The sequence below is a fragment of the Streptomyces sp. NPDC046261 genome (assembly GCF_040646235.1).
In the GTDB taxonomy this organism is placed as follows: Bacteria; Actinomycetota; Actinomycetes; order Streptomycetales; family Streptomycetaceae; genus Streptomyces.
The window spans coordinates 1-56,656 of sequence record NZ_JBEYZU010000004.1; the positions used below are offsets into that span (position 1 = coordinate 1).

50 protein-coding genes and 1 pseudogene (1 of these 51 cut by a window edge) are annotated in these 56,656 nt (G+C 70.9%); 16 read left to right on the forward strand and 35 right to left on the reverse strand.

Features of this window, described 5'->3' with window-relative positions; genetic code table 11:
- Positions 1-92: 92 nt before the first annotated feature.
- From pgi to ABZ956_RS09495, 13 genes and pseudogenes are all read right to left on the reverse strand, one after another.
- Positions 93-1,754, reverse strand: a complete 1,662-nt coding sequence (pgi, locus tag ABZ956_RS09435) for a glucose-6-phosphate isomerase (RefSeq protein ID WP_361889444.1) — start codon at positions 1,752-1,754, stop codon at positions 93-95.
- A 126-nt stretch (positions 1,755-1,880) separates the two neighbouring features.
- Positions 1,881-2,216, reverse strand: a complete 336-nt coding sequence (locus ABZ956_RS09440; protein ID WP_003957010.1) for an RNA polymerase-binding protein RbpA — start codon at positions 2,214-2,216, stop codon at positions 1,881-1,883.
- Positions 2,217-2,377: 161 nt separating this feature from the next.
- The gene (secG, locus tag ABZ956_RS09445; RefSeq protein WP_079274375.1) at positions 2,378-2,614 is read right to left on the reverse strand and encodes a preprotein translocase subunit SecG; all 237 of its coding nucleotides are present in this window, start codon (positions 2,612-2,614) and stop codon (positions 2,378-2,380) included.
- Positions 2,615-2,742: 128 nt separating this feature from the next.
- Positions 2,743-3,519, reverse strand: coding sequence for a triose-phosphate isomerase (gene tpiA / locus ABZ956_RS09450; protein ID WP_361889447.1), 777 nt, complete (start codon positions 3,517-3,519; stop codon positions 2,743-2,745).
- A gap of 6 nt (positions 3,520-3,525) precedes the next feature.
- Entirely contained in the window at positions 3,526-4,737 is a 1,212-nt protein-coding gene (locus ABZ956_RS09455) for a phosphoglycerate kinase (RefSeq protein WP_361889450.1), read from the reverse strand.
- A 151-nt stretch (positions 4,738-4,888) separates the two neighbouring features.
- The gene (gap, locus tag ABZ956_RS09460; RefSeq protein WP_361889453.1) at positions 4,889-5,893 is read right to left on the reverse strand and encodes a type I glyceraldehyde-3-phosphate dehydrogenase; all 1,005 of its coding nucleotides are present in this window, start codon (positions 5,891-5,893) and stop codon (positions 4,889-4,891) included.
- 324 nt (positions 5,894-6,217) lie between these two features.
- Positions 6,218-8,428 (reverse strand): annotated as a pseudogene (locus ABZ956_RS09465) (M14 family metallopeptidase); the annotation flags it as partial.
- 166 nt (positions 8,429-8,594) lie between these two features.
- Positions 8,595-9,602: a DNA-binding protein WhiA gene (gene whiA / locus ABZ956_RS09470; RefSeq protein WP_071964484.1), complete on the reverse strand. Its 1,008-nt coding sequence runs from the start codon at positions 9,600-9,602 to the stop codon at positions 8,595-8,597.
- Entirely contained in the window at positions 9,593-10,645 is a 1,053-nt protein-coding gene (gene yvcK, locus ABZ956_RS09475; protein ID WP_361889456.1) for a uridine diphosphate-N-acetylglucosamine-binding protein YvcK, read from the reverse strand. Before yvcK ends, whiA begins: the two co-directional genes overlap by 10 nt.
- Positions 10,642-11,574 (reverse strand): RNase adapter RapZ, encoded by a 933-nt coding sequence (rapZ, locus tag ABZ956_RS09480; protein ID WP_361889459.1) that lies wholly within the window; start codon positions 11,572-11,574, stop codon positions 10,642-10,644. The genes yvcK and rapZ overlap by 4 nt, the downstream gene beginning before the upstream one ends.
- A gap of 142 nt (positions 11,575-11,716) precedes the next feature.
- Positions 11,717-13,699, reverse strand: a complete 1,983-nt coding sequence (gene uvrC / locus ABZ956_RS09485; protein WP_361889461.1) for an excinuclease ABC subunit UvrC — start codon at positions 13,697-13,699, stop codon at positions 11,717-11,719.
- Between the two features lie 175 nt (positions 13,700-13,874).
- Complete coding sequence (locus ABZ956_RS09490; protein WP_361890461.1) at positions 13,875-14,741, reverse strand: hypothetical protein; 867 nt, start codon at positions 14,739-14,741, stop codon at positions 13,875-13,877.
- A gap of 5 nt (positions 14,742-14,746) precedes the next feature.
- On the reverse strand, positions 14,747-15,370 hold the full coding sequence (locus tag ABZ956_RS09495) for a papain-like cysteine protease family protein (protein ID WP_361889463.1): 624 nt from the start codon (positions 15,368-15,370) through the stop codon (positions 14,747-14,749).
- Between the two features lie 312 nt (positions 15,371-15,682).
- On the opposite strand from ABZ956_RS09495, the gene ABZ956_RS09500 reads away from it, so the two are divergent.
- Positions 15,683-16,624 carry a hypothetical protein gene (locus ABZ956_RS09500; RefSeq protein WP_361889466.1) on the forward strand — a complete coding sequence of 314 codons (942 nt, stop codon included), beginning with the start codon at positions 15,683-15,685 and terminating at the stop codon, positions 16,622-16,624.
- Positions 16,625-16,641: 17 nt separating this feature from the next.
- Here ABZ956_RS09500 and ABZ956_RS09505 read toward each other — a convergent pair whose 3' ends face one another.
- Positions 16,642-17,079, reverse strand: coding sequence for a Rieske (2Fe-2S) protein (locus ABZ956_RS09505; protein WP_361889468.1), 438 nt, complete (start codon positions 17,077-17,079; stop codon positions 16,642-16,644).
- An 84-nt stretch (positions 17,080-17,163) separates the two neighbouring features.
- On the opposite strand from ABZ956_RS09505, the gene ABZ956_RS09510 reads away from it, so the two are divergent.
- A complete protein-coding gene (locus ABZ956_RS09510) occupies positions 17,164-18,081 on the forward strand; it encodes a carbohydrate kinase (protein ID WP_361889472.1) in 918 nt (305 codons plus the stop codon).
- A gap of 554 nt (positions 18,082-18,635) precedes the next feature.
- Here the strand turns inward: ABZ956_RS09510 and uvrA are convergent.
- Positions 18,636-21,722 (reverse strand): excinuclease ABC subunit UvrA, encoded by a 3,087-nt coding sequence (gene uvrA / locus ABZ956_RS09515; RefSeq protein ID WP_361889475.1) that lies wholly within the window; start codon positions 21,720-21,722, stop codon positions 18,636-18,638.
- A 235-nt stretch (positions 21,723-21,957) separates the two neighbouring features.
- Here uvrA and ABZ956_RS09520 point away from each other — a divergent pair, with 235 nt between their 5' ends.
- Entirely contained in the window at positions 21,958-22,644 is a 687-nt protein-coding gene (locus tag ABZ956_RS09520; RefSeq protein ID WP_361889477.1) for a maleylpyruvate isomerase family mycothiol-dependent enzyme, read from the forward strand.
- Between the two features lie 9 nt (positions 22,645-22,653).
- Positions 22,654-23,310, forward strand: coding sequence for an MBL fold metallo-hydrolase (locus tag ABZ956_RS09525; RefSeq protein WP_361889480.1), 657 nt, complete (start codon positions 22,654-22,656; stop codon positions 23,308-23,310).
- A gap of 44 nt (positions 23,311-23,354) precedes the next feature.
- On the opposite strand, the gene ABZ956_RS09530 is transcribed toward ABZ956_RS09525, so the two are convergent.
- Positions 23,355-24,401: a terpene synthase family protein gene (locus ABZ956_RS09530; RefSeq protein ID WP_361889483.1), complete on the reverse strand. Its 1,047-nt coding sequence runs from the start codon at positions 24,399-24,401 to the stop codon at positions 23,355-23,357.
- A gap of 298 nt (positions 24,402-24,699) precedes the next feature.
- Here ABZ956_RS09530 and ABZ956_RS09535 point away from each other — a divergent pair, with 298 nt between their 5' ends.
- The 3 genes from ABZ956_RS09535 to ABZ956_RS09545 all read left to right on the forward strand — a co-directional run bounded on the left by ABZ956_RS09535 (position 24,700) and on the right by ABZ956_RS09545 (position 27,550).
- Positions 24,700-25,761 (forward strand): polyprenyl synthetase family protein, encoded by a 1,062-nt coding sequence (locus ABZ956_RS09535; protein WP_361889486.1) that lies wholly within the window; start codon positions 24,700-24,702, stop codon positions 25,759-25,761.
- A gap of 224 nt (positions 25,762-25,985) precedes the next feature.
- Positions 25,986-26,774 carry an ABC transporter ATP-binding protein gene (locus tag ABZ956_RS09540; protein ID WP_361890464.1) on the forward strand — a complete coding sequence of 263 codons (789 nt, stop codon included), beginning with the start codon at positions 25,986-25,988 and terminating at the stop codon, positions 26,772-26,774.
- Between the two features lie 83 nt (positions 26,775-26,857).
- Entirely contained in the window at positions 26,858-27,550 is a 693-nt protein-coding gene (locus ABZ956_RS09545) for an ABC transporter permease (RefSeq protein ID WP_361890466.1), read from the forward strand.
- A gap of 84 nt (positions 27,551-27,634) precedes the next feature.
- Here ABZ956_RS09545 and ABZ956_RS09550 read toward each other — a convergent pair whose 3' ends face one another.
- Entirely contained in the window at positions 27,635-27,904 is a 270-nt protein-coding gene (locus ABZ956_RS09550; protein WP_361889488.1) for a hypothetical protein, read from the reverse strand.
- A gap of 160 nt (positions 27,905-28,064) precedes the next feature.
- Between ABZ956_RS09550 and ABZ956_RS09555 the strand changes: the two genes are divergently transcribed.
- The gene (locus ABZ956_RS09555) at positions 28,065-28,631 is read left to right on the forward strand and encodes a CAP domain-containing protein (RefSeq protein ID WP_361889491.1); all 567 of its coding nucleotides are present in this window, start codon (positions 28,065-28,067) and stop codon (positions 28,629-28,631) included.
- Positions 28,632-28,656: 25 nt separating this feature from the next.
- On the opposite strand, the gene ABZ956_RS09560 is transcribed toward ABZ956_RS09555, so the two are convergent.
- The gene (locus ABZ956_RS09560) at positions 28,657-29,733 is read right to left on the reverse strand and encodes a hypothetical protein (protein ID WP_361889494.1); all 1,077 of its coding nucleotides are present in this window, start codon (positions 29,731-29,733) and stop codon (positions 28,657-28,659) included.
- Positions 29,734-30,012: 279 nt separating this feature from the next.
- Between ABZ956_RS09560 and ABZ956_RS09565 the strand changes: the two genes are divergently transcribed.
- Complete coding sequence (locus ABZ956_RS09565; RefSeq protein WP_361889497.1) at positions 30,013-31,296, forward strand: MFS transporter; 1,284 nt, start codon at positions 30,013-30,015, stop codon at positions 31,294-31,296.
- 20 nt (positions 31,297-31,316) lie between these two features.
- On the opposite strand, the gene ABZ956_RS09570 is transcribed toward ABZ956_RS09565, so the two are convergent.
- From ABZ956_RS09570 to uvrB, 4 genes are all read right to left on the reverse strand, one after another.
- Positions 31,317-32,336 carry a TerC family protein gene (locus ABZ956_RS09570; protein WP_361889500.1) on the reverse strand — a complete coding sequence of 340 codons (1,020 nt, stop codon included), beginning with the start codon at positions 32,334-32,336 and terminating at the stop codon, positions 31,317-31,319.
- A 112-nt stretch (positions 32,337-32,448) separates the two neighbouring features.
- On the reverse strand, positions 32,449-34,389 hold the full coding sequence (locus tag ABZ956_RS09575; protein WP_361889503.1) for a TerD family protein: 1,941 nt from the start codon (positions 34,387-34,389) through the stop codon (positions 32,449-32,451).
- 180 nt (positions 34,390-34,569) lie between these two features.
- The gene (locus tag ABZ956_RS09580; RefSeq protein WP_361889506.1) at positions 34,570-35,148 is read right to left on the reverse strand and encodes a TerD family protein; all 579 of its coding nucleotides are present in this window, start codon (positions 35,146-35,148) and stop codon (positions 34,570-34,572) included.
- A 215-nt stretch (positions 35,149-35,363) separates the two neighbouring features.
- Positions 35,364-37,496 (reverse strand): excinuclease ABC subunit UvrB, encoded by a 2,133-nt coding sequence (gene uvrB / locus ABZ956_RS09585; protein ID WP_361889509.1) that lies wholly within the window; start codon positions 37,494-37,496, stop codon positions 35,364-35,366.
- Between the two features lie 231 nt (positions 37,497-37,727).
- On the opposite strand from uvrB, the gene ABZ956_RS09590 reads away from it, so the two are divergent.
- The 4 genes from ABZ956_RS09590 to ABZ956_RS09605 all read left to right on the forward strand — a co-directional run bounded on the left by ABZ956_RS09590 (position 37,728) and on the right by ABZ956_RS09605 (position 41,195).
- Complete coding sequence (locus tag ABZ956_RS09590) at positions 37,728-38,720, forward strand: glycerophosphodiester phosphodiesterase family protein (RefSeq protein WP_361889512.1); 993 nt, start codon at positions 37,728-37,730, stop codon at positions 38,718-38,720.
- 44 nt (positions 38,721-38,764) lie between these two features.
- A complete protein-coding gene (locus ABZ956_RS09595; RefSeq protein WP_361889515.1) occupies positions 38,765-39,337 on the forward strand; it encodes a methylated-DNA--[protein]-cysteine S-methyltransferase in 573 nt (190 codons plus the stop codon).
- Positions 39,338-39,438: 101 nt separating this feature from the next.
- On the forward strand, positions 39,439-40,866 hold the full coding sequence (locus ABZ956_RS09600; RefSeq protein WP_361889518.1) for a WGR domain-containing protein: 1,428 nt from the start codon (positions 39,439-39,441) through the stop codon (positions 40,864-40,866).
- Between the two features lie 56 nt (positions 40,867-40,922).
- Positions 40,923-41,195, forward strand: a complete 273-nt coding sequence (locus ABZ956_RS09605) for a DUF6343 family protein (protein WP_361889520.1) — start codon at positions 40,923-40,925, stop codon at positions 41,193-41,195.
- Between the two features lie 45 nt (positions 41,196-41,240).
- Here the strand turns inward: ABZ956_RS09605 and ABZ956_RS09610 are convergent, their stop codons facing one another.
- From ABZ956_RS09610 to rpsA, 9 genes are all read right to left on the reverse strand, one after another.
- A complete protein-coding gene (locus tag ABZ956_RS09610; RefSeq protein WP_361889523.1) occupies positions 41,241-41,549 on the reverse strand; it encodes a hypothetical protein in 309 nt (102 codons plus the stop codon).
- Between the two features lie 13 nt (positions 41,550-41,562).
- Positions 41,563-42,297 carry a hypothetical protein gene (locus tag ABZ956_RS09615; RefSeq protein WP_361889526.1) on the reverse strand — a complete coding sequence of 245 codons (735 nt, stop codon included), beginning with the start codon at positions 42,295-42,297 and terminating at the stop codon, positions 41,563-41,565.
- 6 nt (positions 42,298-42,303) lie between these two features.
- The gene (locus tag ABZ956_RS09620; RefSeq protein ID WP_361889529.1) at positions 42,304-42,636 is read right to left on the reverse strand and encodes a type VII secretion target; all 333 of its coding nucleotides are present in this window, start codon (positions 42,634-42,636) and stop codon (positions 42,304-42,306) included.
- A 37-nt stretch (positions 42,637-42,673) separates the two neighbouring features.
- Complete coding sequence (locus ABZ956_RS09625; RefSeq protein WP_361889532.1) at positions 42,674-43,264, reverse strand: hypothetical protein; 591 nt, start codon at positions 43,262-43,264, stop codon at positions 42,674-42,676.
- A gap of 255 nt (positions 43,265-43,519) precedes the next feature.
- Positions 43,520-43,894: a hypothetical protein gene (locus ABZ956_RS09630; RefSeq protein WP_361889535.1), complete on the reverse strand. Its 375-nt coding sequence runs from the start codon at positions 43,892-43,894 to the stop codon at positions 43,520-43,522.
- A 147-nt stretch (positions 43,895-44,041) separates the two neighbouring features.
- Positions 44,042-44,413, reverse strand: a complete 372-nt coding sequence (locus ABZ956_RS09635) for a tetratricopeptide repeat protein (protein WP_361889537.1) — start codon at positions 44,411-44,413, stop codon at positions 44,042-44,044.
- 96 nt (positions 44,414-44,509) lie between these two features.
- A complete protein-coding gene (coaE, locus tag ABZ956_RS09640) occupies positions 44,510-45,103 on the reverse strand; it encodes a dephospho-CoA kinase (protein ID WP_361889540.1) in 594 nt (197 codons plus the stop codon).
- Positions 45,104-45,128: 25 nt separating this feature from the next.
- The gene (locus tag ABZ956_RS09645) at positions 45,129-46,073 is read right to left on the reverse strand and encodes a PAC2 family protein (RefSeq protein WP_361889543.1); all 945 of its coding nucleotides are present in this window, start codon (positions 46,071-46,073) and stop codon (positions 45,129-45,131) included.
- 175 nt (positions 46,074-46,248) lie between these two features.
- Positions 46,249-47,754 (reverse strand): 30S ribosomal protein S1, encoded by a 1,506-nt coding sequence (gene rpsA, locus ABZ956_RS09650; protein ID WP_225660109.1) that lies wholly within the window; start codon positions 47,752-47,754, stop codon positions 46,249-46,251.
- Between the two features lie 522 nt (positions 47,755-48,276).
- Here rpsA and ABZ956_RS09655 point away from each other — a divergent pair.
- The gene (locus ABZ956_RS09655) at positions 48,277-49,080 is read left to right on the forward strand and encodes a class I SAM-dependent methyltransferase (protein WP_361889546.1); all 804 of its coding nucleotides are present in this window, start codon (positions 48,277-48,279) and stop codon (positions 49,078-49,080) included.
- A 45-nt stretch (positions 49,081-49,125) separates the two neighbouring features.
- Positions 49,126-51,714 (forward strand): ATP-dependent helicase HrpB, encoded by a 2,589-nt coding sequence (gene hrpB, locus ABZ956_RS09660; RefSeq protein WP_361889548.1) that lies wholly within the window; start codon positions 49,126-49,128, stop codon positions 51,712-51,714.
- 55 nt (positions 51,715-51,769) lie between these two features.
- Here hrpB and ABZ956_RS09665 read toward each other — a convergent pair whose 3' ends face one another.
- The 4 genes from ABZ956_RS09665 to polA form a co-directional block, all read right to left on the reverse strand.
- Positions 51,770-51,961 carry a hypothetical protein gene (locus ABZ956_RS09665; RefSeq protein WP_361889551.1) on the reverse strand — a complete coding sequence of 64 codons (192 nt, stop codon included), beginning with the start codon at positions 51,959-51,961 and terminating at the stop codon, positions 51,770-51,772.
- On the reverse strand, positions 51,958-52,980 hold the full coding sequence (locus ABZ956_RS09670; RefSeq protein ID WP_361889554.1) for a DUF3068 domain-containing protein: 1,023 nt from the start codon (positions 52,978-52,980) through the stop codon (positions 51,958-51,960). The genes ABZ956_RS09665 and ABZ956_RS09670 overlap by 4 nt, the downstream gene beginning before the upstream one ends.
- Before the next feature lie 14 nt (positions 52,981-52,994).
- On the reverse strand, positions 52,995-53,129 hold the full coding sequence (locus ABZ956_RS09675) for an SPW_0924 family protein (protein ID WP_361889557.1): 135 nt from the start codon (positions 53,127-53,129) through the stop codon (positions 52,995-52,997).
- A 224-nt stretch (positions 53,130-53,353) separates the two neighbouring features.
- Complete coding sequence (gene polA, locus ABZ956_RS09680) at positions 53,354-56,011, reverse strand: DNA polymerase I (protein WP_361890469.1); 2,658 nt, start codon at positions 56,009-56,011, stop codon at positions 53,354-53,356.
- A gap of 237 nt (positions 56,012-56,248) precedes the next feature.
- Here polA and ABZ956_RS09685 point away from each other — a divergent pair, with 237 nt between their 5' ends.
- A protein-coding gene (locus tag ABZ956_RS09685; RefSeq protein WP_361889560.1) for an FdhF/YdeP family oxidoreductase crosses the window boundary here: on the forward strand, positions 56,249-56,656 show its 5' end (the start). 1,881 nt of this gene lie beyond the right edge of the window; the window shows 408 of its 2,289 coding nt (coding positions 1-408); the start codon lies at positions 56,249-56,251; its stop codon lies off the right edge, out of view.

Sequence of the window (56,656 nt, forward strand, 5' to 3'; positions counted from 1 at the left end):
GGGCTGGATTTCTTGCCGGAACCGGCGGAAATCCAGCCCGTCCGGCGTTTGAGGACAAGGGGCCTGGGGGCTTGCCCCCAGGCCCGGCGCGGCTAGCGCCCCCGCAGCTCGCGGTAGCGCGCCACAAGGGCCGCCGTCGACGCGTCGAGGCCCGCCACGTCCGCGCCCTCCGTCAGCGCCGGCTCCACCCGCTTCGCGAGCACCTTGCCCAGCTCGACCCCCCACTGGTCGAAGGAGTCGATGTTCCAGATCGCGCCCTGGACGAAGACCTTGTGCTCGTACAGCGCGATGAGCTGACCGAGCACCGACGGGCTCAGCTCGCTCGCCAGGATCGTCGTCGTCGGGTGGTTGCCCCGGAACGTCTTGTGCGGGATCAGCTCGGCCGGCACGCCCTCGTCCGCGACCTCCTGCGGGGTCTTGCCGAAGGCGAGCGCCTGGCCCTGGGCGAACAGGTTCGCCATCAGCAGGTCGTGCTGGGCCACCAGACCCGGCAGCAGGTCGTCCACCGGCTTGGCGAAGCCGAGCAGGTCCGCGGGGATGAGCTTGGTGCCCTGGTGGATCAACTGGTAGTACGCGTGCTGCCCGTTCGTGCCCGGGGTGCCCCATACGACCGGGCCGGTCTCCCAGGCGACGGGCCGCCCGTCGCGGTCGACCGACTTGCCGTTGGACTCCATGTCCAGCTGCTGCAGATACGCCGCGAACTTCGACAGGTAGTGGCTGTAGGGCAGCACCGCGTGCGACTGCGCGCCGTGGAAGTTGCCGTACCAGATGCCCAGCAGGCCGAGCAGCAGCGGCGCGTTCTCCTCCGGCGGGGCGGTGCGGAAGTGCTCGTCGACGAGGTGGAAGCCGGCCAGCATCTCGCGGAAGCCGTCCGGGCCGATGGCGAGCATGAGGGAGAGCCCGATGGCCGAGTCGAAGGAGTAGCGGCCGCCGACCCAGTCCCAGAACTCGAACATGTTCGCGGTGTCGATGCCGAAGTCGGCGACCTTCTCCTCGTTCGTGGACAGCGCCACGAAGTGCTTGGCCACCGCCTCCTCGCCCGCGCGGAGCTCGGTGAGGAGCCAGTTGCGCGCGGAGGTGGCGTTGGTGATCGTCTCGATCGTGGTGAAGGTCTTCGAGGCGACGATGAACAGCGTCTCCTCGGCGTCCAGGTCACGCAGGGCCTCGTGCAGGTCCGCGCCGTCCACATTGGAGACGAAACGGAACGTCAGGTCGCGCGCGGTGTAGGCGCGCAGCGCCTCGTACGCCATCGCCGGACCGAGGTCGGAGCCGCCGATACCGATGTTGACGACGTTCTTGATGCGCTTGCCCGTGTGGCCCTTCCAGTCACCCGAACGGACCCGGTCGCAAAAGACCTGCATCTTCATCAGAACGGCGTGCACGGCCGGGACGACGTTCTGGCCGTCCACCTCGACCACCGCCGACTCCGGGGCCCGCAGGGCGGTGTGCAGCACCGCGCGCCCCTCGGTGTTGTTGATCTTCTCGCCCCGGAACATCGCGTCCCGCAGCTCGGCGACGCCCGCCGAGGCGGCCAGCTCGCGCAGCAGGCGCAGGGTCTCGTCGGTGACGAGGTGCTTGGAGTAGTCCAGGTGCAGGTCGCCCACGGTCAGGGCGTACTTCCCGGCCCGTCGCGGGTCGTTCGCGAACAGCTCCCGCAGGTGCACCTCCCCCAGTTCGTCGCGGTGCTTGGCCAGCGCGTTCCACTCGGGAGTCTGGTCGAGCCGGGTGCGGCTTCCTGCGTTCTTCTCGGACATCAGCCCACTTCTCCTCGGTAGCTGCCTCGCACAACCAAACCTAAATGATCGAAGCGGCCCGGCCGCACACCTGGTGGGGTGTACGGCCGGGCCGCTTCGGTCTTCCTTCGGTCCGGATGTCGCTGCTCAGATCTCCCCGCGGAGCTTGGCGAGCGCCTCGGCGAGGATCGCCTCGCCATCGGCGTCGCTGCGCCGCTCACGGACGTACGCGAGGTGCGTCTTGTACGGCTCGGTGCGGGGCGGGTCCGGCGGGTTGTCCCGGTCCTGACCGGCCGGGAAGCCGCAGCGCGGGCAGTCCCAGGTGTCCGGCACCTGTGCGTCGCTGGCGAAGCTCGGCTGCGTCTCGTGCCCGTTCGAGCACCAGAAGGAGATGCGGAGGCGCGGTGCTGACTCGCCCCGCTCGGCCTCCCCCATCGGCCCCGCTCCGACCCGGCTTCCTCGGATCGCGTTGCCACTTGCCACGGTCGTAACTCCCTGCGTGATGGTGCTGCACTGTGCCGGAATGAGCGGCTGCGCCGCGGGCGCCCCAGTCTACGTAAGGCCCAACGCGCGTCCAGTGGCAGGAGTTACAGCCCGCCCGGAAGAACGCGCGCCCCATCATAGGCCGCTGATACGACAGTACGTCAGCTGTCGAGCTTCATCAGCAGGCCGAGCGCGACGATGCAGGCGAACCAGAGCAGACCGACCACGATGGTGATCCGGTCGAGGTTGCGCTCGGCGACAGAGGAGCCGCCGACGGAGGACTGCATGCCGCCACCGAACATGTCGGACAGGCCGCCGCCCTTCCCCTTGTGCATGAGCACCAGCATCATCATCAGCAGGCTGAAGACGATGAGGGCGATCGAGAACCCGATGACCACGGCTGGACCAACTCTCTCGGACTGACTCGGATGGAGAACACTGCGGGGCCGGGGGCGCCAAGCGCGCCGGTCCCGGCCCCGACAGGGTACGACGGGGAGCGCCCGTCGTCATAGCTGCTGCTGATCGTCTACTGGTCGCGGAAGCGAACGATCTTGACGAATTCCTCGGCGTCCAGTGCCGCGCCGCCCACCAGGGCGCCGTCGACGTCGGGCTGGGCCATGATCGCCGCGATGTTGCCGGCCTTCACGGAGCCGCCGTACTGGATGCGGACCTTCCCGGCCAGCTCCTGGTCGTAGAGCTCGGCCAGACGGGCGCGGATGGCCCCGCAGACCTCCTGGGCGTCCTCGGGGGTGGCGACCTCGCCGGTGCCGATCGCCCAGACGGGCTCGTAGGCGATGACGATGCTCTCGGCCTGCTCGGCCGGGATGTCCTTCAGGGCGCCGTCGACCTGCGCGAGGGTGTGCGCGACCTGGTTGCCGGCCTTGCGGACGTCCAGGCCCTCGCCGACGCAGAGGATCGGGGTGAGGCCGTGGCGGAAGGCGGCCTTCACCTTGGCGTTGCAGAGCTCGTCGCTCTCGCCGTGGTACTGGCGGCGCTCGGAGTGGCCGACGGCCACGTAGGTGCACTTGAGCTTGGCGAGCATCGCGCCGGAGATCTCCCCGGTGTACGCGCCGGTGTCGTACGCCGAGAGGTCCTGGGCGCCGTACTTGATCTTCAGCTTGTCGCCGTCGACCAGGGTCTGCACCGAGCGCAGGTCGGTGAAGGGGGTCAGGACGGCGACCTCGGTGCCCTCGTAGTCCTTGTCGGCGAGCGCGAAGGCGAGCTTCTGGACGTGGGCGATGGCCTCGAGGTGGTTGAGGTTCATCTTCCAGTTGCCCGCCATCAGCGGGGTGCGTGCACTCACAGTGGTTCAGTCCTCCAGTGCGGCGAGGCCGGGGAGCGTCTTGCCCTCGAGGTACTCGAGGCTGGCGCCGCCACCGGTCGAAATGTGGCCGAAGGCGTTCTCGTCGAAGCCCAGGATGCGCACGGCGGCGGCCGAGTCGCCACCGCCCACGACGGTGAAGCCGTCGCAGTCCAGCAGGGCCTGGGCAACGGCCTTGGTGCCGTTGGCGTAGTCGGGGTGCTCGAAGACGCCCATCGGACCGTTCCAGAAGACGGTGCCGGCGTCGGCGAGCTTCGAGGCGTAGAGCTCGCGGGTCTTCGGGCCGATGTCCAGGCCCTCCTTGTCCGCCGGAATGGCGTCCGAGGCGACGAGCTCGGGGTTGGCCGGGGCCTTGGTCTTCAGGTCCGGGAAGTCGGCGGAGACCATGACGTCGACGGGGAGGACGAACTCCACGCCGCGCTTCTCGGCACGCGCCAGGTACTCCAGGCAGACCGGGATCTGGTCCTCCTGCAGCAGCGAGATGCCGACCTCGTGGCCCTTGGCCTTGAGGAAGGTGTACGACATGCCGCCGCCGATGAGGATGCGGTCGGCCTTCTCCAGCAGGTTGTCGATGACACCCAGCTTGTCGGAGACCTTGGCGCCGCCCAGGACGACGACGTAGGGCCGCTGGACCTCGTCGGTGAGCTTCCTCAGGACGCCGACCTCGGTGGCGATCAGGTCGCCCGCGGCGTGCGGCAGGCGCGCCGGGAGGTCGTAGACCGAGGCGTGCTTGCGGTGCACCGCGCCGAAGCCGTCGCCCACGTAGACGTCGGCCAGCGACGCGAGGGCGTCGGCGAAGGCGCCGCGCTCGGCGTCGTCCTTGCTGGTCTCGCCCGCGTTGAAACGGAGGTTCTCCAGCAGCGTGACCTCGCCGTCGCCGAGAGCGGCGACGGTGGCCTTCGCGCTGTCACCGACCGTGTCGGTGGCGAACGAGACGTTCTGGCCCAGGATCTCGCCGAGGCGCTCGGCGGCCGGGGCGAGGGAGAACGTGGGGTCCGGGGCGCCCTTGGGACGGCCGAGGTGGGAGGCGACGATCACCTTGGCGCCCGCCTCGGCGAGCTTGGCGATCGTGGGGGCGACGGCGCGGATGCGGCCGTCGTCGGTGATGGTGGTGCCGTCGAGGGGCACGTTCAGGTCGGCGCGGACGAAGACCCGCTTGCCCGCGAGACCGTCCTGGATGAGGTCGTCGATCGTCTTCATGCAGTGACTCCGGTTGGGGGCCCTCCCGGCGGTGGCCGGGGGAGTCCGTGAGTGTCATGGGACGGGGCTCGTACGACGCTTCATCGCGTCGCACGAGCCCCGTCCCCTACATCCGTTGCCTGCGAACTATGCCAGTCGCGTCAGGCAGCGATCAGAGCTGGCCGCCGACGAAGACGGTCAGGTCCACCAGGCGGTTGGAGTAGCCCCACTCGTTGTCGTACCAGCCGACGACCTTGACCTGCTTGCCCTGAACCATGGTCAGGGAGGAGTCGAAGGTGCAGGAGGCCGGCCAGTTGACGATGTCCGAGGAGACGATCGCGTCCTCGGTGTACTCGAGGATGCCCTTGAGCTGACCCTCGGCGGCCTTCTGGAAGGCGGCGTTGATCTCTTCCTTGCTGGTCTCGCGGTCGAGCTCGAGGACCAGGTCGGTGACCGAGCCGGTGGGGACCGGGACGCGCATGGCGATGCCGTCCAGCTTGCCCTTCAGCTGCGGCAGGACCAGGGCGGTGGCCTTCGCGGCACCCGTGGAGGTCGGGATGATGTTCTCCGCGGCGGCGCGGGCGCGACGCAGGTCGGAGTGCGGGAAGTCCAGGATGCGCTGGTCGTTGGTGTACGCGTGGACCGTGGTCATCATGCCCTTGACGATGCCGAAGCTCTCGTCGAGAACCTTGGCCATCGGCGCCACGCAGTTGGTGGTGCAGGAGGCGTTGGAGATGACGTGGTGGTTGGCCGCGTCGTACTTGTCCTGGTTGACGCCCATCACGATGGTGATGTCCTCGTTCTTGGCCGGGGCCGAGATGAGGACCTTCTTCGCGCCGGCGGCCAGGTGCTTGGCCGCGTCCTCGCGCTTGGTGAAGATACCGGTGGACTCGATGACGATGTCGGCGCCGAGCTCGCCCCACGGGAGGGCGGCCGGGTCGCGCTCGGCCATCGTCTTGAAGGTCTGGTTGCCGACGGTGATCGAATTGTCGGTGTGGCTGACCTCCTGCTTCAGACGACCCAGGATGGTGTCGTACTTCAGCAGGTGCACCAGGGTGGCATTGTCGGTCAGGTCGTTGACACCGACGATCTCGATGTCCGCACCCTGCTCCAGGAGCGCGCGGAAGTAGTTACGACCGATACGGCCAAAGCCGTTGATGCCTACGCGGATCGTCACGAACCGATCTCCTCGTTGGTGTGCCGGACTGTCCGCCGGCGGGCTGTATGGGATGTCCCCGACCACCACCGACCCTACCTCTAACAAGGGAGGTACGTGACATTGGCGGCGGGGTTCTCGCACCGCGCTCAGCCGTGCTCAGAGGCGCTCAGCTGCTGGTCAGGCGCCGATGGCGCGCAGCGCGGCGCCGACCAGCACGGCCCGCTCACGCGGGTCGGCCACATGCTCGAGGCCGAAGCCCAGCAGGACGGTGTCCCGGGTGGTGACGGCCGCGGCGACACCGGCAGACCCCGCCGAGTCGTCACTCTGCGTCACCAATGATCGGTACTCGCCGGCCGCCGCGCTGCGGAACTGCGGAAAGGCGTCGGGCGGCAGCTGCTCGGAGATCGGACGGTAGGCCCCGGCGGCCTCCAGCGGGCCCGCGCCGGTGCCCAGGGCGGCCGTGGCGCCCGTGAGCTCGCCGGCGCCGGTGAAGCGCGTGGCCTGGGCGACCTGGGTGCGGGCGCCCGCGCCCAGGACGTACTGGGCGAAGTCGTCGGTGTCGGCCGGGCCGACCCGCGAGCTGCCGCCCGCCCGCACCCCGGCGGTGATCAGCTTGCCGCCCTCGTTGACGAAGTCGCGGACGGCCAGCAGGGTGGCGCCGTCGGGGCGGGAGGCGCCGGTGTACCACAGCACGGTGTCGTAGTGGGCGAGGACGCCCAGCGCGGGGGGTGCGCCCTTCCGTGCGACGTCCCAGACGGCGGCCTTGCGGCCGTTACCGGCCAGGGCCTTGGTGTACACGCCGGCGTCGCGCGCCGCCTCCTTGCCGCCTTCGTCGGCGATTACCAGGGTGTCGGCGCGGGGTGTGCGGGCCACGGTGTAGGTGAAGGGCTCGCTGGCGGTGGCTCTGCCTTCGCGGGTGCGACCGGTGAACCAGACGCTGACGGTGGAGCCGGGGCCGGCGCCCTCGACGGTGGCGCGGTACTGGTCGAAGCGGATGTTGTCCTCGCCGCCGTAGCGGTCGCCGCCGTCCCAGGCCTCGAGCTCCTCGGTGTGCGTACGGCCGCCGTCGACGCGGTAGTTCAGGTGCTTGTCCCGCACGCTCTTGCGGGCGGTGACGGCGACGGTCTGGTCGCCGCCGCGGGCGTAGGAGGTGGTGAAGGCGTGCGGGGTGAAGTCGGGGGCGTCCAGGCCGACGGCGGAGGCGGGGCGGTCGCCGCGGGTGGCGGTCTCGGCGATGGACAGGGCGAAGGGGATGTTCTTCGCGAACTCCTGCTGGATCAGCTTCTCGTCGTCGGGGAAGGTGAAGGAGGACCGGCAGTCGGCGGGGTCCCAGCGGTCGTCCGGGTCCACCTTGGAGGCAGTCTGGCAGGTCGACATCTCAGGGGTGAACATCATCGTGCCGTTGGCGTTGGCCGCGTGGCCGTCGGCCTCACCGTTGGTGGTGTAGAGCTCGGAGGAGAGCTGGGGGTGGTAGCCGGGTATCGCGGGCTTCTCCGGGGTGCCGGCGAGGGCCTTGTAGAGGACGTCGTCGGGGGTGGGCGTGGCGACCTGCCAGCCGACGCCGTAGAGGATCAGCTCGGCCGCCGAGTGGTAGTTGACGGCGTAGCGGAAGCGGTGGCGTTTTTCGAAGGCGTCGACGGCCTTGGTCTCCGGTTCGGAGGAGGCGCTGGGGCCGCGGTAGGTCTCGGAGGCCGGGCGCGGGGAGGAACCCTCGTTGTCGTAGCCCCACTTGTACGCGTAGTTGCGGTTGAGGTCGACGCCGTCGCCGGGGGTGATCTTCCCGTCGCCGTTGTTGTCCCGCAGGTTCTTGCGCCACAGCCGGGTGGCGGGGCTTTCGAAGGTGTAGTCGTAGCCGTCCGGGTTGGCGGAGAGCACGAACCACAGCTCGGTGCGGTCCACGATCCGGGTGATCCGCTCGTCCTTGCCGTAGCGGTCGAGGTAGTGGTGCATCAGCCGGCGGGTCATCTCGGGGGTGATCCACTCCCGGGCGTGCTGGTTGGACATGTAGAGGACGGCGGGTTTGGCGCCGTCGGGGCTCTTCGCCGCGTTCCTGGAGAGCTTGAGGGCGAGGATGTCCTGGCCGCGCACGGTCTTGCCGATGCTGACGACCTTGGTGAGCCCGGGGTGGGCGCGGGCGGTGTCGGTGATCTCCTGCCGCAGGCCGTTCCTGCCGCTGTACGGGCGGAAGACGCCGTCGCCCCGGTCCTTGAGGTTCTCGCGCACGCGCGGCGAGAGGCGCTTCTCGGTGAGGTCGACGCCCTTCCGGCGCAGCTCGTCCGCCTGTGGTGCGGTGAGGTGGAGCTCGACGGGTGCCTTCTTGCCGTCGGGTATGCGTCTGCCCAGTTCGTGGCCGTCGACGCCGGCCTCGAGCAGGAGCGGGACCTGTGCGGCGGTGACGTCCGCGGTCCATACGGACAGGGTGTCCGGGCCGGCCGCTGCCGCGGCCGTGCCCGTCGCCGGTTGTGCCTGGGCGAAGGGTGCCGCGGCGAGCCCGCCGAGTAACAGCGAAGCCACCACGACGCCTGTGCGTGTCTTTCTTGCCTTGTGTCTCATGAGCCCCCCTTGCCGTTGCCTGCCACGGGAGTGGATGGACGCCAGGCTCGTGACACAGCATGATCATGTCAACGGTGCGTTTTGCGCCCGCCCTCGCGGCATGACGCCCCCGCCGCCTTTGACGGGCGACAGGGGCGAGCGGGAACGGAGCGGGCGCGGCGGCGGGTCAGCCGACCATGCCCTCGGCCATCTCCTCGGACAGGTCCGAGAGGTCGGAGAGGTTGGACTCGGTGCCGGGGATGCCCAGGTCCTGGGCACGCTTGTCGGCCATGGCCAGCAGGCGGCGGATCCGGCCGGCGACGGCGTCCTTGGTCAGCGGCGGGTCGGCCAGGGCGCCCAGCTCCTCCAGGGACGCCTGCTTGTGCTCCATGCGCAGGCGTCCGGCCGCGGCCAGGTGCTCGGGGACCTCCTCGCCGAGGATCTCCAGCGCCCGCTGGACGCGTGCGCCCGCGGCGACGGCGGCCCGCGCCGAGCGGCGCAGGTTGGCGTCGTCGAAGTTGGCCAGGCGGTTGGCGGTCGCCCGCACCTCGCGGCGCATGCGCCGCTCCTCCCATGCCAGCACCGACTCGTGGGCGCCGAGCCGCGTCAACAGCGCGCCGATCGCATCACCGTCCCGGACGACCACGCGGTCCACTCCGCGCACCTCCCGGGCCTTGGCGGCGATCTGGAGTCTGCGGGCCGCGCCGACCAGCGCCAGCGCCGCCTCGGGGCCGGGGCAGGTCACCTCCAGGGAGGAGGAGCGGCCGGGCTCGGTGAGCGAGCCGTGGGCCAGGAAGGCACCCCGCCAGGCGGCCTCCGCGTCACAGGTGGCACCGGAGACGACCTGCGGGGGCAGCCCGCGGATCGGACGGCCGCGGCCGTCGACCAGTCCGGTCTGGCGCGCCAGCTGGTCACCGCCCGCCACCACCCGCACCACGTACCGGCTGCCGCGGCGCAGCCCGCCGGGGGCCATCACCACCAGGTCGGAGGCGTGTCCGAAGATCTCGAGGATGTCCTTGCGCAGCCGCCGGGCCGCGATCCCGGTGTCCAGCTCCGCCTCGATCACGATGCGCCCGCTGACCAGGTGCAGCCCGCCCGCGAACCGCAGGATCGCCGAGACCTCCGCTTTCCGGCAGCAGGTCCGGGTGACGGGAAGCCGGGAGATTTCGTCCTTCACCGCTGCCGTCATCGCCATGGGCCGATCCTTCCATGCATCCGAAAAATACGGTCGTACGCGGCGGCCAACAGCTCCGGGTCGTGCGTCGGGCAGCCGTCGGGCGAGGCGACCGGCGCCAGCTCGACCGTTGCCCCGAGCCGCTTGGCGGCATCGGTGAGGCTGTCCCGGTCGGGCACGGCGGCCTCGTCGGCCAGCACCACGTCCAGGGCGAGTTTAGGGGCGTGTCGGGCCAAAACCTCCAAATGACGCTGCGGGGAGAAGCCATCGGTTTCCCCGGGCTGTGGTGCGAGATTCAACGACAGCACCCGGCGGGCCTTGGTCTCCTGCAGCGCGTGCAGCAGCTCGGGCACCAGCAGGTGCGGGATGACGGAGGAGAACCAGGAGCCCGGGCCGAGCACCACCCAGTCCGCGTCCAGCACCGCCTCCACGGCCTCGGGCACCGCCGGCGGGTCCTCCGGGACGACGTGCACGGACTGCACCTCGCCGGGGGTGAGCGCGACGGTGGCCTGGCCGCGCACGGTGGTGACCTCGTCGGGAGCGGCCGGGTCGTGGCCGCGCACGAGCGCCTGGAGCTCCAGCGGGACCGCCGACATGGGCAGCACCCGGCCGTGGGCGCCCAGCAGCTTGCCGACCAGGTCCAGGGCCTGCACATGGTCGCCCAGCTGCTCCCAGAGGGCGACGATCAGGAGATTGCCGACGGCGTGGCCGTGCAGCTCGCCCTGGCTCTCGAAGCGGTGCTTGATCACGCGCGCCCAGGTCTGGCCCCAGTCGTCGTCCCCGCACAGCGCCGCCAGGGCCTTGCGGAGGTCGCCCGGGGGCAGCACCCCCAGCTCGTCGCGGAGCCGGCCGCTGGAGCCGCCGTCGTCGGCGACGGTGACGACGGCCGTCAGGTCCCCGGTGATCCGGCGCAGCGCGGCGAGGGAGGCGGACAGCCCGTGGCCGCCGCCGAGGGCGACGACCTTGGGCTGCGCGCCACGGTTCGTACGGCCCTCGGCGCCGCCGCGCGCACGGCCGGGGACCAGCTTGCGGACGCGGCGCATCCGGAAGGTGCGGCCGGTCACTCGCGCCCCATGTCCCGGTGGACGACGACGGTCTCGACACCCTCCGAGACGAGGCGGTGGGCGAGCTTCTCGGACATGGCGACGGAGCGGTGCTTGCCGCCGGTGCAGCCGACCGCGATCGTCACGTAGCGCTTGCCCTCACGGCGGTAGCCGGCGGCGATGAGCTGCAGGAGCTCGGTGTAGCGGTCGAGGAACTCCTTGGCGCCGGGCTGGTTGAAGACGTAGCCCGACACCTCCTCGTTGAGGCCGGTGAAGGGGCGCAGCTCGGGCACCCAGTGCGGGTTGGGCAGGAAGCGGCAGTCCACGACGAGGTCGGCGTCGACGGGCAGGCCGTACTTGTAGCCGAAGGACATGACGGTGGCGCGCAGCTCCGGCTCCTCCTCGCCGGCGAACTGGGCGTCCATCTTGGCGCGCAGCTCGTGGACGTTGAGGCTGGAGGTGTCGATGACCAGGTCGGCGTCGCCGCGCAGCTCGCGCAGCAGGTCGCGCTCGGCGGCGATGCCGTCGACGATGCGCCCGGAGCCCTGCAGGGGGTGCGGGCGGCGCACCGACTCGAAGCGGCGCACCAGGGCGTCGTCGGACGCCTCCAGGAAGATCACCCGCCGCTTGACCTTCTTGGCGGCGAGGTCCGCGAGGGACTCGCGGAGGTTGTCGAAGAAGCGCCGGCCGCGTACGTCCACGACCACGGCGATGCGGGCCACGTTGCCCTGGGAGCGGGCGCCGAGATCCACCATGGTGGGGATCAGGGCGGGCGGCAGGTTGTCCACGACGAACCAGCCGAGGTCCTCCAGACACTTGGCGGCGGTGCTGCGGCCCGCCCCCGACATGCCGGAGATGATGACCAGCTCGGGGATGCCCGCCGCCTCGCCGGTCGCGTCCGCCGTCGTGCCCGTACTCACCTTTGCTCCGTCCCGGTCGGTCACGTTCATGCTGTCTTCCCCCGTTCTGCCGACGGCGCCTTCGGCGCCGTCCTCTCTTCCATACTGCGGGTTTCCCGGGCCCACGGCCCGGGCCGCGGGCGGCGCCGGTCCGTGCGCCGTCCGCGGGAGCCGTCCTGTGCGGCCAGGTCCATCATTCCTCCGCGTCGTCCATGATCTCGCCCGTCGTCATGTTGACGGCCGGGGCGGGGGGCGCCGCCTGGGCGAGCGCGGCGGCGATCGTCTCGGCCGTCTTGCGGCCGATGCCGGGCGTCTCGCAGATCTGCTCGATCGTGGCGGCGCGCAGCCGCTTGAGCGAGCCGAAGTGCTTGAGGAGCGCCTGTTTGCGGGTCTCACCGAGGCCGGGCACCGCGTCGAGCGGGCCGGCCCTGAAGGTCTTGGCGCGCTTGCTGCGCTGGTAGGAGATGGCGAAGCGGTGTGCCTCGTCACGGACGCGCTGCAGGAAGTACAGGCCCTCGCTGGTGCGCGGCAGGACGACCGGGTCGTCCTCGTCGGGCAGCCAGACCTCTTCCAGCCGCTTGGCCAGGCCGCAGACGGCCACGTCGGTGACGCCGAGCTCGTCCAGGGCCCGCTTGGCGGCCATGACCTGCGGCTTTCCTCCGTCGACGACGACCAGCTGGGGCGGGTAGGCGAAGCGCTTGGGCTTGCCGTCGTCCGCCGGGAGCGGCTCCTCGATCTCGCCGCCGGGGGCCTCCTCGGTCCACTCCCCCGTCTTCATCTTCTCCTGGAGATAGCGCCGGAAGCGCCGGCCCACCACCTCGTGCATGGAGCGGACGTCGTCCTGGCCGGCGAAGCCCTTGATCTGGAAGCGGCGGTACTCGCTCTTGCGGGCGAGGCCGTCCTCGAAGACCACCATGGACGCCACCACGTCCTGGCCCTGCAGGTGGGAGATGTCGAAGCACTCCACGCGCAGCGGTGCCGAGTCCAGGCCGAGGGCCTCGCTGATCTCCTCCAGGGCCCGGGAGCGGGTGGTCAGGTCGGAGGCGCGCTTGGTCTTGTGCAGCACGAGCGCCTGCTGGGCGTTGCGCTGGACCGTGGCCATGAGGTCCTTCTTGTCGCCGCGCTGCGGGATGCGCAGGTCGACGCGGGAGCCGCGGCGTTCGGCCAGCCACTGGGCGACGGGCCCGGCCGGGTCGGGGAGGGCGGGTACGAGCACCTCCTTGGGGACGGCGTCGCCGCTCTCCTCGCCGTAGAGCTGCTGGAGGGCGTGCTCGACAAGGCCCGCGGTGTCGACGGCCTCGACCTTGTCCGTCACCCAGCCGCGCTGGCCGCGCACGCGACCGCCGCGCACATGGAAGATCTGCACAGCCGCTTCGAGTTCGTCCTCGGCGACCGCGATCAGGTCGGCGTCGGTGGCGTCGGCGAGGACGACGGCGTTCTTCTCCATGGCGCGCTTGAGCGCCTCTATGTCGTCCCGCAGCCGGGCCGCCTTCTCGTACTCCATCTCTTCGGCCGCATCATGCATCCGCTGTTCCAAACGGCGGATGTACGCGCCGGTACGCCCGGCCATGAAGTCGCAGAATTCCTCGGCCAGTTCGCGGTGCTCCTCGGCGGTGACGCGGCCGACGCAGGGGGCGGAGCACTTGCCGATGTAGCCGAGCAGGCAGGGGCGGCCGATCTGGGCGGAGCGCTTGAACACCCCGGCCGAGCAGGTCCGTACGGGGAAGACCCGCAGCATCAGGTCGACCGTCTCGCGGATGGCCCACGCGTGGGCGTACGGGCCGAAGTAGCGCACGCCCTTCTTCTTGGGGCCGCGCATGACCTGCACGCGGGGGAACTCCTCGCCCAGGGTGACGGCGAGGGAGGGGTAGCTCTTGTCGTCGCGGTACTTCACGTTGAAGCGCGGGTCGTACTCCTTGATCCAGGAGTACTCGAGCTGGAGCGCCTCGACCTCGGTGGAGACCACGGTCCACTCCACGGACGCGGCCGTGGTGACCATCGTGCGCGTGCGCGGGTGCAGGCCGGCGAGATCCTGGAAGTACGAGGAGAGCCTCTGGCGCAGGCTCTTCGCCTTCCCGACGTAGATCACGCGGCCGTGCTCGTCACGGAACCTGTAGACCCCGGGCGAGTCGGGGATCTGTCCCGGCTTGGGTCGGTAGCTGCTGGGGTCGGCCATGTCACACACCCTACTTGCGGGCAGTGACAATCCGTCGTCCGGCGGCCGGTACGGGACCCGGTCCGGGAACGCACCGCGGCCCCGGCAGCGGTGGCTGCCGGGGCCGCGGCGAAGGGGCGGGTCACCGGGTCCCGCGACGGGGCCCGAGAGCCCTCATGGGGGGTGTCCCGGTCGGTCAGCGGCGCCGCAGCCTGCGCACCGCCACGGTCACCAGGCCGAGGGCCAGGGCCGTCGCCCCTCCCGCCGCCGCGAGGGAGGCCGCGGCCGGCGAGCCGGCGTCGCCCTGGGGCGCGGCGGTCGCCGTCCGGTCCGCGCCGGCCTCCTGTGCGGCGGAGTTCCCGCTGTCGTGGTCGCTCTCCGCGAAGCCGCCGGCCGCGCCCTTCTTCGCATAGGCGGAGCCGGGCAGCTTGTCGCCGTACGCCTTGTGCACGCGACCGCGGTAGGCGTCGACGGTGGTGCCCTGCTCGCCGATCGCGCGGACGGCGTCCTCGTCGAGCGGCAGGATCTTCTCGCCCCGCTGTACGTACCAGGCGTTGATCTGCGGCTCGCGGAAGACGGTGCCGCCGGGCAGCATGCGGGCCCCTTCGGCCACGTAGCGTGTCTCGTCGTCACCAGTGGCGATGTTGACGACCTTCCAGCCGTCCCCGGTGCGGGCGGTCCACACCGAGGCCCTCTGCCCGTCGGCCGCCACCGCCGCGCTGGCGAGGAAGTCGAGGGAGGCGATGGCGGCCCCGTCCTTGCCCGCCACGAACTCCGGCGCGAGCGTGTAGACGGGCACCGTCGCCCCCTCGATCCTCGGCCGCGCGTCCGCCTTGGCGAGGGCGCCGTCGCGGGCGAAGAAGCGCGAGAGGGTGGCGAGCGTCCCGGGTGCCGCCGCCGCGTCGTGGGCCTCGGCCACCCCGGCCGCCGGCGGCGGTGCGGGCAGGGCCGGCGGCGCGGCGTGCGCGAGCGGTGCGAGGCCGAGCAGCGCGGCGGTCAGGCCACCGGCGGCAGCGGCACGGGCCGCGGTGCGGGAGGAGCGCGAGTGGTCGCGGTTCGTCATGGCCCTCACGCCCCGATCCGGTAGAGCGAGTGGGTCCAGGCGAACTGGTTGTTGTTGACGTACCAGCTGTGCGACGCCCAGTTGTAGCGGTTGCTGGACGGCCATGGGTCGCCCCAGTAGACCATGCTGCCCGAGTCGTCGTACCCGTAGATGACGTGCATGTGGCCGCCGCCCGACTGCCATCCGATGCGGGTCTCGACGGGACGGCCGGCGTCGATCTCGGCCTTGACGGTCGCGTAGCGCAGCCATCCGCTGACGTACGAACCCCGGTTGATGCCGGCCCAGGCGAGGGCGTTCTGCACATTGCCCAAGGTGGCCTGGTTGTTGGGGCAGGCGGTGCCCTGCGTCCGGTTGAAGGCGGCGTTGCAGAACTGGTTCTGGCTGTACTTGCGGCCCATCCAGGTGGTGATGGTGTTGCCGGAGGCGGCCCAGCACCAGTTCGTCTTCTCCTGCGCCTGCATGCTGATGTCGAGCTTGTTCGTCGCGCGCACAGCGGTCTGTTCGCCGGTCGCCGCGTTCGCCGTTGTGGGGACGACGAGCAGGGCGCCGGCGGCGAGAGCGGCCAGGGGCAGCCGTCTGCCGCGTATGCGGGACTTTCCTGTGTGTGCCGATGCCGAAGCACGGGTCATGTGGCGTTCCTCCCGTGGCGGGGGGTTGGTGGTGGAGGAGCGCATCCGGACGCGTGTGGGGAGCATCGGGTGTTGTCGGGGACTGGTCAACAGGCTTCAATACCGCGTGGGACCACGGTGTGAACAGATCGAATCGGATGTGAACGGCCGGTGCCGGTCCAGGAGGAACGTGACGCTCCCGGCCACCGGCGCCCCCGGCGCGCTAGGTGAACGTTCACATTCACGCGGGGCTTCGCACAGGCCCGCGCGGCGGTGCCGCGCGGGCGTCGGCAGGGGGAGCTTCGCGAAGAGGCGTCACTAAGGAGCGAGCGGATGGCACGCAGCACCCCCCACGCTGCCGAGGCCGAACTGGCGCGGGCGCTGCGCACGGGCCCGTTCCACCTGGCGTTGCGCATGGCGTTGTCGGCGCGCGGGCTCGCCCTGCACCGGGTGCAGCACCGGCTGGCGCAGCGCGGGGTGAAGGTCGGGGTGACGAGCCTGAGTTACTGGCAGCAGGGCGCCCGGCGGCCCTGCCGTCCCGAGTCGCTCAGGGCGGTACGGGTGCTGGAGGACGTCCTGGACCTGCCCCCGCACGCCCTGACCCGGTTACTGGTGGAACCGGCCGAGCGGACGTCCACGGACCGGCCGGCGGCCCGCTCGTACCGCGCGCTGGTGGAGGAGTCCCGTGTCCTGGCACGGCTGCTGGCGGATCTGGAGTCGCCGGAGGACGGCGGCCTGCACACCGTCTGCCAGTTGGAACGCGTGCTGATCGGCGCGCACCGCGAGCTGCGCGCCCGCGACTCGCAGCATGTGGTGCGGGCGCACCGCGACGGGGTGGACCGCTATGTGGCCATCCACCACGGGGACGCGGGCTGCGACCCCGGGCGGGTGGCCGTGCGGGCCACCGACAACTGCCGGGTGGGACGGGTACGGTGGCACACCGCGTCCGGCGTGCTGGTCGCCGAGCTGCTCTTCGACACCCGGCTGCGCTCCGGGGAGACCCACGTCTTCGGCTACGGCTTCGACGACGGTACGGGCGGTACGAGCAGCGAGTACGTGCGCGGCTTCAGCTTCGCGGGCGGCCAGTACGTGCTGCAGGTGCGCTTCGACGACGCCGCGCTGCCGGTCCGCTGCCTCCGCTTCACCCAGTCGTCGGCGGGCGCGCCGCGCTGCGGGCAGCAGGAGCTGACGCTGGCGGGGCGCCACCGGGGGGTGCACCTGGTGGAGCAGGGGGTGCGGCCGGGGATCCTGGGGATCGCCTGGGACTGGTCGTAGCCGCGGGCGCCGCGCCCTCAGGCGTCCGGGCCCGCGATCAGCTTGCCGCCGTCCGCCTTGACGGGAACGGCCGGCAGGGGCACGCTCGCCGGGCCCTGGAGGACCTTGCCGGTGGTGGCGTCGAACGTGCTGCCGTGGCAGGGGCAGCTGACCTTGCCGTCCTCGATCTTGTCGGCGACGCAGCCGGCGTGCGTGCACACCGCGCTGAACGCCTTGTACTGCCCCGCCGCGGGCTGCGAGACGACCAGCCGCTGCTCGCGGTAGAGCCGGGCCCCGCCGACGGGGACCTCGCCCGCCGCCCCGAGGTCCACCGGCGCGGTCGGCACGGCGGGCCCCCTGGTGCCGCCCGTTCCGCCGCCGGCGCAGGCGGTGACGCCGAGCCCGGCGGCACCGGCCAGGGCGGCTCCGCGCAGCACGGTGCGGCGGGATGCCGGCGAAGCAGTGGGGCTGGACATGGGGGGCTCCAACGGGAAGTGCGGCGATGCGACACAGCGACAATACCGGCACCAGTTGCTCCGCTTGCCGAGAGGACTCCGCCCATGATCGTCGTCGCCGGAGAAGCGCTGATCGACCTCGTGCCCGACGGCCCCGGAGGCGACGGCGGCCTCCCGGCCCTGCTGCCGCGGTGCGGCGGCGGCCCCTACAACACCGCCCTCGCCCTGGCCCGGCTGGGCTCGGCCACCGCCTTCTGCTCCCGGGTGTCGGCGGACGGCTTCGGCGAGGCGCTGCTGGGCGGCCTGCGGGTGGCGGGCGTCGACCTCTCCCTGGTGCGGCGCGGCCCGGAGCCCACGACGCTGGCGGTGGCGGCCATCGGCACGGACGGCTCGGCAGGCTACGGCTTCTACGCGGGCGGCACGGCGGACCGTCTCTTCGAACTGCCGGGCCCGCTGCCGGACGGAACCGAGGCGCTGTGCCTGGGGACGTGCTCCCTCGTACTGGAGCCGGGTGCGAGCGCCTACGAGGCGCTGCTGCGGCGTGAGGCCCGGCGCGGGGTGTTCACCCTGCTCGACCCCAACATCCGCCCGCAGATCATCGGGGACGCCGCCGCCTACCGCCGGCGCTTCCTCTCCTGGCTGCCGGACGTGTCACTGCTGAAGCTGTCGGCGGAGGACGCCCGCTGGCTGGGCGGCGAGCCCGCCGACTGGCTGGCGGCAGGCCCGGCCGCCGTCGTCGTGACCAGGGGCGGGGAGGGCCTGTCGGTCCACACGCGGGAGGGAGCCACGTATGCCGTCCCGGCCCAGCGGGTGGACGTCGTGGACACGATCGGCGCAGGCGACACCGTGAACGCCGCCCTCCTGCACCACCTGTCCCGCCTGAACGCCCTGTCCCCCAAGGCCCTGGCGACCCTGGACGGCCCGACCTGGCAGGAAACCCTCACCTTCGCGTCCCGCGCAGCAGCCACGACCTGCTCCCGAGCGGGAGCCCAACCCCCGTTCGCGAGGGAGGTGGGGGCGTAGGGCCCACCCCGCCCGGGGGTCGTCCTGGGGGGGGCGGAGCCGCCGGTTCAGACCCACGCGCCCAGGGGACCTGGGAACGGAGGCGCCGGTTCAGGGCCCACCCCGCCCAGGGGACCTTGGGACGGAACCGCCAGTTCAGGCCCACCCCGCCCAGGGGTCCCGGGGGGCCGGAGCCGCCGATTCAAGGCCCACCCCACCCCGGGACCCGGGGACGGAGTCGCCGCTTCAGGCCCACCCCACCCAGGGGCCCCGGGGGGCCAGAGCCGCCGATTCAGGGCCCGCCCCAACCCGGGGACCCAGGGGACGGAGCCCCCAGTTCAGGCCCACCCCACTCCCGGGGCCCCGGGGCACAGTCCCGGGTCCAACGCCTCCGGCCCGCCCAGGCGCCCGGGGCGGAGCCCCCGGCTCAGGGCCCACCCCACCCCGGGGGCCCGGGGCGGAGCCTCCGGTTTCGGGAAGGGGCGGGGCTGGGGAACTCCTCCCGCCGCAACGGCGGGACGCCCGACGGCGGAGTCCGGCGGTGCCGAACCCTCCGCGGCCGGGCGCCCGCCCACTCAGGCCTTGCGAGCCCTGGTCGCCTTCTTCGCGGCCGCGGCCGGCTTCTTCGCCGCGGCGGTCTTCTTCGCAGCCGAGGCGGACTTCTTCGCCGCCGCACCGGCGGTGCTCGTCCGCGCCGAAACCGTCTTCTTCGCGGCCCCCGCCACCGTCGCCGCGGCCACCGTCTTCTTCGCCGGCGCCCGCTTCGCGGTCTTCCGCGCCGAAGGCGAGGACACCGCGGGCGACGCGGACGCGTCGCTGACGCGGCCGCCCAGCATCTCGCGCAGGAACTTGCCCGTGTGGCTGGCCGGCACCGACGCGACCTCCTCCGGCGTGCCCTCGGCGACGACGAGGCCGCCGCCCGCGCCGCCCTCGGGGCCCATGTCGACGACCCAGTCGGCCGTCTTGATCACATCGAGGTTGTGCTCGATGACGATCACGGTGTTGCCCTTGTCGACCAGCCCGGACAGCACGGAGATCAGCTTGCTGATGTCCTCGAAGTGCAGACCGGTCGTCGGCTCGTCGAGCACGTACACCGTCCGCCCCGTCGACCGCTTCTGCAGCTCGCTGGCGAGCTTCACGCGCTGCGCCTCGCCACCGGAGAGGGTCGGCGCGGACTGCCCGAGCCGTACGTAGCCCAGACCCACGTCGTGGAGCGTGCGCAGGTGACGCGCGATCGTGGGCACCGCCTCGAAGAAGGTGAGCGCTTCCTCGATGGGCATGTCCAGGACCTCGGCGATGGACTTGCCCTTGTAGTGGACCTCCAGGGTCTCCCTGTTGTAGCGCGCACCGTGGCAGACCTCGCACGGGACGTACACGTCCGGCAGGAAGTTCATCTCGATCTTGATCGTGCCGTCGCCGGAGCAGTTCTCGCAGCGGCCGCCCTTGACATTGAAGGAGAAGCGGCCCGGCAGGTAGCCGCGGACCTTCGCCTCCATCGTCTCCGCGAAGAGCTTGCGGACGTGATCGAAGACACCGGTGTACGTGGCCGGGTTGGAGCGCGGCGTACGGCCGATGGGCGACTGGTCGACGTGGACGACCTTGTCGACCAGGTCGTCGCCGTCCACGCGCGTGTGCCGGCCGGGAACCGTCCGGGCGCCGTTCAGCTCGCGCGCCAGGTGGGTGTAGAGGATGTCGTTGACCAGCGTCGACTTACCGGAACCGGAGACACCGGTGACGGCCGTGAGCACGCCGAGCGGGAAGGAGACGTCGATGTCGCGGAGGTTGTTCTCCCGGGCCCCGCGCACGGTCAGCCGACGCGAGCCGTCGACGGGCCGGCGGACGTCGGGGGTGGGGATGGACCGCTTGCCGGACAGGTACTGCCCGGTCATGGACGCCTCGGTCGTCAGCAGCTCCTTGAGGGGACCGCTGTGGACGACCTTGCCGCCGTGCTCGCCCGCGCCGGGGCCGATGTCGACGACCCAGTCGGCGACCTTGATGGTGTCCTCGTCGTGCTCGACGACGATCAGGGTGTTGCCCATGTCGCGCAGGCGCACGAGCGTCTCGATCAGGCGGTGGTTGTCGCGCTGGTGGAGGCCGATGGACGGCTCGTCCAGGACGTAGAGCACACCGACGAGGCCGGAGCCGATCTGCGTGGCGAGGCGGATGCGCTGCGCCTCACCGCCGGAGAGGGTACCGGCGGCGCGGTTGAGCGAGAGGTAGTCCAGGCCGACGTCGACGAGGAACTTCAGGCGCTCGTTGACCTCCTTGAGCACCCGCTCGGCGATCTTCTTCTCGCGCCCGGTGAGCGTCATGTCCCGCAGGAAGTCGGCGCACTCGCTGATCGACATCGCGGAGACGTCCGCGATGGAGCGGCCCTGCACGGTGACCGCCAGGACGATCGGCTTGAGCCGCGTGCCCTCACAGGTGGGGCAGGGCACCTCGCGCATGTAGCCCTCGAAGCGCTCACGGCTGGAGTCGCTCTCGGCCTCCGAGTGGCGCCGCTTGACGAACGGGACCGCGCCCTCGAAGGCCGTGGTGTACGCGCGCTCGCGGCCGTAGCGGTTGCGGTAGCGCACCTCGATCTGGGTGCGATGGCCGTTGAGCAGCGCCTTCTTGGCGCGCTGCGGGAGGCCGGCCCAGGGGATGTCCGTACGGAAGCCGAGCTCGTCGGCGAGGGCGCCGACCAGCCGGTTGAAGTAGTCCTTGGTGTGGCCGTGCGACCAGGGGTTGATCGCGCCCTCGTCGAGGGACTTGTCCTCGTCGGGGACGATCAGCTCGGGGTCGACCTCCATGCGCGAGCCGATGCCGGTGCAGTCGGGGCAGGCGCCGAAGGGCGAGTTGAAGGAGAAGGAGCGCGGCTCCAGCTCCTCGAAGGACAGATCGTCGTACGGGCAGTAGAGGTGCTCGGAGAACATCCGCTCACGCTCAGGGTCGTCCTCGGCGAGGTCGACGAAGTCGAGGATCACCATGCCGCCGGAGAGGCCGAGCGCGGTCTCGACCGAGTCGGTGAGCCGGCGCTTGGCGCTGTCCTTGACGGTGAGGCGGTCGACGACCACCTCGATGGTGTGCTTCTCCTGCTTCTTCAGCTTGGGCGGGTCGGAGAGCTGGATCGTCTCGCCGTCCACCCGGGCCCGGCTGTAGCCCTTGGTCTGCAGGTCGGAGAAGAGGTCGACGAACTCGCCCTTGCGCTCGCGCACCAGCGGGGAGAGCACCTGGAAGCGGCTGCCCTCCGGCAGCTCCAGCACCCGGTCCACGATGGCCTGCGGCGACTGGCGGGTGATCGGCCGCGCGCACTGGGGGCAGTGCGGCTTGCCGATGCGGGCGAAGAGGAGGCGGAGGTAGTCGTAGACCTCGGTGATGGTGCCGACCGTCGAGCGCGGGTTGCGCGAGGTCGACTTCTGGTCGATGGAGACGGCCGGGGAGAGGCCCTCGATGAAGTCCACGTCGGGCTTGTCCATCTGCCCGAGGAACTGCCGTGCGTAAGAGGAGAGCGACTCGACGTAGCGACGCTGCCCCTCGGCGAAGATCGTGTCGAACGCGAGGGAGGACTTGCCCGACCCCGAAAGCCCGGTGAAGACGATGAGGGAGTCACGCGGGAGGTCGAGCGAGACGTTCTTGAGATTGTGCTCGCGAGCGCCACGGACGATGAGACGGTCTGCCACGCCGGTCGGCACCTTTCTTGAGAGTCGGCTCTGGGGGGAGCTGCGGGGTGCGCCGTGCCCCTCGATCCAGAGTACGGGGGGCCTCTGACAAAGCCCGGTTCACACGGATGCAGTAACGGATCCGGCAACGGATGCGGTAAGCGATGCCTCTCCCGACCATATAGCACGCACATTCGATTTACGGGCCGGTTCCACCTTCTTCACCCGAAGGAGTCACCGGACTATCGTCGGCGGCATGATTGATCATGTGCACGACCTGACTGCGGTACGTGAGGCGACCGACCGGCTGCTCGGCGCGGTCGACAAGCTGGACAACGCGGCGGTGGCCGGGCCGTCACGGCTTCCCGGCTGGACCCGCGGCCACCTCCTGGCCCACCTCGCCCGCAACGCGGACGCCCTGGTGAACGTGCTCGAAGGCCGTCCCATGTACGTGAGCGCCGAGGCCCGCGACGCCGACATCGAGCGCGACGCCACCCGCACGCTCGACGCGCACCTGGCCGACCTGCGGGAGAGCGCCGCCCGCTTCCAGCGGGCCGCCGACGCACCCGCCGACTGGAACCGCACGGTCACCCTGCGCAACGGTGTGACCGACCTCGCCGCCCGGGTCCCCTTCCGCCGCCTGATCGAGGTGGAACTGCACCACGTCGACCTGGGCATCGGCTACGAGCCGGCTGACCTGTCCGCCGAATTCACCGCCCGCGAGATCGAGTTCCTGACCGAACGCTTCTCCGGCCACCCCGATGTCCCCGCCCTCCGGCTCACCGCGACCGGCGGCGGCCACTGGAGCACCGGCCGCGCGGAGGGCGAACCCCTCCACGTCACCGGCACCGCCACCGCCCTGCTGTGCTGGCTCGCCGGCCGTGGCGACGCCCCGGAAATCGAAACGGGTGGCGAACCGCTCCCCGTTCTGCCTCCGCTATAGGGTGATCCCATGACGTACAGCGGAGCGGTAGAGGTCGGCGGACCTGCGGACGTACACGAGTTGGCCGATCTGATGATCTCGAAGGTCGCGGTCGGTCCGATGAACAACAACGCTTATCTGCTGCGGTGCCGGGCGACGGACGAGCAGTTGCTGATCGACGCCGCCGCCGAGCCGCACACGCTGCTCGCCCTGATCGGCGACAGCGGCATCGCCTCCGTGGTGACCACCCATCAGCACGCCGACCACTGGGGCGCGCTGCGCGAGGTCGTGGACGCCACCGGCGCCCGCACCTACGCGGGCCGCGAGGACGCCGACGGCATCCCGGTGCCGACGGACGTGCTCGTCGACGACGGGGACACCATCCGCGTCGGCCGGGTGGCACTGACGGCCCGCCACCTGGTCGGCCACACCCCGGGCAGCATCGCGCTCGTCTACGACGACCCGCACGGCCACGCCCACGTCTTCACCGGCGACTGCCTCTTCCCCGGCGGCGTCGGCAACACGCACGACGATCCCAAGGCCTTCGCCAGCCTCATCGACGACGTCGAGACCAAGATCTTCGGCACGCTGCCGGACGAGACCTGGGTCTACCCGGGCCACGGCAACGACACCACCCTGGGCACCGAGCGCCCGCACCTCGCGGAGTGGCGCGAGCGCGGCTGGTGATCCGACGGGGCCGCCCGGACCCGGGGCGGCCCCCACCATCGCGGTCAGTGGGCACGGTCCGCGGCGTGAGGGTTCCTTGGCGCATGGACCGTACCCAGGGGCTTGATGGTGACGGTTCCGGACTTCCGCCCGCTGCCCTCGGAGGCGTCATCGCCGTGGTAGCGGGTCGTCAGGCTGTGGTAGTGGAGATTGCCGCTGATGAGGTGTCCGAGCTCCTTCAGGTAAGCGGGCACCGCCGGATGGACCGCCCCGGCTCCCCCGACGACCTCGGAGCATGTGCGGGAGAACATCTCCTCGGTCTGCCCGATCAGCTCGACAAGCCGGTTGACCGCCCGCTGCAAGGGAAGCGCCTCGGTACGCATGAGGATCCACATGCAGTTCATCGCTTCTCCGGCTTCGTACTCCTTGGGGAAGGAGTAGAGGTCGTTGACCAAGGTCATGTGGTGGATGGCGAGATCCCGGGCCTTGGCCAGGGCCTTGTCGGTGTCCAGCTCCTCCGTGAGGTCGCAGCCGAGGGCGTACTCGGTCTGGCAGGTGGCCCAGTAACCGAAGAGATTCGTCAGCCGCAGCTCCATGTAGTCGTCGAACGGCAGAAGATCGTCGTGAATGCGGGCGTCGGCCTCGGTGACGGCGGACGCGATGACGTCCCGGTAGGCGTCGCGGTAGCGGCCCGCGAGGTCCGGTGACATCTGCGGCCACGCCGGGGCCAGCGCGTCACGCAGCATCCGGCCGGCGTGGAAGCCGGGGTCGACCGGTTCGCCGTCGAGCATGGCGAGCCAGCTTCGCCGCAACGCCCCGGTCCGGTCGAGGCTTTCCTGGATGCCGGGGCGGGAGAACGAGTCGTCACAGATCCCGGCCGGGATCATGATGTTCGGCAAGGTGACGCACCGGTCGTCGAGCATGTGCGGGTAGCACAGGCACGCCCAGTACGCCATGCGCTGCAGGATGTAGCGGTCGGCGCATTCCTCGTTCCCGAAGTACGCGATGAGGTACGGGCGGGCCCACCGATAGCACTCTTCCTCAATCCGCGCGGTCTCCGGATGGCCAAGAAGCGGGAGCCGCATCGGAACGGGCGGCAATTCGAACTGCATACCCGGCGTCAGAATAATGGGGTTGTTGGTGGATGAACTCATCTGATTCTCCGGAAGGTTACTGTGCCGACCCCCCGGCTCATCATGACAGGCGTGGCGAATCCGTCCAACGGAATGCCGAATCCCGTGTCCACCGGAATGGTGCGGCGGTCACCGAACCGGAAGAGTCGATAACCGGCAGATCGGCTTTCTTGTGCCAGTGAGGTGACCTTTCGCCCAATGAGCCGGCGGTGCGCGCCGAGCCCGGCACCATGCGACGGAGACCGCTGTGTTGGCTTGTGCGATGAGGAGGCCGTGCATGACGGGGCTGACCGCGATGGAAACGGATACGACTGCCGACATGGGGCCGTTGCTGGCGTGGGCCCGTGCTCTGGTGTCCCCGGCATTGAGGAATGCCATTGACCGGATGCCCCACCCCGAGTGCCTGATCGCTGGATACCACCGCGGTTGGCACGAGGCGGACGGCAGCCCCCTGCGGGAAATTCCGGCGGGCGAGCGCGGCGGTAAGGCCGTGCGGCCCGCCCTGGTATTTCTGGCGGCACGCGCGGTAGGAGGTTCCGCCGAATGCGCCGTCCCAGGCGCTGTGGCGGTGGAGTTGATCCATGACTTCTCACTCCTGCACGACGATGTGATCGACGGTGACCCGATGCGCCGGCATCAATCTGCCGCCTGGATGGTCTACGGGACGCCCGCGGCGGTGCTGGCCGGTGACGCCCTGCTGGTGAGTGCCCTGTGCACACTGGCCGATTCGCCCACTCCGTTCGCGGACGCGGCGGTGCGCGAGACACTGGCAATGCTGGGCGAGCTCATGGTGGGCCAGAGCCAGGACGTGACCTTCGAAAGCCGCACGGACGTAGGGGTGCGGCAGTACCTGACCATGGCCGCGGGCAAGACGGGCGCGCTGATGGGATGCGCTTGTGCTCTGGGGGGCGTCCTGGCCGGAGCCGGAGAGGAACGGGTTTCCGGGCTGCGGGAGTTCGGCCGCTGCCTGGGGTTGGCCTTCCAGTGCGTGGATGATCTCCTCGGCATCTGGGGCGAGTGCAAAAGGAGCGGCAAGCCGGTCGGGGCGGATCTGGCGGCACGCAAGAAGTCCCTGCCCGTGGTCGCGGCTCTGGCTGACGACGGGCCCGCGGGCAGGCGTCTGGCCGCTCTCTACGAACGCCAGGAGGCGCTGGACGAGGACGGTATCGCGCTCGTGGCCGAGCTCATCGAACGGGCCGGGGGGCGGGAACGGACCGAACTGGAGGTGAAACGTCAGACCGCGGCGGCGATGCGGGCTCTGTCCAGGGCGGAACCGACCGCCGAGGTGTACCAGCAGCTGCACTGCCTGGCCAGACTCCTGACGGACCGCGACCACTGACCGATGCCGTCGGCGGAAAGGGGACGCACTTCCACACGGCGACTCGATTTCCGTAACCAACGGCATTGCCAGTACGTTCCTGTTCAGGGAGTCGCGGCATCGCGCCGCCGCCCCCACCGAGTCGTCAACTGGTGAGAATCGTGGATCGCGAATCCGAACGATATTCACATGAGAGGGGGGATGTGTCCGGCCCCCCGGCCGTCAGCGTGTACGGCTTGCACGTCATGCGCGGAAAGCGCGCCCTGCTCCAGGACATCAGCTTCACGGTGCCACGGGGTGCCATCGTCGGGCTTCTCGGGCCCAGCGGCTGCGGCAAGACCACATTGCTGCGGTCCATCATGGGAATTCAGGCCAGTACGGCCGGTCATGTCCAGGTCCTGGGATTCCCCGCCGGTTCTCCGGTACTCAGCAGCAGGGTCGGCTATGTGACTCAAGCACCGTCCGTCTACGCGGATCTGACGGTTCTGGAGAATCTGAAATACTTCTCCGCCGCCTTGGGCATACGGGGGTGGCGGCGCCAGAACGCCGTGGTCCGCGTGGTGAAGGAAGTGGACCTCGCCGCATACGCCGACAAACCCGTCGCCCGCCTGTCGGGCGGGCAGTACTCCCGGGTCTCACTGGCCGTGGCCCTGCTGGGCACTCCTGAATTGCTGGTGATGGACGAACCGACCGTAGGACTCGATCCCCTGGTGCGCTCGGAGCTCTGGACCGTCTTCAGGCGGCTGGCAGAGGAGGGAACGACCTTGCTGGTCTCCAGCCACGTCATGGACGAGGCGGATCGCTGTGACCGGCTGCTGTTGATGCGCGAGGGCCGGCTCATCGCCGCGGCGGGACGTGAGGACCTGCTGTTGCACACCGGCTGCATCAGCGTCGAGGAGGCGTTCAAATATGTGGTGACCTCGGCGGCGAAGGCCGAAGCCCGGCCGCGGCCGGCCGATGAGCACATTCCGGCGATCGCCGATGTCCTGCCTCATCCCCGCACTCCTTACTTCGCCTCGGACACAGACCGGTGACCCCGGATCATTCCGCCCTGCCCCCGCTGCGGGGCCGTTCGCTGCCCTTTTCCCCGAGCATCACCGCGGCCACCGCCCGCCGGGTGCTCCAGCAGTTATCCCGGGACCGGGGCAGCGTCGCGCTCATGCTGGTTATCCCGTGCATGCTCATGGTGCTGCTCAAGCTCATGTTCCATGACGCCGACGAGACCTTCGAGCGCGTGGGCACCCGGGTCTTCGGGGTTTTCCCGGTCGTCGTGATGTATCTGGTCGCCTCGGTGTCCACGCTGCGGGAACGGACCTCGGGCACCGCCGAGCGCTTGCTCACCCTGCCGGTTCAACGCCTCGACATCATCCTGGGATACAGCCTGGCCTTCGGGTTCCTGGCACTGCTCCAGGCGGTGCTGTCCACCGTGCTGGCGATCGGCCCGCTGGGGCTGGACATCAAGGGGCCCGCGTATCTGCTCATGGTCATCGCCATACTCGGAGCTCTGCTCGGCCTGGCCCTCGGGCTGCTCGTCAGCGCCTTCGCGCGCAACGAATTCCAGGCCGTACAGTTCCTCCCCGCCGGCGTCCTGCCGCAGTTCCTGGTCTGCGGACTGTTCGTGCCCAGGGACGAGATGCACGGTGTCCTCGATGCTCTGGCACAGATGATGCCCATGACCTACGCGGTGCAGGCGGCCGCCGAGGCCGCCACGCACGAGGGCATCACCGGCCTTTTCGTCCGTGACGCCGTACTGGTCCTGCTGTGCGTCGTCGGCGTCCTCGTGGCCAGCGCCGCCACACTCAAGCGCTGAGGACCGGCGCCGGGCAACAGTGCGTGGGGTACGGCCTTGTCCGTACCCCACGCGCCATGCTGTCCGCTCAGGTGGATCCGCCGCTCAGTCCCAGCCCCCGCCGTTGGACGTCTCCCACTGGAAGCCACCACTGACATTGGCGTTGCGGGGGATATCGAACGGGCCGAAATGAATCGGTCGCCCATCGTGATCGCCCGGATCTCTGACACTCACCGCGGATGATGACGACGGCGCGGCGGACACCGATGCGGCACCGCCTCCCGTGGCCAATCCGGCCGCCACGAGAACAACGATCGCAGCGCGACGAAGGAACGACATTGCCAACTCCCTGGATCGGAAAAGGATCAGGAACACCGCCCACCATATGCGCCTGCCGGGGACGGGCGGACCGGGAATCCCGACCGCTTCCCTCGAAGGAGGCAATGCAATCGGCACAGCACATCAAACGCGTATCGCCTTGTCTGCCTTACCAGTTGGGCGACAATGCGCTGCCATTCGCCCATACAATGCGTGAATGACCCATCTCGCCATGGTGGCCGCCGCGACAACTCTGGCCTTGCTGAGCACTTTTCCGTCCTCGGGTGACCCCACTCCGCCACCGGCTCCCTGGTCCTACAAACCGCCGAAGCATCACGTATGGAGACCCGGCCACCCGCCTTCCGGGCACGCGCATTCCACGGAACGGCCCGCGTCGAACTCCGGTTATCGGAGCATCCTCATTCAGCTGGTCAACCACGAGCGAAGGAAAGCGCACTGCCCGGCGGTGCGTCCGCACCCGGCGCTCAACAAGGCGGCCCAGAATCACAGCGCGTACATGGCGCGTACGCAGACCCTCTCCCACACGGAGGCCGGCGGTCCCGGCCCCGGCCGCCGCATGAGGGCAGCCGGCTACAGGGCCGGCCAAGCCGGTGAGAACCTCGTCGCGGGGCCGAAGGATCCGGCGGCGGCCGTGCGGGCGTGGATGAACAGCGCCCCGCATCGCGCCTCCCTCCTGACCTGCCCGTTCCGCCACGCGGGCGTCGGCCGTGAGTCAGGCGGAAACGGGCCGTGGTGGACTCTGCTGCTGGCCGCGCCACGCTGAGACCGCCTCGTCCGCCGCCTTGGGTTCACAGCACCTGGTCGTCCCACCACCAGGCGACGGCAGGCGCCAGGGGAAGGGGCGTGTCATGGCTGTCGGCAGGCGCTTGAGCCCATTCGAGTGGTGCTTCGTCCATGGCATCCGGGACATGCCCCAGGCTCAAATAGCGGGGCACGCGAAGCCCCCACTCGGCATTGCCCCTGATTCCGTACCGCAAGCCCTGGAGATAGCCGGCCAGTTCGACGCCGGCTCGCGGCCTGATCCGGTCGTGCACCCGCATGAACCTGGTCAGCACCCGGTCCCTGATGCGGGTCGCCGCCTCCACCGCCTCCGGCAGCGACATCTGCTGATGGCGCATGAGCACGTTGTAGATGTTCTGATCGGTATGACCCCGGGACAGCTCCTTGCGCAGCGAGTGCCGGTCGTTGTCCAGCGCGGCCACCATGATGGCCATTTCCGTCAGAGCCCGCACCGCGGGCCGCCGCAATTCCGCGTCCGGCACCTCGAGCCCGGTGGCCAACTCCAGCATGGCGAAGGTCGGCTCACCGCCGGCCGCCAGGATTCTCATGGCCAGATATTCGTCCAGCTCGGGCATGCGATCCGCGGCCTGGTTGCCGATTTGCCAGCAGACACCCGACAACCACGCACGGTGCGCGTCGGTGAAGCGACGAACCTGCGCAGCCGTACCGAAGGACCGGAAACGGCCGATGATGTCCTGCAGCGGTCCGATGAACCGCTCTCCCGCATCGAAGGCGGTAGGCGACTCCGCAGCCCGCTGCACCATACCGGCCAACGCGTTGAACCGGGCAGGATTCCTGCTCAGAGGCCCGTTGTCACACCGTGCGTCATCGAAGGCGAAACCCCAATACACCCACAGCGACGTCGCCAGCAGACGGTCGTCGGCCGCGACAGGAGCGAAACGGGCATAGAAATCGGTGCTGTGCGTTGCCACCACCCAGGACTCTTCGTGCTCGGAAGCACACATGCCACTCTCCCGGATCCACCGCACGGCCTGCGCGTCGACCTGGCGGGCGTGCCGATGGACAGCCGACTCCAGTGGGCAATAGAGGGCGGGGAGATCTGTCTCGGCGACGGTAAGCACCATGCCGCAGGTCCTTTACTCGAAGACGACGAACCCTCCCCATCCTCGGTTCTGCCGCATACCCCTCGAGAAGTCCTCGCCGCGTTTCGCGGACAACCACCCGAAAAAGGAAAGCACCTAGCGATATTGACACCTTCCGTCGCGCCGGGCGGGTAGCACGCCGTCCGCGCGGGAGGCGGACGGCGCCTTCCCCGCGCGCCCCCGGCAGCACTTCCGAGCGCCCCGTTTCCTGTGGCCCGCCCGGAAGTTGGGCAGTACATGCATCGTGACCGTTCCCCGGCCATGTTCCGTCTGGCAGCCGCGTCCATGACCGGCACCGCCATCGAGTTCTACGACTTCTTCGCCTACGGCACCGCGGCCGCCCTCGTCCTGGGCCCGCTGTTCTTCCCCACCGTCTCCCCCCTCCTCGGCACCCTGGCCGCCTTCGGCACCTTCGGCGTCGGATTCATCGCCCGCCCGCTGGGATCCGTGCTCTTCGGCCACATCGGCGACCGGCTCGGCCGCCGTCCGGTGCTCATCTCGTCCCTGCTGCTGACGGGCGTCGCGACCGTCGCCGTCGGCCTGGTGCCCACCTACCAGGACATCGGGATCGCCGCCCCCGTGCTGCTGCTCGTCCTGCGCTTCCTGCAAGGTCTGGGGCTGGGCGGCGAGTGGGGCGGCGCCGTCCTGCTGACGGCCGAGCACGCGCCCGCGCACCGCCGTGCGCTGTGGGCGAGCTTCCCCCAGGTCGGCCCGACCGTGGGTTTCCTGCTCGCCAACGGCATCACCCTGGGCTTGTCGACCGCGCTCACCGACGCCCAGTTCCTGTCCTGGGGCTGGCGCGTGCCGTTCTGGGCGGCGGGCGTCCTGGCGGCGGTGGGGCTGCTGCTGCGCACCCAGCTCACCGAGACCCCGGACTTCCGCGAACTGACCGCGAACGAGACCCGCTCCTCGCAGCCCTTCGCGGAGGTCATCCGCGGCCACTGGCGGCTCGTCCTGCTCACCGCCGGCGGCCTGTCCATGGGCTATGCCGTCTTCTACACGGTCACCACCTGGTCCCTGGCCTACGGCACCGAACGGCTCGGCGTCGACCGCACGGTCATGCTCGGCTGCATCATGGTGTCGGTCGCCGCCTCGGGCGCGGCCACTCCCCTGGTCGCCCTGATCGGCGACCGCGTCGGGCGCCGCCCGATGTGCCTGGCCGGCTGCACCGCCGTCGCCCTGTGGATGTTCCCGCTGATCGGCCTGTTGCGCACCGGCCGGCCCGCGCTGATGCTGCTGGCCTTCGTTGTCGCGATGCTGGCCTTCATCACCGCCTTCGGCGTCGTCGGCGCCTATCTGCCCGAGCTGTACGACGCCAGGGTGCGCTGCACGGGAGCGGCCGTCGGCTACAACCTGGCGGGCGTGCTGGGCGGTGCCGTCACCCCGCTGGTCGCGACCGCGACGGCCCGGGGCGACGGGCCGCCCTGGGGCGTCGCGGTCTATCTGACCGGCGTGGCCCTGGTCAGCCTGGCCTGCTTCCTGATGCTTCCCGAGACCCGTCCCAGGGTCGCGGTGGGCGCGACCCCCGACGCGGCACCCGCCTGAGGGGACCGGGCGCCCGCCCGTCAGACGCGGGCGCTCTCCCGCTCGCCCTCGGTCTCACCGGCGGACTCGACGGCGGCCTCGGCCGCCTCGGCCCGTGCCTGCTTGGCGGAGGCCCGCAGGCTGGTGACGGTCGTGACGACCAGCACCGCGCAGATGACACCGAGCGAGACCGGGATGCTGATCTCGGGGACCCCGACGCCGTTCTCGTGCAGGGCGTGCAGGACGAGCTTGACGCCGATGAAGCCGAGGATGACCGACAGGCCGTACGAGAGGTGGACCAGCTTCTTCAGCAGGCCGCCTATGAGGAAGTACAGCTGCCGCAGGCCCATGAGCGCGAAGGCGTTGGCGGTGAAGACGATGTACGGGTCCTGGGTGAGGCCGAAGATCGCCGGTATGGAGTCCAGCGCGAACAGCACGTCCGTGGTGCCGATCGCCAGCATGACGATCAGCATCGGGGTCATCAGCCGCTTGCCGTTCTCGGCGATGAACAGCTTGGTGCCGTGGTACCGGTCGGTGGAGGGGAAGCGCCGCTCCACCAGCTTGAGAAAGCGGTTCTCCTCGAACTCCTCTTCCTCCTCGTCGGCACGCGCCTCCTGGATGAGCTTCCACGCCGTCCAGATGAGGAAGGCGCCGAAGAGGTAGAAGACCCAGGAGAAGTTGGCGATGATCGCCGCGCCGGCGCCGATGAAGACGGCCCGCAGCACCAGGGCGATGAGCACGCCGACCATGAGCACCCGCTGCTGGTACACCGTCGGCACCGCGAACTTGGCCATGATCAGGACGAACACGAAGAGGTTGTCGACGCTCAGCGACTTCTCGGTGATGAAGCCCGCGAAGAACTCGCCGGCCGGCTGCCCGCCGCCGAAGACCAGGAGCCCCAGCCCGAACAGCCCGGCCAGGGCGACCCAGACCACCGTCCAGATGCCGGCTTCCTTGAGGGAGACCTCGTGCGGCTTGCGGCCGCCTATGAAGAAGTCGGCGGCGATGAGGGCACACAGACCAAGGATGGTCAGGGCCCACAGGGTCAGGGAGACGTCCACTGTTCCTCCGGTACGTCGTACGGGCGTACGGCAGTTCCCAGAACAGTACAGGAACACCCAAGAAACAGTAAAGAAAAACCCAAAACCCCAGCTCAGTTGGCGTGTCGTGGCGTCAGATCCCGTACGCCTTCCGGGCCTGGCCGACCTGCCACAGCACCTGCCGCACCACATCGCTGCCCACCGGCACCGACGGAGGCTCGTACGTCCACGCGTGCCCCACCCACGGGTCGGCGAGGTGGTCGTCCGGCACCGGCGTGATCCGCAGCAGGGAGCGCCACAACGGGTCCAGGACCGGCCCGTAGGCCCGCGCGTCCTCCCGGTCGGCGACCATCAGCAGATGCACGCCCACGGCCGGCCCCTCGTCCGCGAGGTAGCGCAGCTGTGTGACGGCACGGTCGTCGAAGCCGTGCGGGAAGTCGTTGACGATCAGCAGCTGCTCGGACGTGTCGAGATCCGCTGGAAGGGAGTCCAGCGCACCGCTGCGCACCGCCATCTGCACCAGGTCCACGCGCCGCGTCAGCCGCGCCAGCACCTCGGTCACCCCCCGTGCCCCGGCCGCCGGCGGCTCACGGAGCGCCCCGTACTCCAGCAGCGGAGCCAGCGCGGCCCCGGCCGTGCCCGCGGGGTCGATGACGTGCACCGAATAGTCGCCGACGGGGTGGACGGCCAGGAGCCGCACGGCATGGGCGACCGCACAGTCCATCGCCAGCCTGCGCACCTCGGAGGAATCCAGCAGACCCGCCTCGGGACCGCCCTGGGAGCGCCCCGCGTCGACCCACAGCCCGCGCTCCAGCGGCAGCCGCACCAGCATGGGGATGCGCAGGTCCCTGCGCTCCGGCAGATGCACATCCCCCAGCCGCAGCGCCATCGGCCTCTCCAGCGGCACCTGGTAGCCCTGCCAGGCGGGGCTGTCCCAGCGCGCGAAGGCGGGCGGCAGGGCGTGCTCGACGACCTCGGCCTCGGCGGCGAGCTGGGTCAGGTCACGGTCGAGCGCGGCCCGCGCCTGGTCCACCAGCTGCGCCTGCCGGGCCCGCGCCTCCTGGCGGACCGCGTCGGCGGCGGGGCCCACGCGGGTGGCCGGGTCGGACAGCACCCGGTCCAGCTCCTGCTCCAGGCGTGACTCCGCGAAGTCGACGGTGCTGCGGTAGGAGGCGGTCGTACGGGCCAGGTCCTCGAACATGCCCCAGACCTGGTTGTAGAGCCGCTCGTCCATGGTCCAGCCCGTGGCATCACCCGCGACGGGCCTGGGCGGCTGCCCGGGCTCGGCGGGCGCGGCGACGGGGGCCGGGTCGGGAGGCGTGGAGGTCCGCCGGCCGGGGTGCCGGTAGCTGATCGGGCCCGCGCCGGCCGACGGCTGCGACGCGGCGGCCACTGAGTCGCCCGGCCCGGGCACCTGCGCGGCGGCCGGGTCCGCCGCCGGGCGTGCGTCCGCCGGGGCGGCCCGGCGGGCCGCGCTCTCGCCCGCGGAGCGCTGCGCCGGCGGCACGGAGACCGCCCGGGCCATGCCCTGGGCGACGGCCTCCTCGATGCCGGCCGCCATCTGGGCCGCCCCGGGCAGCCCCTGGTCGTGCAGCATCGCCGCCAGGCCGTCCGCGTACCCCTGGCCGACGGCACGCACCTTCCACGCGCCCTGCCGGCGGTACAGCTCCAGGGCGACCACCGCCGACTCGGCGTCCAGGTCGGTGATGGTGTAGCTGGCGACCTCCGCGCCGTCGACGCCGGTGACCGCCAGGAATGGGGCCGCCATAGCGCCGAAGCGCGGCGGCGTGCCCGTGCCGGCCGGCAGGGCGAGCAGCACGTTGACCCGGTGGGCGGCCTCCGGGAGGGCGTCCAGGTCGACAGCCAGCCGGTGCTCGGCAGCGGCCTGCCGGGACACCTCCAGGCCCGGGAGCCGCGGCGAGGCGGGGTGGGCGACCCACTCGGCGCCGGGGACCCTGCCGTCCGCGTCGCCGAGCGTCGCCCCCGCCACCACCGGTTGGCCCGCCGAGACCCGGATCTCCAGTCGGGTCCCGGACAGCGGGTGGTTCTGCCCCCGCACCAGCTCGGCCGTCATCGCCGCTTCCCCCTTGTCATGTCGGCTCGCTGTGCCACGGGCCCGGCGGATGCCGCTCCGCCGGGCCCGGCTCGTACTGCTCTTGGGTCCGTACTTGCTGTGGACGCGCCCCGGGGCCGCCTTGAGGGCGGCCCGGCGGGCCCGTCCGTCGTCGCGCCGGTCGGGGCCGGCGCGGCCCGGCTACAGGGTGGCCTGGATCTCCGCCAGCAGGTCCTGGAAGGTGCGGCCGTTGGCCGGAGTGCCGATGGCCGTCATCTGCCAGCCGTTGCCCACGCGGTGCACCTTCGCCATGATCTGCGCGGTGTAGGGGCCGCCGCCGTCCAGGGTGTAGCGCGCCAGCTCCTGGCCGGTGCCCTCGTCGACCAGGCGGCAGAAGGCGTTGCGGACCTCGGCGAACGTCTGGCCGGTGAAGGAGTTCACCGTGAAGACGATCTGGTTGACGTGCACGGGCACGCGCTGCAGGTCGACGAGGATCGACTCGTCGTCACCGCCCTGGCCCGCGCCGCCGACCAGGTTGTCGCCGGTGTGGCGCACCGAGCCGTCCTTGCTCACCAGCTGCTGGAAGAAGGCGACGTCGACCGGCTGCTTGTCGGCGAAGAGCACCGCCGAGGCGTCGAGGTCGATCTCCTTCGTCCGCGTACCGAACAGCCCGCGGCGAGGGGCCGCCTGCCAGCCCAGCCCCATCCGCACCGCGGTCAGGGTGCCCCCGTCGGCCTTCTGCAGGCTGATGCCCTGGCCCTTGGACAAGTTGACCGTCACGCGCAGTCCCTCTCTCGTTCGTTCGTCCCCGTGACCACGCGTGCGCGCGGCCTCCATGAACGACCCTATGCACTGCCGGGGAGTGGGTACTCACCCGAGGGGGGTTTGTGGCGGTCTTGCAACATGCCCCGCCCGACGTGCCGTACCCTGCCCCGCCCGCCCCCTTCGTCCCGCCCGGCCCGCCCGTCCCGCGGGCGGGCCGGCCGTACGGCCCGTCAGGCCAGGCCCGCCTCCCGCATCTGCCGCAGCTCCTTCTTCAGCTCGCCGACCTCGTCGCGCAGCCGGGCGGCGACCTCGAACTGCAGCTCCGCGGCCGCGGCCCGCATCCGGTCGGTCATTTCCTCGATGAGCTGAGCCAGTTCGGCGGCCGGCCGGTCCGTAGGAACCGCTTCCTTCGCCTTGCCCTTGGCCTTGCCCTTGGCGCCCGCGCCGGAGGCCACGGTGGGCACGGGGGCCTTGCCCTTGTCCTTGCCGGTCTGGCGGTAGCCCGAACCGAGGAGTTCCTGGGTGTCGATCTCCTCGCGGGCGAGCGTGGCGACGATGTCGCCGATCTTCTTGCGCAGCGGCTGGGGGTCGATCCCCCGCTCCGTGTTGTACGCGATCTGCTTCTCGCGGCGGCGGTTGGTCTCCTCGATGGCCTTCTCCATCGCGGGAGTGATCTTGTCGGCGTACATGTGCACCTGGCCGGAGACGTTGCGCGCCGCGCGCCCGATGGTCTGGATCAGGGACGTCCCGGAGCGCAGGAAGCCCTCCTTGTCGGCGTCCAGGATGGCCACCAGGGAGACCTCCGGGAGGTCGAGGCCCTCACGGAGCAGGTTGATGCCCACCAGAACGTCGAACTCGCCGGCCCGCAGCTCGCGCAGCAGCTCGACGCGGCGCAGCGTGTCGACGTCGCTGTGCAGATAGCGCACCTGGATGCCCAGCTCCAGGAAGTAGTCCGTGAGGTCCTCCGCCATCTTCTTGGTCAGCGTGGTGACCAGGACACGCTCGTCGCGCTCGGTCCGGGTGCGGATCTCGTGCACCAGGTCGTCGATCTGGCCCTCGGTCGGCTTGACGACGACCTCGGGGTCGACGAGGCCGGTGGGGCGGATGATCTGCTCTACGAAGCCGTCGCCGCGCGAGAGCTCGTACTTGCCGGGCGTCGCGGAGAGGTAGACGGTCTGGCCGATGCGCTCGGTGAACTCCTCCCACTTCAGCGGCCGGTTGTCCATGGCCGACGGCAGGCGGAAGCCGTGCTCGACGAGCGTGCGCTTGCGGGAGGCGTCGCCCTCGTACATGGCCCCGATCTGGGGGACGGTGACGTGCGACTCGTCGATGACGAGGAGGAAGTCCTCGGGGAAGTAATCGAGGAGGGTGTTCGGCGGGGAGCCGGGCTCGCGGTCGTCCATGTGCAGCGAGTAGTTCTCGATGCCGGAGCAGGAGCCGACCTGACGCATCATCTCGATGTCGTAGGTGGTCCGCATGCGCAGCCGCTGGGCCTCCAGGAGCTTGCCCTGCTTCTCCATGCGGGCGAGGGTCTCCTCCAGCTCGGCCTCGATCCCCGCGATGGCCTTCTCCATGCGCTCGGCGCCGGCGATGTAGTGGCTGGCGGGGAAGACGTACAGCTCCTGGTCGTCGGAGATGACCTCGCCGGTGAGGGGGTGGAGCGTGGACAGCGCCTCGATCTCGTCACCGAACATCTCGATGCGGACGGCCAGCTCCTCGTAGACCGGGAAGATCTCGATGGTGTCGCCGCGCACCCGGAAGGTGCCCCGCGTGAAGGCCATGTCGTTGCGCGTGTACTGGATCTCCACGAAGCGGCGCAGCAGCTCGTCCCGGTCGGTCTCCTGGCCGACCTTGAGCGGCACCATGCGGTCCACGTACTCCTGCGGCGTACCCAGGCCGTAGATGCAGGACACGGACGCCACCACCACGACGTCACGCCGGGTGAGCAGCGAGTTCGTCGCCGAGTGGCGCAGCCGCTCGACCTCTTCGTTGATCGAGGAGTCCTTCTCGATGTACGTGTCCGACTGCGGGACGTACGCCTCGGGCTGGTAGTAGTCGTAGTACGAGACGAAGTACTCGACGGCGTTATTCGGCAGGAGCTCGCGGAACTCGTTGGCGAGCTGGGCCGCGAGCGTCTTGTTGGGCGCCATGACGAGCGTCGGCCGCTGGAGCTTCTCGATCATCCACGCCGTGGTCGCCGACTTTCCGGTGCCGGTGGCACCGAGCAGGACGACGTCCTTCTCCCCCGCCCGGATGCGTCGCTCGAGCTCGGCGATGGCCGTGGGCTGGTCACCGCTGGGCTGGTAGGAGCTGACGACCTCGAAGGGCGCCACCTTGCGTTCGATCTTGGATACGGGCCGCATGAGACCACCGTACGGCCCACCACTGACAACGGCCTCGTGCCCGGCGTTCCGCCCCTGTTTTCCGGGGCGAACGCCCGGCGAAAAGTCGGCAAAGGGTCCCGCCTGCGGGTGCCCCGCCCGTCGCGGGCCAGTAGGAGTTTCGTGTACGACTTTCCGTGCACGCCGTACGACGTTCCGTACACGAGGCCCGGGGCGCCGCCGGCCCGGGCCCGGCCGCCGCGAGGAGCCCTTATGCGCATCCGCACCGTCTCCGCCGTGACCAGCGCACTTCTCGGCCTGTCCCTCACCACGCTCGCCTCCGCCTCCACGGTCGGCGTCGCCACCCCCGCGCACGCCACGGCCGACGACCGGGCCGTCCCGGTGGCCATCGGGCACCGGGGGGTTCCGGTCCAGGCACCGGAGAACACTGTCGCGTCGATCGACAGAGCGGCCCGGCTGGGCGTCGAGTGGGTGGAGAACGACGTCCAGCGCACCAAGGACGGCGTCCTGATCGTCATGCACGACACCACCCTGGAGCGCACGACCGACGTCAAGCGGCGGTATCCCAGGCGCGCGCCCTGGAAGATCGCGGACTTCACCCTGGCAGAGATCAAGAAGCTGGACGCGGGCAGCTGGTACGGCCACCGCTTCGCCGGCGAGCGGGTGCCCACCCTCAGCCGCTACCTGCGGCAGGTCGACCGCAACGGCCAGAAGCTGCTCCTGGAGGTGAAGGCCCCGGAGCTGTACCCCGGCATCGAGCGGCAGCTGGTGACGGAGCTGCGGCGGGCCGGCTGGCTGGACCGCCGGCACGTCAAGAGCAGGCTCGTCGTCCAGAGCTTCAACGCCTCGTCCCTGAAGAAGCTGCACACGCTCCGTCCGGACATCAAGAAGGGCTTCCTGGGCGCCCCGAAGCCCGCCCAGCTCCGCTCGTACGCCGCCTTCGCCGACCAGATCAACCCGAATCACAAGGGCGTCACCGCCTCCTGGGTGCGTTCCGTCCACGCGCTCAAGGGCCCGCACGGGCGGCGTCTGGAGGTCTCGGCGTGGACCGTGGACGACGCCGACCGGGCGGTCCTGCTCGCCCGTATGGGCGTGGACGGCATCATCAGCAACGCTCCCCACGTCGTCGCCGACGCGCTGGCCGAGGACGCCGGTGACCCGTCGCTCCTGTCGGACGACTCCTCCGAGCTGTCCGGCTTCCCGGGCCTGTCCGGGGTGGCCTCGGTCCTGGACTCCACCTTCTGAACCGCCCCCGGGACACCGGCAGGGGACGCTCTACGCTGGATGGCGTGACGGAATCCGAGCGCCCCCTGCCGGCCACCGCCCGCGCGTGGGCCTGGACGACGATCGACACGCCGGTGGGCCCCCTGGGGCTGGCCGCGACCACGGACGGCCTGGTCAACGTCGTCTTCCATGCCGACGGCGAGCTCGCCGCCCGTTCCGTCGACCGCCTGGCCCGCGTCCTGGGCTCCGCGCCCGCCTCCCCGCCCTCCGCCTGCCACGACGTCCTGGCCGAGGCGTCGGCGCAGCTGCGGGCCTATTTCGACGGCCGCCTGCACGTCTTCTCGCTGCCCCTGGACTGGTCCCTGACCGCCGGCTTCAACCGCCGCGCCCTGCACGAACTCCTCGATCACGTCCCCTACGGCACCCTCGTCGCCTACCAGGACCTGGCCGACCGGGTGGGCGAGCCCGGTGCGGCCCGTGCCGTGGGCGTGGCCATGGGCAGCAACCCGCTGCCCGTCGTCGTGCCCTGCCACCGCGTCGTCGAAAGCAACGGCGGCCTGGGCGGCTTCGGCCCCGGTCTGGAGGCCAAACGCACCCTGCTGGCACTCGAAGGCGTCCTTCCGGAACCGCTGTTCTGACAGCCGCGCCACCTCGGCCGGGCCCGATTGTCAGTGGCACGCCCTAGCGTTCCCCTCACTGCAGACCGGTCGCCGCGACCGGCGGGGAGAGGGGCATTGCCATGTCGTCGGACACCACGTATCTGGAGCTGTCCCAGGACGGCGGCGGAGCGCACAAGTTCTACGAAGTCGTCGTCGCCGGCACGACGGTGACGGTGCGCTACGGCCGGATCGGGGCGGCCGGGCAGGCCCAGACGTCCACCTTCCCGACCGTGGAGAAGGCGCGGGCCGCCGCCGCCAAGAAGGTGGGCGAGAAGGTGCGCAAGGGCTACGCACCGGCCGTGCGGGGCGGCCGCGCGGCCCGTGCGGTGACGCGCCGCCAGGTCACCTCCGCGCCCTCCACCGCGCGGGCCGTGGCTCCGGTGCTGTGGCGCTTCCGCACGGGAGCGGCCGCGTTCGGCATCCACATCGGCGAGGACCGCTGCTGGGTCGGCAATCAGTCCGGCGACGTCTACACCCTCGGGCACGATGGCGAGGTGCTGGCCCGCTATCGGCTGCCGGACGGCGTCAAGTGCCTGGTGGCCGACGACTTCTGGATCTACGCCGGCTGCGACGACGGCACCGTCTACGACCTCTCCAGCAAACTGCCGTTCGCCGCCTACGAGATCGCCTCCGACGTCGACATCTTCTGGCTCGACATCCGCGAGGGCGTGCTCAACGTGGCCGACCGCGACGGCGGGCTGACCGTCATCGACCACGAGGACGAGTACCAGTGGTCACGCAGGAGCACCGGAGCGCACGCCTGGATGGTGCGCCGCGACGAGCGCGCCGTCTACCACGGCCACGCGCGCGGGGTGACGGCCTACGCCCAGGACGGCGGCGGCGAGCTGTGGCACACCCCGACCAACGGCTCCGTGCTCTTCGGCTGGCAGGAGGACCACTCCGTCTACGCGGGCACCCACCACAACGTCGTCCAGCGCCTGTCCAAGGTCAGCGGAGCCATCGAGGCGACGTACCCCTGCGACTCGGCGGTCTACTCCTGCGCCACCGCCCCGGGCGGCCGCTACGTCTTCGCCGGTGACTCCGCCTCCTCCGTCTACTGCTTCGCCGCCGACGGCACCCGCCTGTGGAAGCTGGGCACGGGCGGCGGCTCGGCGCTGTCCATGCAGTACCTCGACGAGAAGCTGTACATGGTCACCACGGACGGCTCCCTGGTCTGCGTCGACGCCACGGAGGCCGCCATCGCCGCCGCACAGTCCGGCACGGTCCCCGTGCCCCTGGACGTCAAGTCCGCCGCCGCCCTGCCCACGTACGCCCCGTCCGCCACCGTCCGGACGGTCGCCACCCCGCCCGCCTCGGGCATCGTGGTCGAATGCGTCCAGGAAGCCGGCCGGCTGCGCGTCCACGTCGTCTCGGGCGGCTACGACCCCACCTGGAACGTGCAGTTCCCCCGCCACATACGCCAGCCCGGCGCCCGCTACGTCGTCGAGGCCCTCTCCCCCGCCTCCGGCTTCTACCGCGTCCGCGGCGAGATCCAGCGCCTGCTCTGAGGCCGGCCCCCTCTTCCCCGGACAGGGTGGATCCTGGGAGGAGGAGATGGTGTGCCATGCGTACGGGCAATGAACCGATCACCGCCCGCAGCCCCCTGCGGCTGCGCTGCGGTCTGGCCGCGTTCGGCCTGGTCTGGGCCCTGGCCGGAGCCCTCCTCTTCGCGGCCGCCGGCCGCCCGGGGTGGGCGATCGCCTGCGGGGTGGTGGCGGCGGTGGCGGCCACCGACCTGGCCGTCGTGATCCGGCACATCCGGCAGGGGCCGCACTACCAGCCGGGGCGGGACGTCCCGCCGTACGAGCCGGTCAAGGGCAAGAGGCCCGAAGGGTAGGGGCTAGGGCCCTGGCGGGGAGCCACCAGGGCCCCCAGGCCCCGCTCAGGCCCCCTCGGCGTCCAGCGAGCTACGGGCGTCCGCCAAGCAGCGGTCGCGCTCCTCTTCGGTCATGCCCTCCCACGCCTTGTGCGCCACGTGGGCGTGCTCGCCCAGCGCATCAGCGTAAGCGCCCACCCGCACGGCCTCGCGCAGGCCCACCCGACCGGAGAGGACCTCACGCGCCATCTCCTGGAGGACGTCGCCCGCACCACCGGCGGCCAGATGCTGCAGGGCCTTGTGGACCACTCGGGCCTGCTCGCGGTCCCTGCCCGGAGCCAGGAACTCTTCGAACCCCACCTCTTGTTCAGGCATACGCCCTCCTGTCTCAGACCGCCGGGTGGTCATAGCTCGCCCGGGGCAGGGGAAACGCGTTGAGTTTCGCCATGACCTCACCACCGATATGTCCCATGACCGCGTAACTGCTGTTCATGGCCAGCTGGGCGGCGCTGATGAGCCTGGTCATCCGCTCCCACTCCTTGATGATGACCCGGGCTTCCATCGCCCCCAGGGCATAGCCCATCGCCGCGGCGCACCCGGTCCAGCCGAGCGCTGTGGTAGCCGCTGCCGTGATGGACGCGGTCACCAGAGCATCGACGATCGCACTGACGCATCCTCCGATCGCCTGACCGGTGAGCGAGATCGACTGCGCGACGGCGCGGTACTCGTCGCCCATCCTCTCCAGCGCTTCCCGCACATCCTCGAGGTTCTTCCGCAAGGCATCGAGGTAGAGAAGTGCGGCTTCGGCCGCGTTACCGTCCCACGTCCTGGCGACGCTTCTGCGGCCGGACTCGACATTGCGCGCCACAGCACCGCATGCCTGGCCCATGTGCTGCCACGACTCGGCGCATTTGGCGTAGGCCGCCCAGTCCCCGGCCAGCTGCCGCTGGGCCCATTCGACGGGATTCTCCGGCAGCATCAGCTCGGCCAGCTTGAGAAACCACCCGCCCGGACTCAGGACATCACAGACCGCGTTGAGCGAAAGCAGGGGGTCGGTGAACTCCTCCGGCTTCCGCGGCGGAACCAGGTACTCCGTCGGCTGCGCCACATCGGCGAATTGCACAGCAGGTCAGCGCCTCTCCCGCGAGTACCCGGCGTCCAGGGAAGCGGCCACGGCGTGATCGGTACAGCGGTAGTAAGTGGCAGCGGCACGCATCTCTTCCGAGGACTCGGTCAAGATGCCGGAGAGATGCTTCAGAGCCCGCAGTACCTCGTGGCGTAATCCGTCGTGACCGTCGACGGCAAGGGCGAAGAGCCCATTCTGCCGGCCGGTGATGTGCGTGAACTTCCCGGCGTAGTTCAGCACTTCCCGCGCATCTTCGGCTCCCCGGTAGATCTGACGAGCGAAGGCTTCCAACTGTCCCGAGTCGACCCGCAGTTCCCGTAGTTCCCGTAGTTCCATCCGACCACCCTCCCGGCTCGAAAGCATGCCGATTCCATCAATGGGAAATGAGCGCCAGCGCGAAGCACAGCGCCAAGCCCGCGACCGCTACCCTCCGCAGCCATCTGAGACAGACCGCGACCGCCGGCTGCAAACGCAGCAATGACCTGAGTGCGTGGAGTTCCTCCGCGGTTTTCGCGTGAATCCCGACGACGACGGTCGCCATCCCCAAGCAGACAAGGAGAGCCCCGCCAAAGGCACAGGCCAGCCAGCTCCAGAACGCACGCCAGCCGATGACGTAGTACTCGAAGTCCTCGCGATACACCCGTACACGCTCGCCCGGCACATAGGAGCCTTGAAGCTCGGCATCATCGCGTACGGTCCGCCCGTTCTGCGCCCGATAGACGCCGACACACACGTCCCGGTCGACGTCACTGTGCCTCTCACGCGTGGTACGCACCCAGCAGCGCTCCACGGTCAGAGTGCCCTTGTCGGTCACATGCCCCGCGGCCTTCTCCGCCTCCGCGCTCGAGGCGGCGACCAACAGCAGGCCGGCGAGCACCCAGCCGACGCCCAAGGCCCGGGCCTTGTACCGGGGCCCGGACGGGGGCGCGACGGGACTGACACCGAGCAGTTCCGGCATGGCCATGGACGGTCTCCTGGGGGCGGCTCGACGAGCAAGATCGAGACGACCACGCTATGCACGAACGGACGAGGCAACCGCACACCGCTCCCCCTGCACCCCCGCCCCACGCAGGGCCCTCAGCCCCCAAAGCACCTGCATGCACCGTTTCTCCAGAGGCAACCCGCGACACAGGAGCCCCTCACACCCCTCACCCGATAGGACGAAGCGATCAGCCCACCGGCCGCGCACCACCCTGCCCGAGCCGGGCTCGGGCCGCGCTCAGCTTGTCGTTGAACGTTCGGCATCAGAGGCCATCGATGTCCGCAGGATGCGTAGCCATCGTCGGCAGACCGCATGGGTGACGGGTTCGAACAGCTCGGGGCTCGAGATTTCGACGAGGAACTGGGTCAGCAGGTCCTGGTGTTCTTCCTCAACGTGCACCTGGTCCTCGAAATGCACGGCCTGTGCCCAGTCGACGAGCTGGCCGGGGCTCGCGAGCCCAGTAGTGACCCTTTCCGTGGCAGCAACGGCGTGGCCACGATGGAAGATGACAGCCAATGGCGATTCGCCCTGCCGGGTATCTCTGATGAGCCCAGAGAGCTCACCGTTCCACTGCACGAGGTCCTCAAGGGGTCGGCTTCCGTTCGCGTCCATGGTGCCCATCCTGCTTGACCGCGTGGTCATCGGGCCTGCCTGGCCGGGCCGGGACGGTTTCGATGCACCGGCGGGAGAGCCGACACTTCCGCGAGCGCTTCCGATCAGGTTCGGGCCATGTTCGACCCCGGACCGTAAACAACAAGCTCAGCCCTTGTCCCCGAACCGGGCCGCCGCCAGGAAGTCCGGGCGGGGGTCCAGGGCCGCGGCGAGGCGGAAGTGGCGGAGGGCTTCGGTGGGGCGGGCGGCGCGCTGGAGGGTGCGGGCCAGGGCGAAGTGGGCGAAGGCGTTGTCCGGCTCGCGTTCGAGGACGAGCTGGAATTCGAGCTCGGCGGGCCGGAGTTGGGCCGTGGCGAAGAAAGCGCGAGCGCGCAGCAGGCGGGCCGCGGTGTTCTCGGGGTGGGCGGAGATGACGGAGTCGAGCAGCTTGATGGTGCCGCGCGGGTCACCGGCGTCCAGCAGCTGCTCCGCCGCCCGGAAGTCGATCACATGGGTCTCGGGCGTCGTCCGCTCGGTCACGTCCGTCTCCTTTCGCCGCCAGGTCCCGCCGCAGGTCTCGCCGCAGCCGCACAACGTCGTCACGCAACGTCGTCGCAGCGGCACAACGTCCTCGCCCTACGACCTATTCCGCAGCTCCTCCCACACCGCCCTGACCCTGGGCTCCAGCTCCTCGAGCGGGCCGTCGTTGTCGATGACCAGGTCGGCGACGGCCAGCCGCTGCTCGCGGGTGGCCTGGGCCGCCATGCGGGCCCGGGCTTCGTCGGGGGTCATGCCGCGCAGGCGCACGAGCCGGTCGAGGCGGGTCTCGGTGGAGGCGTCCACGACCAGGACCAGGTCGAACAGGGGGGCGAGGCCGTTCTCGGCGAGGAGGGGGACGTCGTGGACGACGACGGCGTCCGGGCCCGCGGCGGCTTCCAGCTCGGCGGAGCGGGCGCGGACCAGGGGGTGCACGATGGCGTTGAGGGCGGCGAGCCTGCCCGGGTCGGCGAAGACGATCGCGCCGAGCTTCGGACGGTCGAGCGCGCCCTCGGGGGTGAGGACGCCGGGGCCGAACTCGGCGACCACGGCCGCCAGTCCGGGCGTGCCCGGCGCCACCACTTCCCGCGCGATCTTGTCGGAGTCGACGAGCACCGCTCCGTAGGAGACGAGGAGGCGCGACACCTCGCTCTTGCCCGCGCCGATTCCGCCTGTGAGGCCCACCTTCAGCATGGGCCCCACGCTATCGGGCCGGCGGTCAGCGGCCGCCGTCGCCCTCCCTGTCGGCGAGGAAGCGCTCGAATTCCGCGCCCAGTTCGTCGGCGGAGGGCAGGTCGACGGGCTCGGCGACGAGGTTGCCGCGGGTTTCCGCGCCGGCCACCGCGTCGTACTGGTGCTCGAGGCCCCGTACGAGGGCGACGAGCTCGTCGTCGCCCTCGGCGAGCTGGCGCTCGATCTCCTCCTGGGTGCGCAGCGCCTCCGTGCGCAGGGAGTGCGCGGCGTCGGGCAGGACGAGGCCCGTCGCGGCGGTGATCGCCTCAAGTGCGGTCAGCGCCGCGTCCGGGTAGGGGGAGCGGGCGATGTAGTGGGGGACGTGGGCGGCGACGCCCAGGACGTCGTGGCCGGCCTCGGCCAGGCGGTACTCGACGAGCGACTCGGCGCTGCCGGGTACCTGGGCCTCGTCGAAGTAGCTGCGGTGGCCCGGCATCAGGTCCGTGCGGTTGCCGTGCGGGGTGATGCCGACGGGACGCGTGTGGGGGACGCCCATGGGGATGCCGTGGAAGTTGACGGACAGGCGTACGCCCAGGCGTTCCACCAGCTGTCGCACGGCGACCGCGAAGCGCTCCCATTCCACGTCCGGCTCGGGGCCGGTGAGCAGGAGGAAGGGGGCGCCCGTCGTGTCCTGGACCAGGCGGAGCTCGATCTTCGGGACCTCGTAGGCGCTCCAGCGGTCGCGTTCGAAGGTCAGCAGGGGGCGGCGCGCGCGGTAGTCGATGAGCCGGTCGTGGTCGAAGCGGGCCACGACCTGGTGCGGCAGGCCGTCCAGCAGCCGCTTGACGATCTGGTCGCCCGTCTCACCGGCGTCGATGTAGCCGTCGAAGTGGTAGAGCATGACCAGCCCGGCCGTGTCCTGGGCCAGGGCCAGGTCGGCTACGGCGAGCCCCTTGGGCTCCCATTCGTACAAACCCTGCGGATCCAACACAGTGACCGTTCCTCCTCATGTTCCGTACGGAAGAACGTCCTTGAAGGGCGCGGGCATTCCCCGTCCGGGCCGCCAAGAGGATCACCGGGGCCGGAAGGAGGGCATGAGTAAGGCCCGCCCTCCAAGGAGAGCGGGCCTTACTTCAGTCAGCTGTCAGCTGCTGCCGGTCAGAGCCTCAGCTCTGGCCGCCGGCGAGCTTCTCGCGGAGCGCGGCGAGCGCCTCGTCCGACGCCAGGGCGCCGGAGTTGTCGGCCGACTCCGAGGAGTACGAACCGCCGGAGACGTTGCCGGCACCCGAGGCGGCGGCCGGAGCGGCAGCGCCCTCGGCAGCGGCCTGCTCGTCGGCCTCGCGGGACTTGATGACCTGCGCCTGGTGCTGCTCGAAGCGCTGCTGCGCCTCGGCGTACTGGCGCTCCCACTCCTCGCGCTGCTTCTCGTAGCCCTCGAGCCAGTCGTTGGCCTCGGGGTCGAAGCCCTCGGGGTAGATGTAGTTGCCCTGGTCGTCGTAGGACGCGGCCATGCCGTACAGGGTCGGGTCGAACTCGACCACGGACGGGTCGGCACCGAAGGACTCGTTGGCCTGCTTCAGCGAGAGGCTGATGCGGCGGCGCTCGAGGTCGATGTCGATGACCTTGACGAAGATCTCGTCGTTGACCTGGACGACCTGCTCCGGGATCTCCACGTGGCGCTCGGCCAGCTCGGAGATGTGGACCAGGCCCTCGATGCCCTCGTCGACGCGCACGAACGCACCGAAGGGAACGAGCTTGGTGACCTTACCCGGGACGACCTGACCGATCTGGTGGGTCCGGGCGAACTGCTGCCACGGGTCTTCCTGGGTCGCCTTGAGCGACAGGGAGACGCGCTCGCGGTCCATGTCGACGTCGAGGACCTCGACGGTGACTTCCTGGCCGACCTCGACAACCTCGGACGGGTGGTCGATGTGCTTCCAGGAGAGCTCGGAGACGTGGACGAGACCGTCGACGCCACCCAGGTCCACGAAGGCACCGAAGTTGACGATGGAGGAGACGACGCCGGAGCGCACCTGACCCTTCTGCAGGGTGGTGAGGAAGGTCTGGCGGACCTCGCTCTGGGTCTGCTCCAGCCAGGCACGGCGGGACAGGACCACGTTGTTGCGGTTCTTGTCCAGCTCGATGATCTTGGCCTCGAGCTCCTTGCCCACGTAGGGCTGGAGGTCGCGGACGCGGCGCATCTCGACCAGGGAGGCCGGGAGGAAGCCACGGAGGCCGATGTCGAGGATGAGACCACCCTTGACGACCTCGATGACGGTGCCGGTGACGATCCCGTCCTCTTCCTTGATCTTCTCGATGGTGCCCCAGGCGCGCTCGTACTGGGCGCGCTTCTTCGAGAGGATCAGGCGACCTTCCTTGTCCTCCTTCTGGAGAACCAGGGCCTCGATCTCGTCGCCGACCTTGACGACCTCGTTCGGGTCGACGTCGTGCTTGATCGAGAGCTCGCGGGAGGGGATCACACCCTCGGTCTTGTAACCGATGTCGAGCAGGACCTCGTCCCGGTCGACCTTCACGATGACGCCGTCGACGATGTCGCCGTCGTTGAAGTACTTGATCGTCTCGTCGATCGCGGCGAGGAAGGCTTCCTCGTTACCGATGTCGTTGACCGCAACCTGCGGGGTGGTGGCGGTGGTCTCGGTGCTGCTCGTCATGTGGGAAAGGGCTCCGGTACGGACATTGAAGTCGTAGGTACTGCTACGCCGTGGGCCCGTATCGCACCGCCGAAGCCGGACAGCCTTGGAGGCGCAGTCTCCGAAAGGGCCCTAAGACCCGATAGGAAACCGGAAACGCCTCGACAACCGAGGGGACATACAACCAGTGCGAGCGCGACCTGCTCCGTCTGAGGCGCGCAGGCTCGCAGCGCAACTTGTAGCATACGGGGGCAGCCGGACACGGTCAATGCGCGAAGGCGCACACCCGGGACGAAACGCCCGAAAACCGGCACAACTCAGGTTGTGCGAGGCCACGAGGGCCTCCCGGCACCTCGTGGCGCCACGCTCGGGACACCGGAAGGCCCCTCGCGAAAACCCGGCGAAACCGGGACGATCGCCGCCCGGGCCCCCGCGGCGGCACGCTCCGGCGGGGACCTGTAAAGATCAAAAGATCAAGAGACCTGTTGAACCGGGAACCGCTCACCGCGGTTCCCTGCCGAGGCCAAGGGCGCGACCGTCGAGATGACCCAAGAGTACGAGCCGGAAGCGACCCGCCGTGAGAGCGGCGGGGCGGAGAGCAGCCGGGCCAGCCGTGGCTGGTGGGACCGCAACGCCGACGAGTACCAGAGCGAGCACGGCGGATTCCTCGGCGACGACCGCTTCGTCTGGGGCCCCGAGGGCCTGGACGAGGCGGAGGCCGCGCTGCTGGGCCCGGCGAGCGGCCTCAAGGGCCTGGCCGTCCTGGAGATCGGGGCGGGCGCGGCCCAGTGCGCGCGCTGGCTGGCCGCCCAGGGCGCCCGCCCCGTGGCCCTGGACCTCTCCCACCGGCAGCTGCAGCACGCCCTGCGGATCGGCGCGGACTTCCCCCTGGTCGAGGCCGACGCCGGCGCGCTGCCCTTCGCGGACGGCTCCTTCGACCTGGCCTGCTCCGCCTACGGAGCGGTGCCGTTCGTCGCCGACCCGGTCCAGGTGATGCGGGAGGTACGCAGGGTGCTGCGCCCCGGCGGCCGCTGGGTCTTCTCCGTCACCCACCCCATCCGCTGGGCCTTCCCCGACGAGCCCGGCCCCGAGGGCCTGTCCGTCGCCGCCTCCTACTTCGACCGCACCCCTTATGTGGAACAGGACGAGAACGGCCACGCCGTCTACGTCGAGCACCACCGCACACTCGGCGACCGGGTGCGCGACGTCGTCGCGGCCGGATTCCGCCTGGTCGACCTGGTCGAACCGGAATGGCCGCACTGGAACACCCAGGAGTGGGGCGGCTGGTCCCCGCTGCGCGGTGCTCTGATCCCCGGCACGGTGATCTTCGTCTGCGAGCGCGACTGACACCGGGCCGCGGAGCCACTCCGGAGCTCGGCGAGACTTGATCCCGTGATCCACACCGAGGCCCTCGGCCATCTGCCCGTACGCACCGCCCTGCCCGCGCTCACCCGCGCACTGGACGAGAGCGGCGCCGCCGTCCTGTGCGCGCCGCCCGGCACGGGCAAGACGACCCTGGTGCCGCTGGTCCTGGCCGGGCTCGTGCCGGCCGACGGTACGGGCGCGCCCGCGCCCGTACGCCGCGTCGTGGTCGCCGAGCCGCGCCGGATCGCGGCGCGGGCCGCGGCGCGGCGCATGGCGTGGCTGCTCGGCGAGACCATCGGCGAGGGGGGCGCCGCGGGGCGCGTGGGGTTCACCGTGCGCGGGGAGCGGCGGGCAGGGCCCGCGACCGTGGTCGAGGTGGTCACGACCGGTGTGCTGTTGCAGCGCCTGCAGCGCGATCCGGAGCTGGCCGGGGTCGACGTCGTGGTGCTCGACGAGTGCCATGAGCGGCATCTGGACGCCGACACGGCCGCGGCGTTCCTGCTGGACGTACGCGCCGCCCTGCGCCCCGACCTGCGGCTGGTGGCCGCCTCGGCCACCACGGACGCCGAGGGCTGGGCGCGGCTGCTGGGCGACGCGCCCGTGGTGCGGGCGCAGGGCGTCTCGCACCCGGTGGAGGTGGTGTGGGCGCCGCCGGAGCGGGCGGTGCGGCCGCCGCACGGGATGCGCGTGGACCCCGTCCTGCTGGAGCACGTGGCCGCGGTCGTGCGGCGGGCGCTGCGCGAGCGGGACGGCGACGTGCTGTGCTTCCTGCCGGGCGTGGGCGAGATCGGGCGCGTGGCGGGCCTGCTGGGCGGGCCCGGGGCGCTGGGCGGTGCGGAGGTGCTGCAGGTGCACGGCAGGGCCCCGGCCGCGGTGCAGGACGCGGTCCTCGCCGGCGGCTCGGGCGCGCGCCGGGTGGTGCTGGCGACGTCGGTGGCGGAGTCGAGCCTGACCGTGCCGGGCGTACGGGTCGTGGTGGACGCGGGCCTGGCCCGGGAGCCGCGCACGGACCACGCCCGGGGGCTCGGCGCGCTCACGACCGTACGGGCGTCCCGGGCGGCGGCACGGCAGCGGGCGGGGCGTGCGGGCCGTGAGGCGCCGGGCACGGTGTACCGCTGCTGGGCCGAGGCCGAGGAGGCGCGGCTGCCGGCGTTCCCGGCCGCGGAGATCACGGTCGCGGACCTGACGGCGTTCGCCCTGCAGGCGGCCTGCTGGGGCGATCCCGACGCGTCCGGCCTCGCGCTTCTCGACGCCCCGCCGGCCGGCGCGCTGGCCGCGGCCCGTGCGGTGCTGGCGGCCACGGGGGCGACCGGCCCGGACGGGCGCCCCACGGACCGGGGCCGGCGCATGGCCCGGCTGGGGGTGCACCCTCGTCTGGCACGCGCCCTCCTGGACGGCGCGCACGAGGTCGGCGCGCGCCGGGCGGCCGAGGTCGTGGCGCTGCTCAGCGAGGAACCGCCCCGTGAGTACGGCGACGACCTGGCCGCCGCCTGGAGAGCGGCCCGGCGCGGCGGCGACGCCTACGCCGCGCGCTGGCGCGCCGAGGCCCGCCGCCTGGAGAGCGGGGTACGGGGTGTCATGGGCGGCGCGCCGGAGGAAGGTCGTGATCGCGTCGGTACCGGCGGCCCGCAGACCGACGATGCCGCCGCCGGGCTGATCGCGGCGCTGGCGTTCCCCGAGCGGGTGGCGCGGGCGCGCGGGGAGGGCGCGTATCTGATGGTGTCGGGGACCGGCGCCGAGCTGGGTGAGGGGTCGCGGCTGCGCAGTGCGCGCTGGCTCGCGATCGCCGTGGCGGACCGGCCGGTGACGGCCGCGTCGGCGCGGGTGCGGCTGGGCGCGGTGATCGACGAGGACACGGCCAGGGCAGCGGCCGGGGCGCTGCTCGCCGAGGACGAGGAGGTGCTCTGGTCCGAGGAGCGGCGCGACGTCGTGGCGCGCCGGGTGACGCGGCTGGGCGCGGTGGAGCTGGCCACGAGCGCGCTGAGCGCGCCGGATCCGCGGCGTGTGCGGGCGGCCCTGCTGGCAGGGCTGCGGCGTGAGGGGCTCGCTCTGCTGCGCTGGAGCGCGGAGGCCGAGGGGCTGCGGCAGCGTCTGGCGTTCCTGCACCGGGAGCTGGGCGCGCCGTGGCCGGACGTGTCGGACGAGGCGCTGCTGGCGTGTACGGACCAGTGGCTGGGCCCGGAGCTGGACCGGGCACGTCGGCGCGCCGACCTGGAGCGGCTGGATGCCGGCAAGGCCCTGGAGCGGCTGCTTCCGTGGGCGAGCGGGGACGCCGCGCGCCTGGCGGAGCTGGCGCCGGAGCGCCTGGAGGTGCCGAGCGGCTCCCGGATCCGGGTGGACTACGCCGGTGAGCAGCCCGTCCTGGCGGTCAAGCTGCAGGAGCTCTTCGGTCTGCGGCAGACGCCGCGTCTGGCGGGCGGCCGGGTCCCGGTGCTCGTGCACCTGCTGTCACCGGCGGGCAGGCCGGCGGCGGTCACGGCGGACCTGGCGTCGTTCTGGCAGGAGGGCTACCGCTCGGTGCGGGCCGAGCTGCGCGGCCGCTACCCCAGGCACCCCTGGCCCGAGGACCCGTCGACGGCCGTGGCGACACGCCGTACCAACGCGCGTCGTTCATAGGACGTGCGCCCCGGGCGCGCAGGTGCGGCGTGCGCGCCCGGGGGGTCGTGCCGTGTCAGGGGAGGTAACGCTCGACCGCCGCGGCCCCCTCCTTCTCCATCAGGCGCTTGGCCTTCTCGATCCGTTCCGGTGTCACGTCGCGGCCGGAGGCCATGACCAGGTCTTCGGGGTCGTACGGCCGCTCGCCGCCGGTGTACAGCCGGCGCGGCCGGGACGTGGTGGACTCGTCCTCGGGACTCTCCTTCACGGCGAGCCTCCTCTGCTCAGCGGCCCCTCGTCGGGGGTCGGCCGTTCGGGTTTCCCTCCATCGTGTGCCAGGTTCGCGGTGAGCGCACGACGATCTCGGGCCTCCAGGACGAGGGAGAGGGACAGCAGCACGCCGCCGAGCGCGAGGAAGCCCCAGGGGAGGTAGCCGGTGAGCAGCAGGACCAGCTGTCGCTGCGTCTTGACGAGCGCGACCGTGTCCTCGACGTAGTCGGGCCGCATCTTCACATGACCGGCGAAGGCGGTGATCGGCTTCTTGTCCGGTTTTCCGGTCCAGCGCATCTCCTCGCGGTGGATCTCCTCGCCGTTGACGGGTGCGCCGGTGGTGGGGTCGACCCAGAACATGCGCCGGGTGGAGTACCAGCGCTCCAGGCCGAGCTGCCGGACGGTGTCGGGGGTGATACCCAGCGGCAGGGTGCGGGGCAGGGGGACCTTGGTCCAGGGGATGGTCTGCTCGAAGTAGTAGACCTTCAGTCCGTGGAAGGCGCGGGTGCCCTTGTAGTGGATGGGGGCGGAGGTGCGGGTCATCAGGTCGAAGTAGCGGTAGTCGCGCTTTTCGACGAGGAAGGGCCACTTGTACTGGATGCCGTCGCGGCGCACCGGGGTGCCGTCGATGTGTTCGCCGCCCGCGTGGACGGGCTGCTGGCTGTGGGCGTCGAAGACGTAGCGCTCGGGTATCCGCGAGACCATCGTGCCGTCGGGGCCCGCGGCGTAGGAGAGGCCGTCCCAGACGACGACGTCGCGACCGGTCGCGTGTTTGACCTTGCGGGCCTGTTCGACGTTGCCCTTGAGGGTCTGGACCATGGTCAGGCGGGGGACTTTTTTCGGCGTGAGCGTGGCGTAGTCGATGAGGGTGGCGTCCTTCGCCTCCAGGACGGCCGTCTGGTAGCGGCCGGCGGGGACCTTGGCCAGCCGGGGGAAGGCGTACCAGCGCAGCAGGGGGGACAGGGCGGTGAAGAACACCGCGAGGGCCAGCAGGACCAGGCTCGCTCTGCGGCGCATGAGGGGCCTCCCGGCTACGGGTGTGCGGGGGCGGTGGACAGCAGGGGTTCGGGTGAGGTCTCGCCTTCGGGCGGGCCGATGGCGGTGACGGCGAAGACCAGGGCGAGGGCCGCGGCCAGTCCGATGGCCGCGGCGGCCAGTGCGCGCATGCGGAGCCTCCTGGCAGCGTTCCCCGTATGTGACGAGGCGTCAGGGATGGGCACGGTAGCAACGCACGCCGCGGATGAGAACCACACCGCCGCCTCCAACCACACCGGCCCTTCTTCCCCCTCGGAGCGCCGAGGGGGAAGAAGGGCCGGTCAGTGCGTACGGGTCCGGTGCCGGACCGCGCGGGCGGGACGCGTACGGGGCCGCGCCGGAACCCCGCGGGTGGTCAGTGCGCGGCGGACTCCCAGTCCCGGCCGACGCCCACCGACACATCCAGCGGGGCACGCAGCTCGACGGCCCCGGCCATCTCGCGGCGGACCAGCGCCTCGACCTTCTCGCGCTCGCCCGGCGAGATCTCCAGCACGATTTCGTCGTGCACCTGGAGCAGCATCCGGGAGGTGAGCGTCTCGGCCGCCAGGGCCTCGCCGACCCGCAGCATCGCGATCTTGACGATGTCGGCGGCGGTGCCCTGGATCGGGGCGTTCAGCGCCATCCGCTCGGCCATCTCACGACGCTGGCGGTTGTCGCTGTTGAGGTCGGGAAGGTAGCGGCGGCGGCCGAGCATCGTCTCGGTGTATCCCGTGGCGCGGGCCTCCTCGACCACGCGCTGGAGATAATCGCGCACCCCGCCGAACCGCTCGAAGAACGTGTCCATCAGGCGCCGCGCCTCGTCGGGCGCGATGTTCAGCTGCTGCGAGAGCCCGAACGCCGACAGGCCGTAGGCCAGGCCGTACGACATGGCCTTGATCTTGCGGCGCATCTCCGGGTCGACCTCGCTCTTGGCGACGCCGAACACCTGGGAGGCCACGGTGGTGTGCAGGTCCTCACCCGACGCGAACGCCTCGATCAGGCCCTCGTCCTCGGAGAGGTGCGCCATGACCCGCAGCTCGATCTGGCTGTAGTCGGCGGTCATCAGGGACTCGTAGCCCTCGCCGACGACGAAGCCGCGGCGGATGGCCCGGCCCTCGTCCGTACGCACCGGGATGTTCTGCAGGTTCGGGTCGGTGGAGGACAGCCGGCCCGTCGCCGCCACCGTCTGGTTGAAGGTGGTGTGGATCCGGCCGTCGGGGGCGATCGCCTTGATCAGGCCCTCGACGGTGGAACGCAGCTTGGACTGCTCCCGGTGCCGCAGCATGATCACCGGCAGCTCGTTCTCCGTCTGCGCGGCGAGCCAGGCCAGGGCGTCGGCGTCCGTGGTGTAGCCGGTCTTCGTCTTCTTCGTCCGCGGCAGGCCCAGCTCCCCGAAGAGGACCTCCTGCAGCTGCTTGGGCGAGCCCAGGTTGAACTCGCGCCCCGCCGCGGCGTGCGCCTCGAGGACCGCCTGCTGCACCGCCGCCGCGAACTGCTGCTCCATTCGCTCGAGCCAGCCCCGGTCCGCGGCGATACCCGCCCGCTCCAGGCCCGCCAGCATCGCGCTCGTCGGCAGCTCCACGTCCGTCAGCAGCTCGGCCGCGCCCACGTCCTTGAGCCGGCCCGTGAACGCGCCGCCCAGGTCGAGCACCGTACGCGCCCGGCCCATGAGGGCGTCGGCCTCGGCCTGTTCGTCGGCGCCGAAGGCCAGCTGGCCGTCGCCCGCCGCCGCCGTCGCCAGCTCACGGCCCAGGTACTCCACCGACAGGGCGTCCAGGGCGAACGACCGACGGCCGGGCTTGACCAGATAGGCGGCCAGGGCGGTGTCCATGGTCACGCCCTCGACCGACCAGCCGTGCTCGGCGAACACCCGCATCGCGGACTTCGCGTCGTGCATCACCTTCGGCCGTGCCGTGTCCGCGCTCCACGCGGCGAACGCCCGCTCGTCGGCCTCGTCCAGCTCCGCCGGGTCGAACCACACGGCCGGGCCCTCGCCCGTCGCCAGCGCGATCTCACTCACCCGGCCACTGCCCAGCGACCAGCTGTCGACCACGGCCACACCGAGCGCGGCCCCGCCGTGCTCCGCCAGCCACGGCGCCAGCTCGCCAGTGGCGAGCACCACACCGTCGACCTCGGCACCCGCCTCGGGAGCGGCCTCCTCGGCGGACTCCCCGCCCGGGTCGGCGGCCAGCAGCCGGTCCCGCAGGCCCACGTTGCGGATCTCCAGCCGCTCCAGGAACGACACCAGCGCCAGCCGGTCGTACGCCTCACGGACCAGACCCCCGGGGCCCGTGGACAGCTCCACGTCCCGCACCATCTCGGTCAGGCGGCGGTTGAGCTTGACCGCCTCCAGGTGGTCCCGCAGATTCTGCCCGGCCTTGCCCTTGACCTCGTCCACCCGCTCGACCAGCTCCGCGAACGAACCGAACTGGTTGATCCACTTCGCGGCCGTCTTCTCCCCCACACCGGGGATGCCCGGCAGGTTGTCCGACGGGTCGCCGCGCAGCGCCGCGAAGTCCGGGTACTGCTGCGGCGACAGGCCGTACTTCTCCACGACCTTCTCCGGCGTGAACCGCGTCAGCTCCGAGACGCCCTTCGTCGGATACAGCACCGTGACGGCGTCGCTCACCAGCTGGAAGGAGTCGCGGTCACCGGTGACGATCGAAACCTCGAAGCCCTCCGCCTCCGCCTGCGTGGCCAGCGTGGCGATCACGTCGTCCGCCTCGAAGCCGTCCACCGCGAACCGCGGCACACTCATCGTGTCGAGCATCTCGCCGATCAGCGCGACCTGCCCCTTGAACTCGTCCGGGGTCTTCGAACGCGTCGCCTTGTACTCCGGGAACTCCTCCGAGCGCCACGTCTTGCGCGAGACGTCGAACGCCACCGCGAAATGCGTAGGCCGCTCGTCACGCAGTGTGTTGGCCAGCATGGACGCGAAGCCGTACACCGCGTTCGTCGGCTGACCACCCGAAGTGGTGAAGTTCTCCGCGGGCAGCGCGAAGAACGCCCGGTACGCCATGGAGTGCCCGTCCATCAACAGCAGACGGGGCCGGCCTCCCTCCGCTGATGCCTCGGTGCCGGTCGGTTCGTTCGTCTTCGATGCCTTTGCTGCCACGCCCCCGATCCTGCCACGGCCCACTGACAATCCCGACAGCCCTGGTCGTCGATCACCCCTCACACCCTCGCCACCGCCACTGTCAGACGCCCATGACAGGATCGGCACCGTACGCGCACACCCGCGTACCACACCGACCGCTCAAGGGGGAGCGAGATGGCAGGCAAGCCGCCCACCGGCGATCCCGTACAGGACGCACCCGACGTCACCGCCCCGCAGCACGCGGCCGCAGGGCTGCCCGCCATCGCCCACACGCTGCGCATCGCCCAGGACCAGATGGGCGTCCGCCGCACCGCCCTCACCCTCCTCAAGGTCAACCAGAAGGACGGCTTCGACTGCCCCGGCTGCGCCTGGCCCGAGCCCGACAAGCGCCACGCCGCCGAATTCTGCGAGAACGGCGCCAAGGCCGTCGCCGAGGAAGCCACCCTGCGCCGCGTCACCCCCGCCTTCTTCACCGAGCACTCCGTGGCCGACCTCGCCGGCCGCAGTGGCTACTGGCTCGGCCAGCAGGGCCGCCTCACCCACCCCATGTACCTCGCCGAAGGCGCCACCCACTACGAGCCG

Bases quoted from the DNA above. Each gene is read 5' to 3' on its own strand.
- ABZ956_RS09505 (WP_361889468.1), bottom strand. From the start codon at position 17,079: ATGTCCAGCCCCACTGCTTCGCCGGCATCCCGCCGCACCGTGCTGCGC.
- ABZ956_RS09630 (WP_361889535.1), bottom strand. From the start codon at position 43,894: ATGGACGCGAACGGAAGCCGACCCCTTGAGGACCTCGTGCAGTGGAAC.
- ABZ956_RS09495 (WP_361889463.1), bottom strand. From the start codon at position 15,370: ATGACCCGTGCTTCGGCATCGGCACACACAGGAAAGTCCCGCATACGC.
- pgi (WP_361889444.1), bottom strand. From the start codon at position 1,754: ATGTCCGAGAAGAACGCAGGAAGCCGCACCCGGCTCGACCAGACTCCC.
- ABZ956_RS09620 (WP_361889529.1), bottom strand. From the start codon at position 42,636: ATGGAACTACGGGAACTACGGGAACTGCGGGTCGACTCGGGACAGTTG.
- ABZ956_RS09525 (WP_361889480.1), top strand. From the start codon at position 22,654: ATGACGTACAGCGGAGCGGTAGAGGTCGGCGGACCTGCGGACGTACAC.
- ABZ956_RS09565 (WP_361889497.1), top strand. From the start codon at position 30,013: ATGTTCCGTCTGGCAGCCGCGTCCATGACCGGCACCGCCATCGAGTTC.
- uvrC (WP_361889461.1), bottom strand. From the start codon at position 13,699: ATGGCCGACCCCAGCAGCTACCGACCCAAGCCGGGACAGATCCCCGAC.
- ABZ956_RS09575 (WP_361889503.1), bottom strand. From the start codon at position 34,389: ATGACGGCCGAGCTGGTGCGGGGGCAGAACCACCCGCTGTCCGGGACC.
- ABZ956_RS09605 (WP_361889520.1), top strand. From the start codon at position 40,923: ATGCGTACGGGCAATGAACCGATCACCGCCCGCAGCCCCCTGCGGCTG.
- ABZ956_RS09555 (WP_361889491.1), top strand. From the start codon at position 28,065: ATGACCCATCTCGCCATGGTGGCCGCCGCGACAACTCTGGCCTTGCTG.
- ABZ956_RS09675 (WP_361889557.1), bottom strand. From the start codon at position 53,129: ATGCGCGCACTGGCCGCCGCGGCCATCGGACTGGCCGCGGCCCTCGCC.
- ABZ956_RS09670 (WP_361889554.1), bottom strand. From the start codon at position 52,980: ATGCGCCGCAGAGCGAGCCTGGTCCTGCTGGCCCTCGCGGTGTTCTTC.
- whiA (WP_071964484.1), bottom strand. From the start codon at position 9,602: ATGGCGATGACGGCAGCGGTGAAGGACGAAATCTCCCGGCTTCCCGTC.
- coaE (WP_361889540.1), bottom strand. From the start codon at position 45,103: ATGCTGAAGGTGGGCCTCACAGGCGGAATCGGCGCGGGCAAGAGCGAG.
- ABZ956_RS09510 (WP_361889472.1), top strand. From the start codon at position 17,164: ATGATCGTCGTCGCCGGAGAAGCGCTGATCGACCTCGTGCCCGACGGC.
- rpsA (WP_225660109.1), bottom strand. From the start codon at position 47,754: ATGACGAGCAGCACCGAGACCACCGCCACCACCCCGCAGGTTGCGGTC.
- rapZ (WP_361889459.1), bottom strand. From the start codon at position 11,574: ATGAACGTGACCGACCGGGACGGAGCAAAGGTGAGTACGGGCACGACG.
- ABZ956_RS09490 (WP_361890461.1), bottom strand. From the start codon at position 14,741: ATGACGAACCGCGACCACTCGCGCTCCTCCCGCACCGCGGCCCGTGCC.
- polA (WP_361890469.1), bottom strand. From the start codon at position 56,011: ATGGACGGGCACTCCATGGCGTACCGGGCGTTCTTCGCGCTGCCCGCG.
- ABZ956_RS09535 (WP_361889486.1), top strand. From the start codon at position 24,700: ATGACGGGGCTGACCGCGATGGAAACGGATACGACTGCCGACATGGGG.
- ABZ956_RS09500 (WP_361889466.1), top strand. From the start codon at position 15,683: ATGGCACGCAGCACCCCCCACGCTGCCGAGGCCGAACTGGCGCGGGCG.
- ABZ956_RS09560 (WP_361889494.1), bottom strand. From the start codon at position 29,733: ATGGTGCTTACCGTCGCCGAGACAGATCTCCCCGCCCTCTATTGCCCA.
- ABZ956_RS09540 (WP_361890464.1), top strand. From the start codon at position 25,986: ATGCGCGGAAAGCGCGCCCTGCTCCAGGACATCAGCTTCACGGTGCCA.
- ABZ956_RS09610 (WP_361889523.1), bottom strand. From the start codon at position 41,549: ATGCCTGAACAAGAGGTGGGGTTCGAAGAGTTCCTGGCTCCGGGCAGG.
- ABZ956_RS09455 (WP_361889450.1), bottom strand. From the start codon at position 4,737: ATGAAGACGATCGACGACCTCATCCAGGACGGTCTCGCGGGCAAGCGG.
- ABZ956_RS09530 (WP_361889483.1), bottom strand. From the start codon at position 24,401: ATGCAGTTCGAATTGCCGCCCGTTCCGATGCGGCTCCCGCTTCTTGGC.
- ABZ956_RS09655 (WP_361889546.1), top strand. From the start codon at position 48,277: ATGACCCAAGAGTACGAGCCGGAAGCGACCCGCCGTGAGAGCGGCGGG.
- ABZ956_RS09600 (WP_361889518.1), top strand. From the start codon at position 39,439: ATGTCGTCGGACACCACGTATCTGGAGCTGTCCCAGGACGGCGGCGGA.
- ABZ956_RS09590 (WP_361889512.1), top strand. From the start codon at position 37,728: ATGCGCATCCGCACCGTCTCCGCCGTGACCAGCGCACTTCTCGGCCTG.
- uvrB (WP_361889509.1), bottom strand. From the start codon at position 37,496: ATGCGGCCCGTATCCAAGATCGAACGCAAGGTGGCGCCCTTCGAGGTC.
- ABZ956_RS09520 (WP_361889477.1), top strand. From the start codon at position 21,958: ATGATTGATCATGTGCACGACCTGACTGCGGTACGTGAGGCGACCGAC.
- ABZ956_RS09625 (WP_361889532.1), bottom strand. From the start codon at position 43,264: ATGGCCATGCCGGAACTGCTCGGTGTCAGTCCCGTCGCGCCCCCGTCC.